Source organism: Gilliamella sp. CG16, assembly GCF_046635785.1.
Taxonomy (GTDB): domain Bacteria; phylum Pseudomonadota; class Gammaproteobacteria; order Enterobacterales; family Orbaceae; genus Gilliamella; species Gilliamella apicola_I.
The window spans coordinates 173,014-230,684 of record NZ_JBIDFL010000001.1; the positions used below are offsets into that span (position 1 = coordinate 173,014).

At 34.9% G+C, this 57,671-nt stretch carries 50 protein-coding genes and 6 tRNA genes (2 of these 56 only partly in view); 12 read left to right on the forward strand and 44 right to left on the reverse strand.

Features of this window, described 5'->3' with window-relative positions; all coding sequences use genetic code 11:
* A protein-coding gene (locus ACGH47_RS00725; RefSeq protein WP_411622385.1) for a class I adenylate cyclase crosses the window boundary here: on the reverse strand, nucleotides 1-16 show its beginning. 2,456 nt of this gene lie to the left of the window's left edge; 16 of the gene's 2,472 nt are visible here — the first part of the coding sequence; the start codon lies at nucleotides 14-16; the stop codon falls past the left edge of the window.
* A 111-nt stretch (nucleotides 17-127) separates the two neighbouring features.
* On the opposite strand from ACGH47_RS00725, the gene ACGH47_RS00730 reads away from it, so the two are divergent.
* The 3 genes from ACGH47_RS00730 (at nucleotide 128) to ACGH47_RS00740 (ending at nucleotide 3,604) form a co-directional block, all read left to right on the forward strand.
* Nucleotides 128-739 (forward strand): NUDIX hydrolase, encoded by a 612-nt coding sequence (locus ACGH47_RS00730; RefSeq protein WP_267350586.1) that lies wholly within the window; start codon nucleotides 128-130, stop codon nucleotides 737-739.
* Between the two features lie 337 nt (nucleotides 740-1,076).
* Nucleotides 1,077-1,877 carry a YdgH/BhsA/McbA-like domain containing protein gene (locus ACGH47_RS00735; RefSeq protein WP_267350588.1) on the forward strand — a complete coding sequence of 267 codons (801 nt, stop codon included), beginning with the start codon at nucleotides 1,077-1,079 and terminating at the stop codon, nucleotides 1,875-1,877.
* A 233-nt stretch (nucleotides 1,878-2,110) separates the two neighbouring features.
* The gene (locus ACGH47_RS00740; protein ID WP_411622387.1) at nucleotides 2,111-3,604 is read left to right on the forward strand and encodes a hypothetical protein; all 1,494 of its coding nucleotides are present in this window, start codon (nucleotides 2,111-2,113) and stop codon (nucleotides 3,602-3,604) included.
* 212 nt (nucleotides 3,605-3,816) lie between these two features.
* Here the strand turns inward: ACGH47_RS00740 and ACGH47_RS00745 are convergent.
* From ACGH47_RS00745 to ACGH47_RS00775, 7 genes are all read right to left on the reverse strand, one after another.
* Nucleotides 3,817-3,891 (reverse strand) — tRNA-Gln (locus ACGH47_RS00745).
* Nucleotides 3,892-3,917: 26 nt separating this feature from the next.
* Nucleotides 3,918-4,003 (reverse strand) — tRNA-Leu (locus ACGH47_RS00750).
* 75 nt (nucleotides 4,004-4,078) lie between these two features.
* Nucleotides 4,079-4,153 (reverse strand) — tRNA-Gln (locus ACGH47_RS00755).
* A 25-nt stretch (nucleotides 4,154-4,178) separates the two neighbouring features.
* Nucleotides 4,179-4,263 (reverse strand) — tRNA-Leu (locus ACGH47_RS00760).
* A 37-nt stretch (nucleotides 4,264-4,300) separates the two neighbouring features.
* A tRNA-Met gene (locus ACGH47_RS00765) sits at nucleotides 4,301-4,377 on the reverse strand.
* A 96-nt stretch (nucleotides 4,378-4,473) separates the two neighbouring features.
* On the reverse strand, nucleotides 4,474-5,592 hold the full coding sequence (locus tag ACGH47_RS00770) for a multifunctional CCA tRNA nucleotidyl transferase/2'3'-cyclic phosphodiesterase/2'nucleotidase/phosphatase (protein ID WP_411599140.1): 1,119 nt from the start codon (nucleotides 5,590-5,592) through the stop codon (nucleotides 4,474-4,476).
* A complete protein-coding gene (locus tag ACGH47_RS00775; RefSeq protein ID WP_411622388.1) occupies nucleotides 5,593-6,207 on the reverse strand; it encodes a TIGR04211 family SH3 domain-containing protein in 615 nt (204 codons plus the stop codon).
* A 235-nt stretch (nucleotides 6,208-6,442) separates the two neighbouring features.
* On the opposite strand from ACGH47_RS00775, the gene ACGH47_RS00780 reads away from it, so the two are divergent.
* The gene (locus ACGH47_RS00780; RefSeq protein WP_411622390.1) at nucleotides 6,443-8,560 is read left to right on the forward strand and encodes an alpha-galactosidase; all 2,118 of its coding nucleotides are present in this window, start codon (nucleotides 6,443-6,445) and stop codon (nucleotides 8,558-8,560) included.
* 428 nt (nucleotides 8,561-8,988) lie between these two features.
* Entirely contained in the window at nucleotides 8,989-9,993 is a 1,005-nt protein-coding gene (locus tag ACGH47_RS00785) for a substrate-binding domain-containing protein (protein WP_267379188.1), read from the forward strand.
* Between the two features lie 93 nt (nucleotides 9,994-10,086).
* Here the strand turns inward: ACGH47_RS00785 and ACGH47_RS00790 are convergent, their stop codons facing one another.
* From ACGH47_RS00790 to ACGH47_RS00810, 5 genes are read right to left on the reverse strand one after another with little or no spacing between them, the layout of a single operon-like run.
* Nucleotides 10,087-10,809: a hypothetical protein gene (locus ACGH47_RS00790; protein ID WP_411590036.1), complete on the reverse strand. Its 723-nt coding sequence runs from the start codon at nucleotides 10,807-10,809 to the stop codon at nucleotides 10,087-10,089.
* The gene (locus tag ACGH47_RS00795; protein ID WP_411597160.1) at nucleotides 10,809-11,960 is read right to left on the reverse strand and encodes a beta-ketoacyl synthase N-terminal-like domain-containing protein; all 1,152 of its coding nucleotides are present in this window, start codon (nucleotides 11,958-11,960) and stop codon (nucleotides 10,809-10,811) included. Before ACGH47_RS00795 ends, ACGH47_RS00790 begins: the two co-directional genes overlap by 1 nt.
* A 4-nt stretch (nucleotides 11,961-11,964) precedes the next feature.
* Nucleotides 11,965-12,231 carry an acyl carrier protein gene (locus tag ACGH47_RS00800; RefSeq protein ID WP_267350604.1) on the reverse strand — a complete coding sequence of 89 codons (267 nt, stop codon included), beginning with the start codon at nucleotides 12,229-12,231 and terminating at the stop codon, nucleotides 11,965-11,967.
* A 35-nt stretch (nucleotides 12,232-12,266) separates the two neighbouring features.
* Nucleotides 12,267-13,478 carry an ABC transporter permease gene (locus ACGH47_RS00805; RefSeq protein ID WP_411622392.1) on the reverse strand — a complete coding sequence of 404 codons (1,212 nt, stop codon included), beginning with the start codon at nucleotides 13,476-13,478 and terminating at the stop codon, nucleotides 12,267-12,269.
* Nucleotides 13,459-14,397, reverse strand: coding sequence for an ABC transporter ATP-binding protein (locus ACGH47_RS00810; RefSeq protein WP_267361102.1), 939 nt, complete (start codon nucleotides 14,395-14,397; stop codon nucleotides 13,459-13,461). The genes ACGH47_RS00805 and ACGH47_RS00810 overlap by 20 nt, the downstream gene beginning before the upstream one ends.
* A 118-nt stretch (nucleotides 14,398-14,515) precedes the next feature.
* On the opposite strand from ACGH47_RS00810, the gene ACGH47_RS00815 reads away from it, so the two are divergent.
* The 4 genes from ACGH47_RS00815 to ACGH47_RS00830 are packed head-to-tail and all read left to right on the forward strand — an operon-like array spanning nucleotide 14,516 to nucleotide 18,133.
* Nucleotides 14,516-15,436: a dialkylrecorsinol condensing enzyme gene (locus tag ACGH47_RS00815; protein ID WP_267350610.1), complete on the forward strand. Its 921-nt coding sequence runs from the start codon at nucleotides 14,516-14,518 to the stop codon at nucleotides 15,434-15,436.
* 17 nt (nucleotides 15,437-15,453) lie between these two features.
* Entirely contained in the window at nucleotides 15,454-16,629 is a 1,176-nt protein-coding gene (locus ACGH47_RS00820; RefSeq protein WP_267379170.1) for a beta-ketoacyl-ACP synthase III, read from the forward strand.
* Nucleotides 16,630-16,634: 5 nt separating this feature from the next.
* The gene (locus ACGH47_RS00825) at nucleotides 16,635-17,066 is read left to right on the forward strand and encodes a hypothetical protein (protein ID WP_411622394.1); all 432 of its coding nucleotides are present in this window, start codon (nucleotides 16,635-16,637) and stop codon (nucleotides 17,064-17,066) included.
* Nucleotides 17,067-17,107: 41 nt separating this feature from the next.
* A complete protein-coding gene (locus ACGH47_RS00830) occupies nucleotides 17,108-18,133 on the forward strand; it encodes a BtrH N-terminal domain-containing protein (RefSeq protein ID WP_411622396.1) in 1,026 nt (341 codons plus the stop codon).
* 124 nt (nucleotides 18,134-18,257) lie between these two features.
* On the opposite strand, the gene ACGH47_RS00835 is transcribed toward ACGH47_RS00830, so the two are convergent.
* On the reverse strand, nucleotides 18,258-19,952 hold the full coding sequence (locus tag ACGH47_RS00835) for a carbohydrate porin (RefSeq protein WP_411622397.1): 1,695 nt from the start codon (nucleotides 19,950-19,952) through the stop codon (nucleotides 18,258-18,260).
* A 428-nt stretch (nucleotides 19,953-20,380) separates the two neighbouring features.
* Between ACGH47_RS00835 and ACGH47_RS00840 the strand changes: the two genes are divergently transcribed.
* The gene (locus ACGH47_RS00840) at nucleotides 20,381-23,470 is read left to right on the forward strand and encodes a beta-galactosidase (protein ID WP_411622399.1); all 3,090 of its coding nucleotides are present in this window, start codon (nucleotides 20,381-20,383) and stop codon (nucleotides 23,468-23,470) included.
* Between the two features lie 136 nt (nucleotides 23,471-23,606).
* On the opposite strand, the gene recB is transcribed toward ACGH47_RS00840, so the two are convergent.
* The 27 genes from recB to ACGH47_RS00975 form a co-directional block, all read right to left on the reverse strand.
* A complete protein-coding gene (gene recB, locus ACGH47_RS00845) occupies nucleotides 23,607-27,068 on the reverse strand; it encodes an exodeoxyribonuclease V subunit beta (protein ID WP_411622401.1) in 3,462 nt (1,153 codons plus the stop codon).
* Nucleotides 27,047-27,502 carry a phosphohistidine phosphatase SixA gene (sixA, locus tag ACGH47_RS00850; RefSeq protein WP_411622403.1) on the reverse strand — a complete coding sequence of 152 codons (456 nt, stop codon included), beginning with the start codon at nucleotides 27,500-27,502 and terminating at the stop codon, nucleotides 27,047-27,049. Before sixA ends, recB begins: the two co-directional genes overlap by 22 nt.
* A gap of 10 nt (nucleotides 27,503-27,512) precedes the next feature.
* Nucleotides 27,513-27,809, reverse strand: a complete 297-nt coding sequence (locus ACGH47_RS00855; protein WP_411622405.1) for a YfcZ/YiiS family protein — start codon at nucleotides 27,807-27,809, stop codon at nucleotides 27,513-27,515.
* A 452-nt stretch (nucleotides 27,810-28,261) separates the two neighbouring features.
* Entirely contained in the window at nucleotides 28,262-30,028 is a 1,767-nt protein-coding gene (locus ACGH47_RS00860; protein WP_411622407.1) for a DEAD/DEAH family ATP-dependent RNA helicase, read from the reverse strand.
* 376 nt (nucleotides 30,029-30,404) lie between these two features.
* Nucleotides 30,405-31,256 carry a lipoprotein NlpI gene (nlpI, locus tag ACGH47_RS00865; protein WP_267350629.1) on the reverse strand — a complete coding sequence of 284 codons (852 nt, stop codon included), beginning with the start codon at nucleotides 31,254-31,256 and terminating at the stop codon, nucleotides 30,405-30,407.
* Between the two features lie 25 nt (nucleotides 31,257-31,281).
* Nucleotides 31,282-33,396, reverse strand: coding sequence for a polyribonucleotide nucleotidyltransferase (gene pnp, locus ACGH47_RS00870; RefSeq protein WP_411597146.1), 2,115 nt, complete (start codon nucleotides 33,394-33,396; stop codon nucleotides 31,282-31,284).
* A 308-nt stretch (nucleotides 33,397-33,704) separates the two neighbouring features.
* On the reverse strand, nucleotides 33,705-33,974 hold the full coding sequence (rpsO, locus tag ACGH47_RS00875; RefSeq protein WP_065559597.1) for a 30S ribosomal protein S15: 270 nt from the start codon (nucleotides 33,972-33,974) through the stop codon (nucleotides 33,705-33,707).
* 140 nt (nucleotides 33,975-34,114) lie between these two features.
* Nucleotides 34,115-35,038, reverse strand: coding sequence for a LysR family transcriptional regulator (locus ACGH47_RS00880; RefSeq protein WP_065559598.1), 924 nt, complete (start codon nucleotides 35,036-35,038; stop codon nucleotides 34,115-34,117).
* 423 nt (nucleotides 35,039-35,461) lie between these two features.
* Nucleotides 35,462-36,217, reverse strand: a complete 756-nt coding sequence (locus tag ACGH47_RS00885; RefSeq protein WP_411622409.1) for a TSUP family transporter — start codon at nucleotides 36,215-36,217, stop codon at nucleotides 35,462-35,464.
* Nucleotides 36,218-36,230: 13 nt separating this feature from the next.
* Nucleotides 36,231-37,301 carry a chorismate synthase gene (gene aroC / locus ACGH47_RS00890; protein ID WP_411622411.1) on the reverse strand — a complete coding sequence of 357 codons (1,071 nt, stop codon included), beginning with the start codon at nucleotides 37,299-37,301 and terminating at the stop codon, nucleotides 36,231-36,233.
* Between the two features lie 29 nt (nucleotides 37,302-37,330).
* Nucleotides 37,331-38,224, reverse strand: a complete 894-nt coding sequence (gene prmB, locus ACGH47_RS00895) for a 50S ribosomal protein L3 N(5)-glutamine methyltransferase (protein ID WP_411622413.1) — start codon at nucleotides 38,222-38,224, stop codon at nucleotides 37,331-37,333.
* A gap of 627 nt (nucleotides 38,225-38,851) precedes the next feature.
* Nucleotides 38,852-39,379 (reverse strand): tail fiber assembly protein, encoded by a 528-nt coding sequence (locus ACGH47_RS00900; RefSeq protein ID WP_411622415.1) that lies wholly within the window; start codon nucleotides 39,377-39,379, stop codon nucleotides 38,852-38,854.
* A 1-nt stretch (nucleotide 39,380) separates the two neighbouring features.
* Nucleotides 39,381-40,808 carry a hypothetical protein gene (locus ACGH47_RS00905; RefSeq protein WP_411622417.1) on the reverse strand — a complete coding sequence of 476 codons (1,428 nt, stop codon included), beginning with the start codon at nucleotides 40,806-40,808 and terminating at the stop codon, nucleotides 39,381-39,383.
* Nucleotides 40,809-40,870: 62 nt separating this feature from the next.
* Nucleotides 40,871-44,506 carry a phage tail tip protein gene (locus tag ACGH47_RS00910; protein WP_411622418.1) on the reverse strand — a complete coding sequence of 1,212 codons (3,636 nt, stop codon included), beginning with the start codon at nucleotides 44,504-44,506 and terminating at the stop codon, nucleotides 40,871-40,873.
* Between the two features lie 7 nt (nucleotides 44,507-44,513).
* On the reverse strand, nucleotides 44,514-45,116 hold the full coding sequence (locus ACGH47_RS00915; RefSeq protein WP_267350655.1) for a tail assembly protein: 603 nt from the start codon (nucleotides 45,114-45,116) through the stop codon (nucleotides 44,514-44,516).
* Nucleotides 45,106-45,828, reverse strand: coding sequence for a C40 family peptidase (locus ACGH47_RS00920; protein ID WP_411622420.1), 723 nt, complete (start codon nucleotides 45,826-45,828; stop codon nucleotides 45,106-45,108). The genes ACGH47_RS00915 and ACGH47_RS00920 overlap by 11 nt, the downstream gene beginning before the upstream one ends.
* A 1-nt stretch (nucleotide 45,829) precedes the next feature.
* On the reverse strand, nucleotides 45,830-46,564 hold the full coding sequence (locus ACGH47_RS00925) for a phage minor tail protein L (RefSeq protein ID WP_411622421.1): 735 nt from the start codon (nucleotides 46,562-46,564) through the stop codon (nucleotides 45,830-45,832).
* Between the two features lie 62 nt (nucleotides 46,565-46,626).
* A complete protein-coding gene (locus ACGH47_RS00930) occupies nucleotides 46,627-46,968 on the reverse strand; it encodes a phage tail protein (RefSeq protein ID WP_411590070.1) in 342 nt (113 codons plus the stop codon).
* A gap of 339 nt (nucleotides 46,969-47,307) precedes the next feature.
* Nucleotides 47,308-49,908: a phage tail tape measure protein gene (locus tag ACGH47_RS00935; protein WP_411622423.1), complete on the reverse strand. Its 2,601-nt coding sequence runs from the start codon at nucleotides 49,906-49,908 to the stop codon at nucleotides 47,308-47,310.
* Between the two features lie 35 nt (nucleotides 49,909-49,943).
* Entirely contained in the window at nucleotides 49,944-50,249 is a 306-nt protein-coding gene (locus tag ACGH47_RS00940) for a DUF1799 domain-containing protein (protein WP_081299198.1), read from the reverse strand.
* Complete coding sequence (locus tag ACGH47_RS00945) at nucleotides 50,246-50,560, reverse strand: phage tail assembly chaperone (RefSeq protein WP_267350661.1); 315 nt, start codon at nucleotides 50,558-50,560, stop codon at nucleotides 50,246-50,248. Before ACGH47_RS00945 ends, ACGH47_RS00940 begins: the two co-directional genes overlap by 4 nt.
* A 16-nt stretch (nucleotides 50,561-50,576) precedes the next feature.
* Nucleotides 50,577-51,233 (reverse strand): phage tail protein, encoded by a 657-nt coding sequence (locus ACGH47_RS00950; RefSeq protein ID WP_267361141.1) that lies wholly within the window; start codon nucleotides 51,231-51,233, stop codon nucleotides 50,577-50,579.
* A gap of 24 nt (nucleotides 51,234-51,257) precedes the next feature.
* Nucleotides 51,258-51,665 (reverse strand): phage tail terminator-like protein, encoded by a 408-nt coding sequence (locus tag ACGH47_RS00955; protein ID WP_081299199.1) that lies wholly within the window; start codon nucleotides 51,663-51,665, stop codon nucleotides 51,258-51,260.
* A 151-nt stretch (nucleotides 51,666-51,816) separates the two neighbouring features.
* The gene (locus ACGH47_RS00960; RefSeq protein ID WP_411622424.1) at nucleotides 51,817-52,296 is read right to left on the reverse strand and encodes a lysis system i-spanin subunit Rz; all 480 of its coding nucleotides are present in this window, start codon (nucleotides 52,294-52,296) and stop codon (nucleotides 51,817-51,819) included.
* Nucleotides 52,293-52,733 carry a D-Ala-D-Ala carboxypeptidase family metallohydrolase gene (locus ACGH47_RS00965; RefSeq protein WP_411590077.1) on the reverse strand — a complete coding sequence of 147 codons (441 nt, stop codon included), beginning with the start codon at nucleotides 52,731-52,733 and terminating at the stop codon, nucleotides 52,293-52,295. The genes ACGH47_RS00960 and ACGH47_RS00965 overlap by 4 nt, the downstream gene beginning before the upstream one ends.
* 11 nt (nucleotides 52,734-52,744) lie before the next feature.
* Entirely contained in the window at nucleotides 52,745-53,071 is a 327-nt protein-coding gene (locus tag ACGH47_RS00970; protein ID WP_218837354.1) for a phage holin family protein, read from the reverse strand.
* 368 nt (nucleotides 53,072-53,439) lie between these two features.
* Nucleotides 53,440-53,976 (reverse strand): antiterminator Q family protein, encoded by a 537-nt coding sequence (locus ACGH47_RS00975; protein WP_267369569.1) that lies wholly within the window; start codon nucleotides 53,974-53,976, stop codon nucleotides 53,440-53,442.
* A 287-nt stretch (nucleotides 53,977-54,263) separates the two neighbouring features.
* Between ACGH47_RS00975 and ACGH47_RS00980 the strand changes: the two genes are divergently transcribed.
* Together ACGH47_RS00980 and ACGH47_RS00985 are read left to right on the forward strand one after the other, a co-directional pair.
* A complete protein-coding gene (locus ACGH47_RS00980; RefSeq protein ID WP_065558733.1) occupies nucleotides 54,264-54,959 on the forward strand; it encodes an XRE family transcriptional regulator in 696 nt (231 codons plus the stop codon).
* A 521-nt stretch (nucleotides 54,960-55,480) separates the two neighbouring features.
* Nucleotides 55,481-55,762: a hypothetical protein gene (locus ACGH47_RS00985; RefSeq protein WP_267359487.1), complete on the forward strand. Its 282-nt coding sequence runs from the start codon at nucleotides 55,481-55,483 to the stop codon at nucleotides 55,760-55,762.
* 96 nt (nucleotides 55,763-55,858) lie between these two features.
* On the opposite strand, the gene ACGH47_RS00990 is transcribed toward ACGH47_RS00985, so the two are convergent.
* The 3 genes from ACGH47_RS00990 to prc all read right to left on the reverse strand — a co-directional run.
* Nucleotides 55,859-55,946, reverse strand: a tRNA-Ser gene (locus ACGH47_RS00990).
* A 71-nt stretch (nucleotides 55,947-56,017) separates the two neighbouring features.
* Nucleotides 56,018-56,107: a YnhF family membrane protein gene (locus ACGH47_RS00995; RefSeq protein ID WP_143425968.1), complete on the reverse strand. Its 90-nt coding sequence runs from the start codon at nucleotides 56,105-56,107 to the stop codon at nucleotides 56,018-56,020.
* 25 nt (nucleotides 56,108-56,132) lie between these two features.
* Nucleotides 56,133-57,671, reverse strand: partial view of a carboxy terminal-processing peptidase gene (gene prc / locus ACGH47_RS01000; protein WP_267349685.1) — the 3' portion only. 552 nt of this gene lie beyond the right edge of the window; 1,539 of the gene's 2,091 nt are visible here — the last part of the coding sequence; its start codon lies beyond the right edge, outside the window; it ends in the stop codon at nucleotides 56,133-56,135.

Below are 57,671 nucleotides of genomic sequence, written 5' to 3' on the forward strand. Positions count from 1 at the left end.
TAATATAATATAGCATAACTTTATCTGGATGAAACACGTGTACTACTAACGGACTGCCTCAATCTAACATTTTATGAGTAGAAGGTAAATAGAATAAAAAATATAAAAATTTGTTAAGTGAACTATTATGATAACAATAGAAAAAATTACGAATCAATTTAAAACAAATAGTAACGCGAGCTCGATTGATAATAAAGCTGCAGTACTTTTACCCATTATTAACGATGGCAAACAACCTCAATTGTTATTTCAGGTCAGATCGAACAAACTTAAATGGCAACCAGGCGATATCTGTTTTCCTGGCGGTCGGGTAGAATTGACTGACTTAGATCCAGAATATACCGCAAAAAGAGAAACATTTGAAGAATTAGGTATCCCAATGAGTCAAATGACTATTTTAGGAAAAATGCCTAAATTTATCGCCACATTGGGGCTAGTCATTTATCCGTTTGTTGCAAAAATAGATTCCCTTGATAATTTACAGCTTAATCGGGATGAGGTCGAACAAATATTTACCGTACCGATTGATTGGTTTATTGAAAATCCCCCGCAACAAGCTGTAATGCTAATCGGGCATAAACCATCAGATAACTTTCCTTTTCATCTATTACCAAATATCCGCTCTGACTGGCAAAAAAGATCGGAGCATAATATCTTGTATTATTCATATAATAATCGTATTATTTGGGGATTAACTGCCCAAATTTTATCTAATTTTATCAATACAATTAGTCGTTAGTTAAAATGGATAACTCGAAACCAATTTAATTATTCATTTAATTAAAGCTTTTTTTGTAGCAATTTGTAGTAATTTTAGCAATTAATGCTAAACAATATGTCCATGTAACAAAAAATCCTTGAGAATCACTCAGTAAATATTTTAAATAGATAGCGTTGTTTAATTTATCTCTCGTTAACAACTTTACGTCTGAACACTTTTGAAAGTTAAAAAAAGACAACATCTGAGAGCTACTTAAGATTTCTACACTCTCTATTAAAGATTTCATCTCTACCCATTGAATAATTGTTAAACATTGATTATTAATTTCAATCATTTAAAAAATAAGGGTATTATCATGAAACGTTTCAATAAATCATCGATCGCATTAGCTGTAGTATTATCGTTACCGTTCGTTAGTGTTTATGCTGCCTTACCTTTAACCGATGAAGAAAGTAGTAATTTAATTCCAATGAAAGAGATTTCGGTAACAGGTAATTATTTGCAAGCACAAAATGCGGAAGATGATATTTCAAAAGCAGCCGATGAAGCAGGAGCTAAGTATTATCATATTAAAGCACTTGAAGCGGCAGAAACATCAAGCTCAGCTGATTCTGCTATTGTCTATGCTGATATTTATCAATCTAATGCACCGATTGCATTAAATAAAGAAGAAACAACTTATAATGGTATAGTTGCTTATGAACGTAACAAAGCACTTTATTATTTACCATTTGAAGTTGTCAAATTTAAAGGAAGTTTTAACAACACATCTGAAATCACCACTGAAGCAAGTAAAATCGCAGCAGATAAAGATGCTTATGCATTTTATATCAGCTCTATCGAGCCTTCTAATCTAAAAAATCAATCTCAAGATGTTGAAGTGGCTTTATATAAAAAAGATGCGCCAGTAAGAGATTATATCGTTACCAAAGCAATTGAAGGTGAAGATGCTTATGAAATCAGTAGTGATGCATTTAAAACGATGAAACCTTATACCACAATTGTTTTCCATGGCGTCTTTAACAACACTACTGAAATAAGTGCTGCTGCACAGAAACATGCAATTGCAAATGGCGCTCAATTTTATTACGTGAAAGAGGTATCAACCAACCCAGCCAATACAGCACAAACAGTTTATGTTAATTTATATAAATAAAATATCTTAATTGCATTTTCCACGTGTTAGAGAACTCAATGACTTTAACCCGTGGAAAACATAAAATCTTACAATACTTAAATAGTGAATAATGCTGTTTAAATAGCCAACCTTTATCTGTTTAATAATTTATTTGTTAAAAACATATATCTAAATTCATTACAAAACATAATTTTAAGAAACACCTGATTTTTCTCATTTTCAATCACTGCATTAAAACGGTTGGGAAACGTATGTTATTAAAAAATGTTAGGATTAAACGATATATCAATGTTACGAAAAAAATATTAAAACACAGTTCTTTTGTCATCATTTTTGTTAGTTCAACAACTGATGCACTCAGTGCTAAAACAGCGCAAGTTATTCAAGGCACTGCACCTTATTTTACTCAAGCTGACAAAGTAGGGGTTGAAGGTGCTCGTGATTACGATAAAGCAAATTTTATTTATTTTGGTGTTAAATTCAAAGGTGCAACATATTCGGGAATGAATGATCTAAACATGGCGATAAAACAATCTGGATTTTCCGCCGTCGATCCAAACACAACCACACCCAATCAACTGTTAGCACTGTTAAAATCCAGTTATGGATTAGAGGGGACTATACTGCCATTTAACCCTATGTTAGTTGCCGATGATAGGAATAATGTTGCTGATGATGAAGGTGATATTCCAATTAAAATAAATCCTCCTGATGCAGGATTAAAAATCGATTGGTTTTATCGCTCTATCAATCAATCTTTTTTGTTGCTGGAATCAGATAGAAATAGAACTTTTTGTGAATTGGCTCGATTAGGTTGGAATCCCTATATTCGAATATCAGGCCCTGTTGTTTTAGTGACCGAATTTGGAGAACCAAACTTCAGAGTTTATGCATCGCCTAAACGGGACTTTTTTATTTATAATGCAATTAGACCCACCGTATGTGCAGCCAAACCTTCTATTGCTTACTCATTTGTTTTTGAAGGTCGGGATTATACAGGAGACTGGGCTAAACTAACTTGGGGTGAAAATAATGAATACACGTATGACTCTGGTCTGGTTAATAAGGTGCGTTCAAAAGGTTTTCCAACAACTGGGTTTGACCATGCTCAATTCACCATGTCTTTTGCAGGTGTTCCATTTGATTTATCCACCATTTCAACATCGACAAATTCAAATGGTGTAAATCTGACAACTAATCTTCTTAAAAACAATGATATTGATGACTACTTAGTTAATACTTCTCTGCAATTTCATTTATCCGGAAAAGCGACCGACAAGCCTACTTTTTCAATCAAGTCCAATGGGAACGAAATATACACTTTTACAATTAATAAATGGTTTGCTACGTCTGATTTGAATGCAACCACTTATGACCAAAGTGCACTAGCTTGCCAAGGCAATTATGTTGTTCCAACGATTGAAGACTTTACCAATAGTGATCAAACAATTATCACTTCTGGAGCATGTAAATCAGATAACAACTCTAACAATTGTTTGGCAATCAAGAGTAACCATTATTATCGAAAAGTTGGAAAGAGTCTTTTTGCTGAATGGGGCGATATCACCAATGAACAAAACCAGTATTACCATGCTTATCCGGGTAATAACTTTCCTAAAAATATTTTATATTGGACATCGGAAGAAAGAGATACTAATCATCAATATGCAGTGGGGCCATCTATTGGTGCGATTGAATGGTTAGCGAAAGATGAACCGATCAATTTTGTTTGTGTGCTTAAATGATAACGCGTCTGTTCGAGGATTTTGCTGTAATCATACGCTTATTTGAACTGATGATTTAAAAAATAATAGTGATAAATTAATTTTTTTAAAATATAAAATATTGAAGTTTACTGAAGCGATGCCAATTTGAACAAAATTTATTGAAATTTAAATTTAGATCTTATTGGAAAATAGAAGCGATTGATTCTTTGTAATAAGAAAAGAAGAATAAATGGCTGGGGTACCAGGATTCGAACCTGGGCATGGCGGGATCAAAACCCGCTGCCTTACCGCTTGGCTATACCCCAATATTATTCAGGAAAAAGATATCTAGTGGTACGGGTAGTGAGATTTGAACTCGCACACCTTTTCGGAACTAGAACCTGAATCTAGCGCGTCTACCAATTCCGCCATACCCGTATTGGAATACTCAAGAAAGTAACAAACAGAGATAAAACAGATTAACTAATAGATATCAAAATATGCAGATTGGAATGGCTGGGGTACCAGGATTCGAACCTGGGCGTGGCGGGATCAAAACCCGCTGCCTTACCGCTTGGCTATACCCCAATAAAGGATAACATTAAGATTAAAATGGTGCGGGTGAAGGGACTTGAACCCCCACGCCTCGCGGCGCCAGAACCTAAATCTGGTGCGTCTACCAATTTCGCCACACCCGCATGATATACTTCCGGTAAAAGTATAACTTAATCTTAATGGTGGCTACGACGGGATTCGAACCTGTGACCCCATCATTATGAGTGATGTGCTCTAACCAGCTGAGCTACGTAGCCATTTCATTCGCAACGTCATAACCAACACTGCGAGGCGCATTATGCTTGTGTTGAGGCAAATCGTCAACCCTTTTTTTTAGATATTTTAAAAAAAAGTTATGATTGATTAAGTTGCAAGCGAATCCAGTTTAATATCACTTCAATTCGCCTTTTTTGCAACTCAAGATTAATGGATTGTCCAGTAAACCCTTGAGCAATAATTTCCTGCACATTCACACTATAGGCTAAATTATAAGCATGTTCAAGATATTGAGCTTGCGGATAAGTTGCGCTTTCATTGAAAGCTTCACTGGCAATAATCAATTGCTTTAAATGATGAGGATGACGCCAAACATCAATACCATTTAATAATTCTAAAATTTGTGAAGCGCTTTGCACTGTTATATGACTAACAACCTTTCTGTATTGTTGAACTATTTTGGCAATTTTAGAAAATGAAGTTGGTGCTTTTATCTGTTTACATAAACGTTCAACGGAATCTTTACTGATTAAATCACCACATAAAACGCCAAAACGCACAGTTAACTCATGGGTAAGATTTACTGATTTTTTTAAAGCATAGATTATATTGGTCGTTAACACTAATTCAGGAAATAAAATTTGAAGTGCTCCGCATTGCTCAAGGACTTGGAAATAAATTTGTGGATTTTCGCTGGCTAATGCTTTTTCCGTTTCTTTCCACACTCTTTCAGGAGTGAGATAGCTTATTTCGCCTATGGATATCATCTCTTTCATAAGATCCATTGTTTCTTGAGCGATTGTAAATCCTAAATGATGATACCGAGCAGCAAAACGGGCTACGCGTAAAACACGTAAGGGATCTTCGCGAAAAGCACTTGAAACATGACGCAACAATCTTTGATTAATATCATCTACGCCATGGTAAGGATCGACAATATTCCCCTGCTCATCCATGGCAATAGCATTGATGGTGAGATCCCGACGAATTAAATCTTGTTCTAAGGTAATTTCTTTACTGAAATCACAAATAAAGCCACAATACCCTTTTCCTGATTTACGTTCAGTACGCGCTAAAGCATATTCTTCTTTCGTTTTTGGATGTAAAAATACCGGAAAGTCTCGACCGACTTGCTCAAAACCTAACGAAATAAGTTCTTCGGGGGTTGCGCCAACGACAACCCAATCTCGATCGAAAACTGGCAGACCTAATAATCTATCCCGAACTGCTCCACCAACAAGATAGACTTCACTCATCTAACGCATCCAACGGTCTTTTTTACTTCGGCGAGGCATAATAATAGGTAAAATAAGACCTAAGATAAGTCCACCACCTGCAACAAGACCACCATAAGTAAACCAAGTCACAATTAAGTCACGTCGCTTATCATCTACTTGATTTAACATTGAGTCTAACATTGCTGCTTGTTCTTTTACTTGTTTTTCCAATTCGATATTTTTATTTTTCAAGTTCTGAACTAATTCTTCTGTGGTTCGTAATTGTTGCACATAGTCGGTCACTAATTTCTGTTGATATTTATCCGCATTATCAACTTTATCTTTGTATTCGGCTATTTTAGCTTCCAAATAAGGAATACGCTCTTTAAGGCTTGGTGTATCGCTTAATTTATTGGTTTCGATCCATGCCACATTGCCACTTTTCAGCAGCAGCTTAGTGTATTTACCATCCGCACTTCTTTCAAGCGCATTGACTTTTGAACCACTTTTGATCGTATTTGTGAAAGCATGTTGTTGGCTAGGACCACGACGTAAGTAAACATCAACCTCATCAATAACATATTTATCAACAGCATTTGCACTAAAAGCAACTGCAATAAGAGAAATTAAGGTAAAAATATTTTGTTTCTTCATAAAATTTCAACTAATCATCCATAAATAATTACATAATAACATAAAAATTGGATATTTCGCATAATCATTTTACATTTTATGTTTCTTAATTATCCAATACTTAATTCGCCTCATCAATTGAAAACGATTACATTTTTTATGCGATCTTAATCACAGATTAAAAAATTTATTATTTAAATAAAAGAGAATAATCGCTAATTTATATTTAGCAAAGCAATTAACAATGGGAGATATTATGAACTGCCGTCTTAGCAATAAAAATTTAGATATTCTTATTCGAACAAAACCCTATGCAGAATTATGTTATTTTGGTAAACGATTACATGATGATCACATTGAAAATTATGATTTATTTATTCCGGCAGTGCCAAATTCACGCATTGATGTTCACGTCCCTTTTACTCTCTGTCCAGAAGAAGGATTAGGTAATTTTAGTACGCCAGGATTAGAAGGACACAGGAATGGAAAAGATTGGTCTCCCGTATTTGTTACCAAAGATGTAAAAAAATCAGACAATCAAATAACAATTATCAGTGAAGACAGTATTGCAAAATTACGTTTAACCAGTCAGTTTATTTTGGATGATTGTGGGGTATTGCAATGTCAAAATAGCCTGACCAACTTAGGTGAAGAACCTTATTCAGTCAATCGATTATCAATAACGCTTCCTATTCCTGAACGTGCACAAGAATTAATGGCTTTTAGTGGACGCTGGATTAAAGAATTTTTTCCTCACAGAACAAAAATTGAACATTGTAGCTATTTACAAGAAAATCGCCGAGGAAGAACTTCACATGAATATTTCCCTGGTATGATTGTTGGTACCACAGGTTTTAAAGAACAAACAGGCGAAGTATGGGGAATTCATTTAGGTTGGAGTGGTAATCATCGTATCCAAGTTGCGGTTAAAAGTAATGGTAAACGCTTTATTCAAGCCGAAGCATTATATAGCGCAGGCGAAATATCGCTTGCCCAAGGTGAAACCCTTACAACACCATGGCTATATGCCACTTACAGTGATAAAGGTTTAAATAAAATGAGTCACCACTTTCATCAATTTCTGCGTAACAATATTATTACCTTTCCACAAAATAAAGCACGTCCTGTTCATCTTAATACTTGGGAAGGTATCTTTTTTGACCATAATCCAGATTACATTATGAAAATGGCAAGTAAAGCGGCACATATGGGCGTTGAGCGCTTTATTATCGACGACGGTTGGTTTGGCAAGCGTGATGACGATTACCAAGGTTTAGGTGATTGGTACCTTGATGAACGAAAATACCCCAATGGACTTGAACCGGTTATCGAGCACGTGAAAAATTTGGGCATGGAATTTGGTATTTGGGTTGAGCCTGAAATGATCAACAAAAACTCGGATTTATATCGAGCACACCCTGATTGGCTACTTGAGTTATCGGGTTATCAACAACCTGAAGGACGTCATCAATATTTATTAGATTTGCAAAATCCTGCTGTTTTTGATTATTTACTTGAAAGATTAATATGGTTACTGGGTAGTTATGATATTGATTATATCAAATGGGATATGAATCGAGAAATTGTTCAAGCGGGTCACAATGGCAATCCAGCTATTGTTGGACAAACAAAAGCATTGTATCGTTTACTCGATATTTTACGAGAAAAATTTCCGAACATAGAAATCGAATCATGTTCATCAGGGGGGGGACGGATAGATTATGAAATATTAAAACGAACTCAACGATTCTGGACTTCAGATTCTAACGATGCATTAGACAGACAAATCATTCAACGCGGAATGAGTTATTTCTTCCCACCAGAAGTCATGGGCGCACATATTGGTGGCGCTTTGTGTCATACAACTTATCGTGAACTGAACATGAATCTTAGGGGATTAACTGCTTTATTTGGTCATATGGGCGTTGAACTTGATCCCGTAAAAGAATCAGAAGTTGAACAGCATGCATTTGCACATTATATTGGACTACATAAACAATTACGAAATTTATTGCATAGTGGTAACAATTATCGATTGGATGTTGATGACAGCAATGCAATGCAAAGTTATGGAGTAGTAAGCCAAGATAAAAAAGATGCTGCGTTTATCATTGCCCAATTAACCTTACCAACTTATGCTTTAAGTGGTAACTTACGCTTGACTGGTCTACTGCTCGAAAAACAATATTTGATTGAAATACTTGATCTACCTGATAATATTGATCCGAAAATAAATGGACATGTAATGAAAGCTCTACCTTATTGGATGGTCAACAAAACGATATTATCAGGCGACTGGTTAATGCAAATTGGACTACCTTTACCCGTTTTAGATCCTGCAACAGCAATGTTAATTAGAGTGGTAGCTCAATAAAAACTCTTGACTTACAAAGCACACAATAAATTTACAAAAAATTAATATTTTTTTGAAAATAACAAGGGGGAAAAAGGCCATAATGCAATTTTCCCTTTGTATTAAATTAAGTTTGTATGATCAGAATTTAATCGAATTATTGGCAAATAGTTTTTTTTCCTTTATTATAATTAGTTAGGAATAATAAATAGTTATAGTCAATTATTAAGAGAAACAAACTGGATCAACTAAAAGAAGTTTTAAGATGTAAGTAAAGTAAAAGATATTTTAGTACAGATTACTTCCCGCTTTACAAATACTTTTCATTTTTATTTCGTTGGTAGTCTACATAGCTCTATATTGGCAATCTTAAATTATAAAAATTTACATGAAATAAATTTAGTTTGAGTAATTATTTTAGCGATAGTAATTTAATAAAAGGTTTTTTTATGGCGACAATAAAAGATGTTGCATATTTAGCTGAAGTTTCAGTTGCAACGGTATCCCGAGTTATAAATAATGCAAATAATGTAAGTAAAAATACACGTGAAGTCGTAAAAAAAGCCATGGAGACATTAAACTATTATCCAGATGCTAACGCTCGCGCATTATCTCAACAACACTCTAATACAATAGGCATTGTGGTCGCCGATGTGTCCGACCCTTTTTTTGGGGCGATGGTTAGCACGGTTGAAAAAGTAGCTTATCGAACTGGTCATTTTTTGCTAATTGGCAATGGATACCATAAAGAAAAACAAGAATACAATGCTATTACTCAGCTTATTGAGCACCGCTGTAAATCATTAGTTGTTCATGCCAAAATACTTTCCGATGAAACACTCATAAAATTGATGCAACAAGTGCCAGGCATGGTTATCATCAATCGTATAGTGAAAGGGTTTGAAGCACGTTGTATTGCACTTGATGACCGTTATGGCTCGTATATCGCGGTCAAACATTTAATTCAAAATGGACATACGAAAATAGGTTATTTATGTTCGAATCACGAAATTTCAGACGCTTCAGATCGACTAAATGGTTATAAAGATGCGTTGAGTGAATTTAATATCGAGATAGAACAGAATCTAATTACCTACTCTTCGCCTGATGAAATAGGTGGAGAAGAAGCCATGAAATCCTTATTAGAACGGAATCGAAACATCACCGCTATAGCCTGTTATAATGATTCTATGGCTGCGGGTGCCATGTCAGTCCTGTATGATAATGATTTAAAAATCCCAGCTGATATTTCTGTTATTGGGTTTGATGATTTATTAATGGCTAATTATTTACATCCTAAACTGACAACGGTTCGGTATCCTTTACAAGCAATGGCAGAACAAGCAGCTGAGCTTGCCTTATCCCTCGCTAAAGGAGAGGCTCCCTCAAATAACTTAATTAATATTTTTACCCCAACATTAACTAAACGTTATTCTGTCAATTCTATAGGCTAAGGTAGAAATAAACATTCAATAAAGCGTTTCAATATTAGCGGCTTAACAATAAAGAAAAATGTTAAGCCACGATTAAATAATCGTATTGAACAATCAATGTTTATGTAAAGGTAATTTTTTTATTAATAATAATTTATTTAATATCAGATCAACCGAAATTACATCGCAATTTAGTTGGCTATTTAAATCAAACGTTTTTAAAACATAATCATAAAAATAATTCGCATGGGTCATTATTGGTTGATTGCTGACATCACCCTGGCAAGGTTTGTTGGCAATGGTTAAACTGGCTAAAGCTGAAGTATCAGGATGCCGAGTCAACAATAACCAAAAACTGCCTTCTTTAGAATATTCATCATAACGACGTGATTCATAACACCACCCCACCAATGCCTGATCAACCACACCTTGTTGTAAATCCGTTATGGCTGGGAGTAAAATCTGTGACCAATTACAAATATCTGTCGAAATAAAAATATTGGGTCCATTCACTTTCAATGCATCAGCAACATAAAAAGAAATCGCATTATTTATGCTATTAATAAAATTAAATGGTCGTGGTGTTTTACGTTGAAAAATATCCATCTCCAGTTCATACATATTACTGGGTGAACTAAAAATTGAGGTCACATACACGCCACAATGAGCATTAATCTTTTCTATGGAAAGCGCACCTAACAATGATAACAACGCTAAACGACTTGTACGTCGACTATTAATATTAAATTGCTGTTTAAGCAAATTTTTTAACTTACTTTCTTCACTATGGCTCTCTGCGATAAACTGTGATGTACTGAGTAAAAAAACACTTTGCATTATTCTGTTATCTCCAACAATAACACAGCGTTATTACCGCCAAATCCAATACAATTTAATAAATAATAACCTTGAGGATAAGGTTTTGAAATGTCTGTAAAACCATTTGTATAAATAGGTTCAGATTGCGCCATGTGATAATTTGGATAACTAGGCGTCTGTTTTGATTCAAATATCAACAATAATATTATCATCTCAAGTACACCAGATGCCCCTAATGTATGACCAAGATAAGGTTTAAAAAATATCAACGGTTTTCGCTCTGTAAAAGCATTTGTTAAGCTATCAATTTCAACTTTATCATTCATTGGACTACCTGTCGCATGAGTTTTAATGGCAACAATATCGGTTTCAGTCATATCGAATTGCGTTAACGTGTCTTTAATGAGTGCGCTAACATTTTTAGGATCCGTTGTGGTAATATTAGAGGTATCACATATCGTTTTACCGCCTTTTAAGATAAATTGATTATTGTTTGCTAATCGAGGTTGATTGCTTAATGCAATACAACCAATCCCCTCCCCTAAAATAAGTCCTTGGCTAACACTTAAAAATGGTGGTTGATAATTATTTGTTAGTAATCCTAAAGCATTAAATCCTTCTAAAGTGATAGAATTAAATGATTCAAATCCCACAATGATTGCCCGTTCAATTATGCCTTGGGAAATGTAATTTTTTGCATAAAGTAATGCATTAGAACTTGAAGTACAAGACGTCGCAACATTGATCACATCAAGATTTTTCCATTTTAATTTAAGTTGTTCTGCTATTTCATTTAAAGAAAAAGGTTGGTGATAACATGCTTCTGTTAATTCTAATAATTCCTTATTAAAAAAAGTAATTTCATGCGAAGACATTGCAAAAGAAGTGGAAGCTAAAAAAATTGGGATTTGTTCCAATTCTGATTCTTGCCACTGACACGCCTGTAAAGTTTGCAGAATTTGAAATACAATACGATCAACGATCTCAGTTAAACTTAGCCGTTTTTTATCAAAGGCTGGAAAATAATTAACAGATAGTGATTCACTTGCTGTATTTAAAGGAATCAATTTAGGTTTTCTTGGATGAAAAAGAATATTGCTAATAATCTCATGGCAGTTATCACCTTGTGCGCACACCGCAGAAAAACCATTAATGTAAACATTGTCCATAATATTATTTTTTTATTTGCTCAAGTACATATTTATTGAGTTTCGAAACCGTGACCATATGTATTCTTACTTCTCGGTCACCTTGTAAACGAACGCCAAATTGCTCTTTTAACGCTACGCAAATTTGTAATGCATCTAAAGAATCTAAATTTAATCGACTGGTAGGCCCAAACAGCGGCTCATTATCTGTTAACTCCTCGGCAGTTAAGATATCTTCTTTTTCAGATTCGGTAATAATTAACTGTTTTAATTTAAAAATTAAATTATCCAAATTTAACCTCTTGTTTTTATTATTTAATTAAAAATTTATAAATGCTTATTATTTAATTGCCGATAGTAAATAATTCCTGCTAGCAATAAAAAAATTAGCGCAAAACCTATTAACGACAACCATTGTGGTAATATTTGTACAAAATCATAGTGATCAAGCAAAAGATTATGAAAGCCTTTCAAAGCCCAAGACATAGGCGAAATTAAACAAATTATTTGCATGGTTTCGGGCATCATATAACTCGGTACCATAATACCGCCTAAGGCTGCCATAATAATATTTCCCCCACCACCTAATACCACAGCATGTTCTGCCGATTTTGCAAGTACGCTAACTAACAGTGCATATCCCAAAGCAGATAAACTAATTGCTATCGATAACAATGCATAGTTCCAATAAGCGCCTTCTAAAACAAATCCTGTAATATTGATTAAAGGTAAAATATAAATACCTAACAAAATCATGCCAATAAACTGTAATTGATTAATCAAAAAATAAGGTAACAATTTTGCGATAAGTAATGAAAATGCCGATGATTTTGCTAGTCGTAATCGAATAATAGTGTTCGTTTGTTTTTCACAAGTCATGACATTTGATAAAGGAATCATGATAAAAAACATACCAAAAATTAACCAAGCAGGAACACTTTGTTGTACCGAACTCGGTTTAACCACTTTGGTGCCTTCTACATTGATAAACTCTTCAGTGATTATTTTTCCTGACAAATAGTTATCTAGTTGTTGTTGCCGTTTTAATTCGACTGAATTTTCATCCATTATAGAAGAATCATTGTTTGGCGTTGAAAAAATATCTTTAAGCCGTAGCTGTAAATAACTTTTCTGGATAATTGTTTGTAAATTCATCAATCTTAGTTGATCGATCCCCGCTAAGGTTAATAATGCTAAAGGCGATTCATTACTCAAATTTCCGGTATTTTGATTGGGATTAATTAATAAAAAATCATAATTTTCCTCAATTAATTTAGCTTTTGCATTATCCTTTTCAGCTATATCAAAAAAATCAACATTCATATTTTCTTGATTGCCCAAAATCGCTATTAACTGCGAGTTCAATAAATTGGATGATTCACCAACTAAGGCTATTTTAGTATTTTGATTGAAATCATCACGTTGGCTTAATGCCACAGACATAATGAACATAAACAACATAGGCATAATAAAAAGAACAGCTATACCATGTAAATCACGACTCAACAGACGAAATTCTTTAGCGATTGCAGCTAGCATTGCTTTGCCCTCCATGCCTCAATACTGACTTATTCAAGAAGTCCAAATAAAATGACTCTAAAGAACCATGACCATACTGAATATTTTGTATTTGGTATTGTTGAAATTCTTGTAATATTGTTGTGATCTGCTCAGGCGATGAATCAATGACAACTGTTTGCATTGGGGTATGTCGAATTAAAGTGGCATTAAATTGGTCAAGCACATGTGAAGGCACACTTTGCGCTAACGTGATAATGCATTGTTGTTGAGCATGTTGTGTCAATATCTGATCAATGGATTGGCAATACAAAATTTTACCGCTCTCCATAATGGCAATTTTTTGACATAAACTTTCTATTTCGTGTAGATAATGAGAAGTGTAAATGACAGTTACCCCTTCTTTAGTTAATTGCTTCACACTGTCTAATATAAATTGGCGGGATGCAGGATCAACTCCAACCGTAATTTCATCCATAAAAATTAGCGTTGGCGAGTTAATTAGCCCTATAGCAAAATTTAATCGACGTTTTAATCCACCCGACAAATTCGCTGACAACTTATTTTTATAGTCTAAAATATCGACTTTTTTCATCAATGAAATTAGAAAATTAGGATCTTTAATTTTATACAACGAAGCAAAAAATTGTAAATTCTCGAAAACCGTCAATTGAGGATAAAAAGCATATTCTTGTGGAATTAAAGAAATACGTTGCAACTGTTGACGTGACAACTGAGAGAAGATCTGATTATTAAGGTAAATTTGCCCGGATTGTAATGAAAGTAAACCCGACATTAATGATATCAATGTTGTTTTGCCGGCGCCATTAGGCCCTAATAATCCAAAGCATGTGCCGGATTCAATTTCTAAATTAATATCACACACCGCATAATTATTAGCATTTTTATAGCGATGAGTTACATTTTGGAGCTTTAACATAAAATTCTTTAAAATAATTTTAATTTTTATAAACAGAATGTTAACATATTATGCTATTATAACAAAATGCATGTTAGGTAAACAATTAACGATAAAATCTAATAAATCAATTATAACAATGAGTAACAAAAAAAACGTTCTATTAGTGTACTATTCACAAACGGGTCAATTAACACAACTTACTAGACATTTCGTATCACCTTTAGCTAATCATGAAGATATTAATTTAGAAACGCTTGCTATTGAACCTCAACAAGCCTATTCTTTTCCATGGTCTTTTAACCACTTTTTTAATATTTTTCCAGAAACGGTTCATTTAATGCCTTCACCCATTGTTGCCCCACAATTTAAACAGCAAAAATATGATTTAATCATTCTAGCTTATACTGTGTGGTTTTTATCCCCTTCTCAGCCTATCACCGCATTTTTACAAGATAAAAACACGCAACAACTCTTAGCCGATACCCCTGTTGTCACGTTAATTGGATGTCGCAACATGTGGTTAATGGCACAAGAAACCGTGAAGAAATACTTAAAAGAAGCAAATGCTAATTTAGTTGACAATGTTGTTCGCATAGATAGCTGTGGCGGGCCTGCAAGTTTTATTGCTACACCGCTTTGGATGTTTACGGGGAAAAAACAGCCCGTACGTTGGCTACCGAAAGCGGGCATATCTGATGAGGACATTAATGATTGTGCTAAATATGGTGAAAAAATTAAAACCGTATTGCTAACACAACCCAAAATCACTGAGCCAATGTTAAAAAACATGGGGGCAGTCAAAGTCAATGAACGTTTGATTCTTAGTGAAAAATTTGGTTATCGCAGCTTCTATTTATGGGGCAAACTGATCATTAAAGCAGGTAAAATCGCTCGACCACTTCGTCAAGGTTTACTTTATTTTTATATTATTTTCTTGGTAGTAATCATTTTAACCGTTGTGCCAATTAGTGCACTGATCAAAACATTACTATCCCCATGGTTAAAAAACAAAATCAGTAAACAAAAACATTTATTTAGTTGGCCTTCAGGCGAATAAAATATAAGAGTAAGACAATGAAAACACATAATGTTTATATTAATAAAATTGCCGCATTTTTACCGAATAATCCTGTTGATAATTCATCCATGGAAAATGTCCTTGGACAAGTTGGTCACAAACCGTCCAGAGCAAGAGCAATTATTTTAAAAAGTAATGGGATAAAAACGCGATACTATGCGATTGACCCGCATACTCGTCAAGCAACACATAGCAATGCCAATTTAGCAGCACAAGCCATAAAGTTATTGTTCAAAGATAACCATCAATTTGGTATAAATGAAATGACTTTTTTAGCCTGTGGTACTTCTTATCCAGATCAGATTATGCCTGGTCATGGAGTCATGGTTCATGGCGAACTCAATGAAACTCATCCTTGCGAAGTTCACAGCAGCTCAGGTGTTTGTGTTGCAGGTATGTCAGCACTGAAACACACGTTTAATGCTGTAAAAGTTGGTGATCATTGTACCGCCGTTAGTTGTGCATCTGAAACTGCATCTGCTGTAATGAGAAGTGAGAACTTTGAAGCAGAAATAGAACAAAAAGTGAAAGCGTTGTCTACACAACCTGAACTGGCCTTTGAAAAAGATTTTTTACGTTGGATGCTATCTGATGGAGCTGGTGCGATGCTATTGAGTAGTAAGCCAAATAGTCATCATTTATCATTAAAAATTCACTGGATTGATATTTTATCCTACGCAAATGAGATGCCAGCATGCATGTATGCAGGCGGTGACTACTATCAGGATCAGTTCATAGGTTGGAAGCAATTTACTCAACTTGATCAACAAAATCAAAGTTTGTTAAGTGTTAAACAGAATGTAAAAATGCTAAATGAAAATATTGTTAAGTATACCGTTGAAAAGATGCTTGCTAACTCAATTAGAAAACATGATTTGAAAAAAAATGATATCGATTATTTTTTACCTCATTACTCTTCTCATTATTTTCGTGAAAAACTCTATCAAGGATTGATAAATATTGATTTTGAAATTCCTTATGAAAAATGGTTTACCAATCTTACGTCAAAAGGTAACACAGGTTCAGCTTCTATCTATATTATACTTGAGGAATTTTTGCGGACGCATTCACTCAAGCATGGGCAAAAAATATTATGCTATATCCCAGAAAGTGGACGATTCTCATCTTGTTTTATGTTACTTGAAGTCATTGATGCTAACCAAGAGAATTAGAATTTATGGATATTAACCAAATTCCACAAGATAAAAGTAAAACTTATGGCGGTCATGCCAAAGTGGTTTATGCTGTTAAAAATGGAAGTTATACAAAAGCAACTACTAGCGGTTGGGAAGATGAAGAGTTTGTAACATTACAAGCTGTAGATGCATTAGCAGAACAAACTCAGTTGGCTTTTCATGCAGTGAAGAATGAACAACGCTCATCACTCTTTTACTATATGTTTTTATATCGTCATGATATCACTAGCCTTGCTCAAACAAGTGGTTTTTTTCGTTGGCAAATCAAACGGCACTTCAAACCTCTGGTTTTCAAAAAATTATCAGATAAAAAATTAAATCGTTATGCACAAGTCTTTAATTTATCCATTGAACAGCTAAAACAGCTTCCGACTGAAGACAATCGAACGCAAAACAATTATCCATTTAAATAAACTTATTAGACTTTGTATAATCATAATAATCAGGCAACATAATGACAATTCATCATTTTCAACATCAGCACACCGCACACTGTGAAAGCGGTGTTATGTCGACGCTACTCAAGCACCACGGTTTTGATTACAGTGAACCCATGCTCTTTGGTTTATCTTCTGCACTTACATTTGCCTATTTACCGATTATAAAACTTTCGGGTATGCCACTCATCGCTTATCGTATGCCACCAAAAACAATTATTCGTAATTCTTGCAAACGATTAGGCATTAAACTGAACATGCAAAAATTTGTCTCCGCAACACAAGGCATGCAAAAATTGGATCAAGCATTAGACAACAATCAATTAGTTGGACTACAAACTTCTGTTTTTTGGTTACCTTACATTCCCGATGCTTTGCGCTTTCATTTCAATGCACATAATATTCTTGTCTATGGGAAAGAAGCAGAACAATATTTGATTAGCGATCCGGTTATGGAATTACCAGTTCAATGTTCAGCATCAGACTTGGAACGGGCTCGTTTTGCCAAAGGTGCATTGGCAGGAAAAGGATTAATGTATACATTAGAAGATGCCCAAAAACAGGATCACCCTGTAAATTTATCACAAGTGATTCGAAGTGCAATCCTTAAAAATGCACGTCAAATGCAAGCCCCTTTACCTTTCATTGGTATTAAAGGGATTCATCTTTTAGCTAATCGAATTCAAAAACTTAAAAATTCGATGAAAAGTGATCAATATAAAAAGCTTTATCTAGGTCATATTGTTAGAATGCAGGAGGAAATCGGAACAGGTGGAGCCGGTTTTCGTTACATGTATGCTTCATTTCTTCAGGAGGCAGCAGATCATTTATCATCAAATCATAAACCATTATTGCTTGAGGCTGCCGATAATATGACTAATATTGGCGATGCTTGGCGTAAATTTGCTAGCCGTACGGTAAAATTATGCCGAAATTTGAACGAAACTGGATTTAATGAGGTATCTGAGTTGTTACACCAAGTTGCCGATAGTGAAAAAAAATGTTGGCGATCACTCAGTCAAAGTATCAAAAAAATAGCTTGAACAGCTAATAATGATAGGTTATTTTGATGCCCAGAAACAAATGATAAGGGCTTTTAAAAAAATTTAAACGTCGAAAAATAGAGACCTATTATCACGAATTTAGGTCTCTATTTCATTAATTAAATTAAAACCACACTTCAGTTTGCACCCCAAAACTAATTTGATGTTTTTTACCATTAAATTCAAATTTACTAATATCATTATTTAATGACTCAATATACGATAGATAGAAACGAATATCGGGACGAGAGGATAAAATACTTTCACCTACTTTAAATGAATGATACAGGGTTGTTTTGTAGCCTTCTTCTTTATAAGTTCGACCATTAACTTTATTTTTTTGTTTAAAGTAACCAATTTCAATACCACTTTGATTGTATTGATCCCAAATATAAGCAGGTCTTACTGCTGATTTAAAACTGGTAAAATCTGTATGAGGTAAGTTTAAATCATAAGAATAAACATCTTTACCTGTTGTTAAAGCTAATGCATGCGCCACGATAATATTATCAGAAAAATACGCTTCACCTTCAGAAACTAATCGATAAGCCTTACCTCCTGTGTGTTTACCTATATAATCATTATCAGCATTAGCGGCAAATTCTGGATTATTGGTATTGATATTGCCCAAATGTGAAGCGACTGAATTGGTTGCAGTCTGTAGCGTTAGCTGATTAAAACCACCAAAAAAGTTATTTTGACGTAGAACAACACTACCTAACCAAGCATTTTTAACAGTGACATCATCTTGCAGTTTCGATTTGTTCGGCGCTGAGTATCGGGCATTAACAGCAAACAATGCATCTTGCCATAATGGGATATCTCGGTAACGCAATTCAATTTCATTGATATCAACTTCTTCACGCCTTACTTTAGCTGTTTTTTTATTGACCTTAACATTCACATCAGCACGTAACAATGCTAAATCTAGCTTTCCTACGCCAATTTCCAAATTTTCAATACCGACACCCCCACCAGCTGGCGATTTTTGGGTTTTCCAATCAAGCATTTGAATTTCATTATACGGTAAAGAGTGCTTACCTACCCACAAAGTCGCTTCAGGAAAAAGAGGAACAAATCCTTTGGTGGCTAAGTAGATATCAGAAAATTGCATGATATTGTCGTCTTGCGTATTAAACAATCCAGCCGCTTTATCGGTTGCCACATTACCATCAATCATAACAATTGCATCCACTCGACGACCATCTTGATCATACACTTTTTGTCTGAAGACAAGATCGTACCACCCCCCATATTCGTTCCCAAATCGTCCTAGAGCGCCTTCAGCATAATTTTTGGGTTTACCATTCATCGAAGTTGACCAACCACCACGAAAATACCCATTAAAGGAAAATCCAATTTCTTCTTTAATATAATCTTTGAATTCTGTTAACGTAAACGATTTTTTAGTGGCAATATTACTATTCTGTTCTTCATTAGTTTGGCTATCAGTGACTAACACAATCGCATTATTGTTAGTAGGATGCTTAATACTAACAGGTTGTAGATTAACTGATTTTTGTTGTTTAAGTGCGGCGGTTTGTATTTTTATCTCTTTTTGTTGATTGCTTATCACTAACTGTTGCTTTTCTAAATTAAGACTTAACTGAGCAATTTGCTTATTCGATTCAATCAGCTGTTTTTTCAAATCAATAGATTCATTACTCAGCGCAATTAATTTTTGCTCTAATAAATTAATTCTTGCCTCTAACTCATCTTGAGTAGCAGCTATCGCATTAGGCAAATAAAATAAACCGAGCATGGTAATTAAAACAATTCGCTTAGGCTTTACTTTTAATGATTTTGTTAGATATTTCATTTTTCTCTACTCATAATTTAATTGTTTATTCATTAGTCTTATAAATTTAAGACAAAAAAAAACCTAAAGAATAGGTAACAACAACTATTCTTTAGGTTTTGCCCGCTTAATATCGGTAGCAATCCAAAAGCTAATAATTAGCGTTTTCAATATAACAAATAAAAAAATGGTTTCAAAAATAAAATCCTGATGTTGTGACTTAAGTCACAGTAATTAAAAGTTATTTAAAGATAAAAAATGTAACCGTAAACAAAAAAAAATAAACAGAATTAAGAAACTTACAATTTTATACATGATTCCGATTAGACAAATGTTATATTGTTCACTGTTGTATGTCCTAATTTAGTTATAATAATTCGCATTCAAAAATTGGTTAGATTAACGTAAATCATTTAGTACTAAATTGTTAAGATTAAAATGGTGAAAAAATGAATCTCTCTTTAGATACAATCATAAGTAGAAATGATTGGAATAATTTATCAGTTCTTAGTATTAATAGGCTTCCGACACATTCTAAATTCCACAGTTGGCGTGATAAATTACAAGCTAAAAATAATATTGATTCAGAATCAATATTATCTTTAAATGGGGATTGGTTTTTTAGCTATTTTGATAACCCCAAACACGTTCCAGAATCATGGTTAGAAAGAGAGATAGACACCAATACCATTCCCGTTCCATCTAATTGGCAATTACACGGTTACGATGCACCAATTTACACCAATATCCGTTATCCATTTCCTTATAATCCCCCTTTTGTTCCTGACGATAATCCAACAGGTTGTTATTCTCGTTATATCAATATTACCCAAGCATGGTTAGATAAAGGGGAAACTAGAATCATTTTTGACGGTGTTAGTTCTGCTTTTCATCTTTGGTGTAATGGTCAATGGGTGGGTTATTCACAAGACAGTCGAATCGCTGCGGAATTTGACTTAACCCCTTACTTAAAAGTTGGGCAAAACAGAATAGCAGTCTTAGTTTTAAAATGGTGTGATGGAAGTTATCTTGAAGATCAAGATATGTGGCGATTAAGCGGTATTTTTCGAAATGTTTCGCTACTTAATAAACCTAAATCACACCTAAAAAATATCCAAATTAAGACAGAACTTGATGCCTGTTATCGGAATGCTACGTTATCGATACAAGTTGACGTAAAACACAATGACAATATGGATCAATTAAATATTGGCATTGAATTATGGAAAAATAGCGATTTGATTTCCGGACAATTTCAACTGATTGGTACCGAACCCATTGATGAAAAAGGGGGCTATCATGATCGCCTGTTTTGTCATATTCCAGTTATTTCACCTAAATTATGGAGTGCTGAAACACCTAATCTTTATCGTGTCGTAATCAGTTTATATCATAAAAAATCTGGGCTTATTGAATCCGAAGCTTATAATATTGGTTTCCGAGTGGTTGAGATCAAACATGGTCAGCTTTGTATTAATGGTCAACCTTTACTTATTAAAGGAACCAATCGCCATGAGTTTTATCCGGATCAAGGCTATGCTCTCACTGAAGAAGCCATGCTTCATGATATAAAACTGATTAAACAACACAACTTCAATGCAGTACGTTGCAGTCATTATCCCAATGATCCTCGTTGGTACGAGCTTTGTGATCAGTATGGACTTTATTTAGTCGATGAGGCGAATATAGAATCTCACGGCATGTTCCCTATGTCCCGTTTATCAGATGACCCCTATTGGCTCGCAGCATACAGTGAACGGGTTACACGCATGGTGCAACGAGATCGCAATCACCCATCTATTATTATCTGGTCACTTGGGAATGAATCCGGGCACGGTTCATCACATGATGCACTGTATGCTTGGATCAAAAGTAATGATCCAACTCGCCCCGTTCAATATGAAGGAGGAGGCGCAAATACGGCTGCCACCGATATTATTTGCCCTATGTACGCTCGAGTCGATCAGGATCAGCTTCATCCAAAGGTACCTAAATGGGCTATAAAAAAATGGATATCCCTGCCCGATGAAAACCGCCCACTTATTTTATGTGAATATGCACATGCTATGGGAAATAGTCTTGGTGCTTTTTATAAATATTGGCAAGCATTTAGGCAATATCCAAGATTACAAGGTGGTTTTATTTGGGAATGGGCAGACCATGGTCTTCGTTGCCAAACATCATCAGGAGAAAGTTATTGGGCTTATGGCGGTGATTTTGGCGAGGCTTACCACGATAGGCAATTTTGCTTGGACGGCTTAGTTTTTCCCGATCGAAAACCGCATCCAAGCTTAATCGAAGCCAAAAAAGTTCAGCAACCTTTTCAATTCAAACTCATTAGTCAAAAACCTTTAGTTGTCGAAATAACCAACGAATATTTGTTTCGACGTACTGATAATGAACTATTACAATGGGAGATCTTAATCGATGGTAATAAACAACGAAGTGGTCAAATTACCCTTGATATGCAACCAGATAGTACAATCAGAATAAAATTACTTGATAGCTTACCTAACTATATCAATTGTGAAGATGTTCATCTTTCTGTCATTATTATCCAAAAAGAAGAAACTCCATGGTCACCAATTGGTCATCTTGTCGCTTGGGAACAATGGCAACTTGAGAATGTCTTTATTCCGCCTCTTAAGCTTAACAAGCTTAAAACCCCCATGACATTAAAGGAAAATAAAAATAATTATTTAATTTCTCATCAAAATCAAAATTGGTTATTTGATAAAACTACTGGTTTTCTAAATCAATGGACTAAAGAGGATAAACCATTATTGGCTTCGCCGTTTTGTGATCAATTTATTCGAGCACCAATTGATAACGATATTGGAATTAGTGGTGACTATGATAGCAATAACAATCCATTTGCTTGGGTTGAACAGTGGAAAGCAGCAGGTTATTTTGATTTAACCCATAAATGTCTTGGAATACAAGCTTCACAATCATCCGGCACTATCATTATCGAAGCGTTGCATGGTTATTTTTATGAAGGTCAAAGAGTGATTCAAAGCAAATGGATTTATCAATTTGATCAGCAAGGCTATTTAACGCTAACGGTTGATGTTGATATTGCCAACAATATGCCAGCGCCTGCACGTATTGGTTTAACATATCAACTTAACGAAATCCCAGAAAAAGTTAAATGGCTAGGTTTAGGGCCGCACGAAAACTATCCAGACCGTAAACACTCTGCCATTTTTTGTAAATGGTCATTACCTTTTTCTGAACTCTATACTCCTTATATTTATCCTTGTGAAAATGGTTTACGCTGTGATGTAAAGAAATTAATACTGGATGAAATGACGATCACCGGTCAGCAATTTCAATTTAACATCAACCAATATGGTACTCAACAGTTAATGGCGGTCACACATCGTCACCTTTTAGTGGCGGAACCTTGTGCTTATGTGAGTATTGATGCTTTCCATATGGGGATTGGTGGTGATGATTCATGGACGCCAAATGTCCATTCTGAATTTTTATTAACTAAAAAACATTATCGTTATCAATTAACCTTCGAGGTTAACTAAAAGTTACGATGATAAAAAAAGAACAACGATAAGGCATAATAAATTTGTGCTTTATCGTAATTTGCTTAACAAGCAGTTAAAGCTATCGATTCAAATATCAAAAACTGAGATTGAGGTACAACAACTAGCAATGTATTTAACTAACACCATCAAATAGCTTATCTAACTCTTCGATAAAAGCTTGTTCAGGAAGATGGTAAAAGATACCATGGTCTGGCATACCACGTAAAAAAAGATAATAAACTCCCCCAAAATGGGTTTGATATTGATAATTAGGTATGCGGCTTTTCAAAAAACGATGTAACGCAAGACTATAAAGTTGATATTGCAACTCATAACGATGCTCACACATCACCTGTTCTAATGCTTTTTGTCCATAATCTTCAGCTGAATAACCTAACCAATTTGATTTATAATCAATAATATAATATTTCCCTTGATATTCAAAAACCAAATCGATAAATCCTTTCAGCATGCCTTGTACTGTTTCAAAATCAAGTGTTGGACATTGATAAGATAAGTTGTCATAGGTTTTACAAATGCTATCAAGTTGTTCACAACTTACTGCTTCACGAATCGGAAAATAAAATTGTAATTCATTGATACATCGCCCTGTTAATACATCTGATAACACCAAACCTTGTTGATTAAGCGTTGTGGACAACACTTGTTGTAACCATTCCAATAAAATAGCTTGCCAAGTTTGATCTAAATTGAGTTTTGTTATTGTTTCACTACACAAGGTTTCGATATTCTTCTCAGAAACATTTTCCATTATCTTATGCAGCAAAGTCCCCACATACGCCCCTTTGGGAAAATGGTGAATATCATAGGTTAATTCGGTCTGCAAAGTGGCTTGGGATTCTGGCGTCTGTTCATCCCAATCGCTGATAATTTCTGGATTGATTGTTAAAACAGCGTGATGTTTTTGCAGTTCCGTATAACTGGTTACGCGCCACTGATGACAAAGTTTCCGTTTAAATACATTAGCCGTTAAAGATTGATTTAGCTGACAATGAGCAGTGTACTTATCATTTTCAAGGGGTAATTCCACATTAATGAGATCCGCCATTGCTGCTATATTGTTTAACTCACCTTTTAACAGATAATGAATAGCTGATTGGTCTTTCTTCATAGAAGCAAGACCAATACTACAATGATAAACGGATCGTGTCATAGCAACATACAATAAACGTAAGTCTTCCGCCATGCGTTCATCTTCAATCTGTTGTTTTATTTCATCTGTTAACATCCATGCATAAGTTTGTTGAAAATCGTTATTTTTATCATGATAAAATTGTGTATCAGACACACGATATTGGCAAATAAAAGGTAACCAAACTATTGGAAACTCTAAACCTTTTGATTTATGGATGGTGATAATTTTGACTAGATTTTCATCACTTTCAAGACGCTGTTCATGATTTTCGAGATTAAAATCAGGATTAACAATCTGTTTGGTTAACCAACGTATTAACGCATGTGGACTATCTAAATCATCTGCCGCTTCTTGTAATAACTCACTTAAATGCATAAAGTTAGTTAAAATACGCTCTCCGTCTTGTCGAGCAAGAATATTTTCTGCTAGGTGACGTTTTTTCATCATTCGACGTAACATTACCAATACGCCATAATATTGCCATATAACCTGATACTGCTTAAATTCTTCTACTAAGCTTTCCCATTTATCTTGATCATCAGTGATTTGTTCAAGTTCAGACATCGTCTGTCCTAATAACGCCGTCATCATAGCCAAACGTAAAGCGGCTTCATTTTCTGGCATCAATACCGCTTGCAGAAGACAAAGCACATCCTTAGCCTCATCTGATTCAAATACGCTATTACGATTGGATAAATAGACACTTTTGATACCACAAACGGCCAATTTTTGCTGAATAATTTCAGCTTCTCTACCCGTTCGTACTAAAATGGCTATATCTGACGTCGTTATTGGGCGACAACCCTTGCTATCATTAATTAATATTGAAGAGTCCGATAACCATTTGACTATTTGCTTGGCACAGCAATTTGCCATCAGCTCTTGATAATCAGCTTTGGTTGTTACTTCTTCTGGCAATAAATAAGCTGTTAAAGCATTGCTTTCTTGATCATTAATTAGCAATGATTTTTGCTTATTTTTTTCAGCGCAATTCATTGGTAAAAAGGGAATATCATTAAAAACAAACGGATTTTCATGATGGGCGAATAATTGATTTACCGCATTTACCATAGCTGATGAGGAACGGTGATTCACATCCATAGTAAAATAATTATCACCGGTTGAACGTTTCGCCTTAAGATAAGTGAAAATATCGGCGCCACGAAAACTATAAATAGCTTGTTTCGGATCGCCGATAAATAATAGTCCGATATCAGATCGTTTGCTATCATAAATACGATCAAAGATTTGGTATTGAATCGGGTCAGTATCTTGAAATTCATCAATTAACGCAACCCGATATTTCGTTGATATACTTTGTGCTAATCGTTTTCCTGTTCGTGTCACTAACGCCCGATTAAGCTGCCAAAGCAAGTCATTAAAACTTATCTCAGTGCGTTTAATTTTTTCATCATAAATGCCTTTTTGGATTATGGTTACAATATCCATTAAAATATGGCTTCGCAAATCCAGTTTACACTTATAGAGTGTATCAATTTCAGTAAAAACAAAATGACTTGGAACGATTTTTCCTTTTTTTGTTTTGCTTGCCAGAACTGATTGACAAAATTTTTCAAGCTCATTAGGTAATGCAAACGTAAGCGTTGTACTGTTAGCCCATTGTGAAACTTTTGAAAGCCAATTAGGTAGATATCGGCTACTATAAGATTGTTTACTGACACCCGATTGATTAATAATATCCGCTAATTGATCAACATGCTTTAACCATGCTTTTTTTACCGTTTCAATCATGTTAAAATTTTGCTGATAAAACTCAGCTATCGCTTCGGTAATATTGGGGTTTAATTCAGTTTTCTCATTAAAGGTATTGGATAAATAAGGGGTAATATCGGCTAATAATTCCGCCGGCTCTTTCCAACAATCTCGAACTAAATAAGCATACGATTTATCAAGAGGTGTAAAATAGTATCGCCAGAAATCTTGCACGACTTGTAATTGCAATTGATATTCGTCGGTAATTAATTTTTGTTCGAACAACACGCCGGACTCAAACGCATGGCTAGTTAGTATTCTTTGACAGAAACTATGAATCGTGTAAATTGCTGCATCATCCATTGATTGTTGGGCTTCAGTAAGTCGTTGAATCGCTTGTCGACGATCAACAATCGATGCCATTAATTGCTGATAAATAGGATCATCATGTTCACCGTTTAATAATGCCAATCTTAATTCTTGTATGTTTTGTCGTATACGTGAACGTAACTCTTGAGTGGCCGCTTTGGTAAACGTCACCACTAAAATTTGGCTAACATCAAGCGGTGTAGAATAGCTATTTTCACCAATGCCAAGCAGTAACCTTAAATATATAAAGGCAAGCGAATAGGTTTTACCCGTACCTGCCGATGCTTCAATCAGTGTTCGGCCTGTTAACGGTAAATCAAAAAGATTGAGTTTTTTTATTCCGCCTGATGAAACCATTCAAGCTTACCAGTAGTTGATGTTAACTCAATGCATGCAATTGATGCAGTCGGAAACATGGGCGGAGAGATATCAGGACAAAGCTCATTTACCAAATATCCAACTAAAGGAAGATGCGAAACTATAATCACTTGCTCAATACCTTGAGAAGGATATGTCGATAACAAATTGGCAATATATTCAGGATTACCGCCAGGTACTAACAGTTTATCTGTTTCTACTGTTGAAACAGAAACTTGTGATGATAACTCTGCTAATGTTTGCTGAGCACGTAAATAAGGGCTAACTAAACCAAGATCAAATTGGAAACGTTGCTGTTTAAGCCACAGCCCGGCATGGTTTGCCTGACGAATTCCATAAGGAGTAAGGGAACGGCTTGAATCAGATGAAGCAGAATAACCTGCTTCACCATGCCGCATTATACAAACTTTCATTTATATCCAATTAGCGTAATTTTAATTGAAAAATCAAGCATTCAGCGCCACAACAAAAGGTAAATTTTGCCGTTAATTTAAAACCACCGTCAACCTTATCAACACTGCTATTAATTTCGCAAGGCTCAGTTGACACATCTTTTGCTGCTTGAGTTAAAGATGCTAATTTAGCTTGTGCTTCTGACTCTGTCGCAAAGACATGCTCGTACTCAGCGGTGCAATCTTCATTATCTATGATTGTGCCAACATCTACGCAACAACACGCCGGAGTATCATTTGCTTTACATTTATTTAAAGAATCTGTCATGCCATACCTCTGTTTTACCGATTAAATTGACAGTAGTATACTCTCAATCATATCTAAGGGCAAAATTCTCATCAGGATTTATTTAGAATAGCTTTACTTTGATAACATTCTTTGAAAGATAAAACGACATTGTTATTGACTAAACGGAATCAAGAATCCGAGTTGTAATTTGAGTTTTTTGAAATTGAGAAAATTAAAATAAATCTTGTCGATATGTCAGTAACGTTCACCAACAAATCAACGATTCAATTTGTAGTTAACTCAATGCCCCTTTTTCAGTTCTGTTAAGGTATTCTTTTATTATGAATCCAAATCCGTTTAACCAGAAAGTCGTTCAATTTAGGTTATTGCGATTGAATTTAATTGAGATAGTTAATGTTTTGGTAATCTTAAAAAGATTTAGATCATAAAAAAAGCAAAAAAGCCTCTACCAAATGGTAGAGGTTATATGATTAAAATTTAGGTGCAGATGAACGACCACGTTTTTTTGCAAAACTTTTATCGTTCGATTCTGTTCGGTTACTTTTACGTTCCCGTTTAGCATCTGACTGAGCACCACTGACCAAGCTCATTTTCATTGGTTGATTCAGTACCCGTACTTTTTCTAAATGTTTAAGGATATCTTTTGGCATTCCTTTTGGTAACTCAACCGTTGAATGGGTTTCATAAAGTTTGATGTTACCAATATAACGACTACTAATATCCGCTTCATTAGCAATAGCACCAACAATATGCCGAACTTCAATACCGTTCTCTTTACCAATTTCAATACGATACATATCCATGTCACCCACATCACGACGTTCCCGACGTTTTGGCGACTCTCGATTATCGCCTCGTAGTCGACGTTCACCACCACGATTATCACGATCACGACCTTCACGAGATGGTTTGAATACTGGATCAGGCGGTAGAATTAATGGGCGCTCACCTTGTGCAAGTTTTAATAAAGCAGTTGCAATCGTTTCAAGATCCGCACCACTTTCAGTTTGGATTTGGCTCAGTATTGCTTGATATTGATCTAAATCATTACTTTCTAGCTGTTGTTGAACTTGCTGATTGAACTTAACTAAACGACGTTTTTCTAATAATTCTTTAGAAGGTAAGCCCACTTCTGGGATTGGTTTTTTAATTGTTTGTTCAATATTTTTTAGTAAACGACGTTCACGGCTATCAACAAATAAAATTGCACGACCTGCACGGCCTGCACGACCTGTTCGCCCAATACGGTGAACATAAGATTCTGAGTCTAAGGTAATATCATAGTTGATAACTAAACTAATACGTTCAACATCTAATCCGCGCGCTGCCACATCAGTTGCAATTAAAATATCTAATCGACCATTACGTAATCGATCAAGTGTTTGTTCTCTTAATTGCTGCGTCATATCTCCATTTAATGCAGCACAACTGTACCCGTGTTTTTCAAGCACTTCGGCGACATCAAGCGTTGCTGTTTTTGTTCGTACAAATATAATTGCAGCATCAAAATCTTCTGCTTCAAGAAAACGTATTATTGCCTCATTTTTACGCATTCCACGCACTAACCAATAACTTTGATCGATATCAGGCGCTGCTTGATTAGTCCCTTTTATCTGTACTTCTTTTGGATTATGCATAAATCGTTTAGTGATACGACGAATTGGCGCAGGCATTGTTGCTGAAAATAGCGCTGTTTGATGATCTTCGGGAATGGCAGCCATAATATTTTCAACATCATCAATAAAGCCCATTCTTAGCATTTCATCGGCTTCATCAAGAACTAAACCTTTAAGATTTGAAAGATCTAATGTTTTACGATTTAAATGATCTAATAAACGTCCAGGCGTGCCAACTACAATTTGCGGTCCTTGTTTTAACGCTCGCAATTGCACATCATAACGCTGACCACCATATAGGGCTAATACATTCACCCCTTTCATATATTTTGAATATTCTGAACAGGCATCAGCAACTTGTATTGCAAGCTCACGTGTTGGTGCTAACACTAATAGTTGTGGCGCTTTTAAGCTGGCATCAATGTTCATTAAAAATGGAATGGAGAAAGCCGCTGTTTTTCCACTTCCGGTTTGCGCCATACCAAGCACATCTTTTCCATCTAATAATAGTGGAATACATTCAGCTTGAATGGGTGATGGTTTGCTAAAACCAAGATCATTTAATGCGTTAAGGATGTCCTCGGATAAACCAAGGTCAATAAAAGAAACTTCATTTGTCATGTAAACTCGCTTATAAATTTATCATATATATAAACTTTCTATTTTAATTGCTAAACAATTAAGCTTAATGAAATAAAGTAATTAATCTCAATATGGTTAAATGTTTAATTGCATTTCCTTGAAAAGAAAGCTATATATAAATTTATGCCAGCTCACTAAATTGAAAATTTACGATTCACATCAAAAATTAATTACCGATACTATAATTGATTATTGTTGTGAATGTTATATGGACAAATATCACATTTGCGCAATACTCTGATCCGATTAAGGATATAACTAATTAACGACTCATCAATAACTTGAACAAGTATTAATAGTCAATCAGAACTAAACTATAACAATATTTTCACTTTTAAAACTGGCATGACCCATGTTACTTTTCCTCAAGTAACTTCATTTCATAGAGTGCCTGTTGATGTTCAACAAAGTTATAAATATTATTAGCTAAAGCATATTTAAATAACATTTTGGCACGCTCATTATCACCTTTATTCTGATAATATTTACCCAAATAAAAGTAGGTTTCACAAAGACGCTCAGCTAATTGCCGATTATTTTCAACGCCTTCTTGAAGATTTTGCATCAATTTAGATTCATTAATTTTACCTAAATAAAATGCAACAATATGGCTACTATAAATCGATTTATCATTTAACCGATTATAACGGTCTTGTAGCATATTTAATGCTGTTTTCTTATCAATCTCATTTTCAATTAGATAAAGCCATAATAATCTAATTGGCTCATTCACATCATATTGATAAAACTGAAGTGCATCTCGGTTAGCAGATTGATAATGACCTGTACGATACAACGTGATTGCTCGATTCAAATATGCATAAGCATAAGCTGGATCGATTTCTAAAGTTGTATTAAAAGACATTAAGGCAACATCAAAGTCACCTTCTCTTAAAGCATAAGTCCCTAAAAAGTTATAAATATCTGGAATGTCAGCGCTATAACCTAATAAGGTAGAAAAATCAATTTGCGCAAATGCTTTAAAACCTAATGAATCATAAACAATTCCCCTTTCAAAAATAAGCTGCATTCGGGTTACAGTATCAATATTTTTTTGGGATAATTGTTGGCTAATCTGAGCAATTTTCAATTCATCATTATACGAAACTTGCTCAGGAACAGCCAAAAGGAGCGGTGAACTTGAACAACCTGACAATAGAATAACAGCTATAAGTAAGCAGACAATCCTCAGGTTGAAAAGTTTCATTTTAAAACCCCTAATGATTAATTTTTTATTCAGTAATTGGTGAATGTTCCGTTGTTGGTTCAATTGCATCTTTCATACTTAAACGAATTCGACCTTGACGATCAATTTCAAGGACTTTCACATTGACTTCTTGTCCTACTTTTAAGTAATCAGCTACTTTTTCGACACGGTGATCAGCGATTTGAGAAACATGAACCAATCCTTCTTTACCACCAATAATAGAAACAAACGCACCAAAATCAACAATTCGAGTGACTTTACCGGTATAAATTTTACCAATTTCAACATCAGCAACTAAATTATTGATACGCTCCATAGCATCTTTAGCTTTGTTCGCATCTGATGCTGCAATTTTAACTGTGCCATCGTCAGAGATTTCAATGGTTGTGCCTGTTTCTTCAGTTAATGCACGAATCGTTGCGCCACCTTTACCGATAATATCACGGATTTTATCCGGATTAACGTTCATTGTATAAATACGTGGGGCAAACTCAGATATTTCTTGACGCGGTTTATTAATCGCTTGGTCCATTACCGTTAAAATATGCAATCTGGCACCTTTCGCTTGATTAAGGGCAACTTGCATGATTTCTTTGGTGATACCTTCAATTTTGATATCCATTTGTAATGCACTCACACCTTCACGAGTTCCGGCTACTTTAAAGTCCATATCGCCAAGATGATCTTCATCACCTAAAATATCTGATAATACGACAAATTTATCGCCTTCTTTAACTAATCCCATTGCAATACCTGCAACTGATGATTTGATTGGCACACCGGCAACCATTAAGGCAAGTGAAGCACCACAAACAGAAGCCATAGACGATGAACCATTTGATTCGGTAATTTCAGATACGACACGTACGGTATAAGGGAACTCTTCTTGGCTAGGCATGACCGCAGCTACACCACGTTTAGCTAAACGCCCATGACCAATTTCACGACGTTTAGGTGATCCAACCATACCTGTTTCACCGACAGAATATGGCGGAAAGTTATAATGCAATAAGAAACGTTCAGTATATTCGCCAGTTAATTCATCAATAATCTGAGCATCGCGTTCAGTCCCTAATGTTGCTGTGACTAACGCTTGAGTTTCACCACGTGTGAATAAGGCGCTACCATGTGCTCTTGGTAATAAATTGGTACGGATATCCAGTGCCCGAACCATATCTTTTTCACGACCATCAATACGCGGTTCACCAGCGATAACGCGCTGACGAACAATTTGGCTTTCCAAATCAATAATAATGTTCATCACTTCGTTTTCATCAAGTTCTTCATCTTGCGCTTTTAAAGAGGTTAGCACATCTTCTTTAATCAGATCAATTTGCGCATAACGAGCTTGTTTTTCTGTGATACGGTAAGCTTCACCTAGACGATCTTTCGCTAATTCAGAAACAGCATTATATAATGCTTCATTTTTAACTGGTGGAACCCAATCCCATTTTTCACGATTCGCTTTCGCCACAAATTCATTAATGTTATCAATGACCACTTGTTGTTGCTCATGACCTAATACGACTGCAGCTAACATTTGTTCTTCACTTAATAAATCAGCTTCCGACTCAACCATCAATACCGCACTTTTCGTACCAGCAACCACTAAATCCAAACGGCTATTTTGTAGTTCTTTTACTGAAGGGTTCAATACAAATTCATCGTTAATTAAACCAACTCGAGCAGCACCAATTGGACCATGAAAAGGCACACCTGATAAGCAAAGTGCAGCGGAAGCACCTATCATTGCAACTAAATCTGGACTAACATCCGGATTGACTGACACGACTGTTGCAATGATTTGAATTTCATTAACAAATCCTTCTGGAAATAATGGACGTAATGGACGGTCAATTAAACGTGCAATTAACGTTTCGCCTTCGCTTGGACGACCTTCACGTTTAAAAAATCCACCCGGAATACGACCGGCAGCATAAGTACGTTCTTGATAATTAACTGTTAATGGGAAAAAGTCTTGTCCTTCTTTGACTTTTTTATTAGCCACCACCGTAACAAATACAGCGGTATCGTCCATATTAACCATGACCGCAGCCGATGCTTGACGTGCTAAAATACCTGTTTCTAAAGTAACAGTGTGACGTCCATATTGAAATTTTTGATATGTTGGATTAAACAAAATAATATCCTCTTGTTAATAATGCTGTTGAAATGAAAAGCTCGACAGGCAGTAGTTTTAAGTACAACTTATTGATTTTTTTATTTCAACAATGTAGGGTCATCAACAAAAGATTATTTCACTGTCACGACTAATGACAGATCTATAAATTATAGAGCTCTCATTAGTCGCGCGAAACATGAGATACAATCTTTTAATGTGTTGATTTACAAAAACGAATTAATTTTACTTTCGAGCTGAGCATTATAGCAAAGCTCAAATTTTTAACAACGAAAAAGAGGCCTAAGCCTCTTTCAAGTAGATTTTGATTAGCGACGTAAGCCTAATTTTTGAATCAATTGGTTGTAACGTTCGATATCTTTACGGCGTAAATAGTCTAATAATTTACGACGGCTAGAGACCATGCGTAATAAACCACGACGGCTGTGGTGATCTTTTTTATGCTCAGAAAAATGACCTTGTAAATCATTAATACGCGCAGTTAAAAGAGCAACTTGAACTTCAGTTGAACCTGTATCGTTAGTTCCACGACCATATTCAGCTACGATTTTCGCTTTAGCTTCTACAGTTAGAGACATAATAAACCTCATAAAATTAATATAAAACATGGCATGTCCGATCTCTAATTCAGACAACCTCGGTATTCATATAAATATGAATTGGGCGCAATTATACTGAATTTTATTAAAATAGCAATTTGATTTACGTAACTATAAGTTTACTTAAGTTCAAAGCCATACTCTTCTTGAATCAATTTTTTTAATGCTTCAATATAATTTTGTGCAGACAGGCTTAATTGGGCTTTTTGCGAAGTAATCCAACCAATCAAAATTTTTTCATTAACTTCAAGTGGTATGGATAAAATATCAGACCCATTTAAATCCGTACTTAATACGCCAGTACTAATCGTATAACCATTTAACCCATGCAACAAATTAAACAAGGTGGCTCTATCACTCACATGAATACTTTTTTTATGGTAAACAGTACTTAAAATCTCTTCAGAAAAATAAAATGAATTATATTCCCCCTGTTCGAAAGACAAATAAGGGTAATTTTCAAGATCACTTAACGTTAACGATTTCATTGATGATAAAGGATGATTGGTGCTGATAAATACGTGTGGGTGGGCTTCAAATAGCGGATGAAATGTCAATCGATGTTCTTTCAGTAAGCGTAGAATCACTTTTTGATTAAAATCTGTTAAATATAAAATCCCAACTTCACTTCGTAAATTAGCCACATCGGTAATGATATCGTAAGTTCTGGTTTCTCGGAGAGTAAACTCATATTCATCAGTATGATTTTTTTTGATGAGATTCACAAATGCATTGACAGCAAATGCATAGTGTTGAGTGGAAATGCTACAAAGTTGTTTTGAAGGGACTTTTTTTGAATAATGTTGTTCTAATAATTCAGCTTGATCTAAAACTTGTTTCGCATAGCCTAAAAATTCAACGCCATCAGTGGATAATGAGACTCCTTTAGACGTTCGTACAAAAATTTCAATACCAAATTCTGCTTCTAATTCTTTAACTGCTGTGGAAAGACTCGGTTGCGTAATATAGAGATTTTTTGCAGCTTCATTAATTGAACCTGAACGAGCAATTTCTAAAATATAGCGTAATTGTTGTAGTTTCATAGCGTCACTTATTAAGTCGTATAAACCCATTACGGGATAATATCTTGTTAACTATATACCAAAAATTAGCAGATGTGCACTAACTGATTGTTTAAAATTAAATCTGACATACAGGCACAATACTATTTAATTTATTTGTTTACCAAATGAAATGTAATTGGGATAGTTAAATGAATGAGGAGTTGAAAATCTAGACTAACAGGTTTTATAAGTGATGGGTGAAAGGAGTAAATGAAAGGATTAATTTTGCAACGTAATTGCGTGTGTTAATGAATAGAGCCAATTGATTCTACCAATTTAAAATTGTCTAGCTGACCAGTTATAGCCTCGTTTTGATTCCATAAAGATGTATATGAATCATGATAATTACCTATTAATCGACCTTGAACAAAGTTGACTTATCCTTGTTCGTATCTATTGCCATTAAATAAAAAAATTTTCGTAGATTAGTTTGATGCTCATAATGGTCGAAACGGTGATTAACATAGGTCTGATTAATTTTCGCCCTTTAGTGATTACCATTTTAGCGCCTACCCTTGCTCCAATAAATTGACCTAATAACATAATCAGACCAATTGACCAAACAACTTCGCCACCTAAAATAAAAAAGATTAGACCAGCTAAATTTGAGGTGAAGTTTAAAACTTTAGTATTTGCCGTTGCTTTTGTGAGATTAAAACCTGCAAGGGTAATATAAGCCACAGCGTAAAATGAACCCGCACCGGGGCCAAAAAATCCGTCATAAAAACCGATTCCCAAAGCAGGTATAAGTGCAAATTGAATAATAGAGAAACGACTTTTACGATCATCTTCGCCAACTTTTGGCGAAAGTAAAAAATAAATGCCTACGCTAATGGTCAGTATTGGCAATAAAAGTTTTAAAAATTCAGCTTGAACATGGATGACTGAAATCGTACCTATAGCAGAACCAATAAAAGCAAATGCAATCGCCCACTTTTGCTGTTTTAAATCAACCATACGTTGGCGAATAAAATAGAGACTAGCTGAAAAAGATCCACCACAACTTTGTAACTTATTTGTTGCTAACGCACTAGCGGGTGGCAGCCCTATAGCGAGTAAAGCTGGCACAGTTAATAAGCCTCCACCACCAGCAATTGAATCAATAAAGCCAGCTACAACAGCGATAGCAAATAATAAAACGAGTATTTCATCACTCATAAATGATTGCTCATCATAAATTTACGTCGCTGCATTGAGCTCGATAACGAAGATAATGATCCATCAGCACTATAGCCACCATTGCCTCAGCTATCGGAACCGCACGAATCCCCACACATGGGTCATGTCGCCCATGCGTAGAGACGTCAACCGATTCACCAAATACATTTATCGAACGACCTGATATTTCAATACTTGGCGTGGGTTTAAGGGCAATATTAGCTATTATCGTTTGTCCGGAACTTATCCCGCCTAAGATACCACCAGCATGGTTAGATAAAAAACCATTTGGTGTGATTTCATCTCGATTTTCGCTTCCTCGTTTAGTGACAACCGCAAATCCGTCGCCAATCTCTACCCCTTTTACCGCATTAATGCTCATTAAAGCATGGGCGAGTTCAGCATCTAACTTATCAAAAACAGGTTCGCCCAATCCTACAGGAACATTTTCAGCCACAATGCAAACTTTAGCACCAATCGAATCTCCCTCTTTTCGTAACGATCTGAGTAGCTGATCGAGCGACGCGAGTTTTGATTCATCTGCACAAAAAAATGGATTTTGTTCAACTTGCTGCCAATCTTTTAATTCGCACTCAATATCCCCCATTTGTGCTAAATAACCACGAATTTGAATACCCAGTTTTTCGTGTAGATATTTTTTAGCTATTGCTCCTGCCGCTACGCGCATCGCTGTTTCACGAGCAGAAGAACGCCCTCCCCCTCGATAATCTCTTATCCCATATTTATTGTGATAAGTGTAATCTGCATGGCTAGGTCGAAAAATATCTTTTATTTGGCTATAGTCTTGCGAACGTTGATCGGTATTTTCAATCATTAATCCAATACTTGTACCAGTTGTTACCCCTTCAAATACACCAGATAATATTTTAACTTGATCAGGTTCTCGGCGTTGGGTGGTATAACGAGATGCGCCTGGGCGACGGCGATCTAAATCTATTTGTAAGTCTGATTCAGTTAATGCTAATCCCGGTGGTACACCGTCAACAATACATCCTAATGCAACACCATGCGATTCACCAAACGTTGTGACTTTAAATAATTTTCCGATTGAGTTTCCAGACATAATAACCTTATCCCGATTAATGCATATATTTATTTGAAATAGTGATGATATTTCACCAAGTCTTGTTGTGTGATTGAAAATACCCCGAATCCACCACGCTCAAAGTCAATCAAATTGAAAGGAACATCTGGATACTGTTCTTGCAAACTAACCCAACTATTTCCTACTTCACAAACAAGGATACCTTCGGGTGTTAAGTAATCGATCGCATCACGCAAAATTCGTTTTACTAAATCCAATCCATCAAATCCGGCTTCTAGCGCCAGTTTCGGTTCGTATAAATATTCTTCTGGCAAATCATTCATATCCTCATCATCAACATAAGGTGGATTGGAGACAATAAGATCGTACTGTTTTACCGGTAAATCATCAAAAAGATCCGATAAGATAGGGGTAACTTGAAAGTTCATTTCATGCAAGTCGATATTAGTTTGAGCAACATCGATTGCCTCAAGCGAAATATCGGTAATATCAACATGCGCTTTAGGAAAAGCATAAGCACAAGCAATACCAATACAACCACTACCGGTACAAAGATCTAAAATATGTCCAGGCGGTGTGGTAAGTAGCGTTTTGAAATGATCATCAATTAATTCACCAATCGGTGAACGAGGTATTAAAACTCGTTCATCAACATAAAAACTATGTCCACAAAACCACGCTTGATTCGTTAAATAAGGAGTTGGAACCCGATCGTCAATTCGCTTTTGAATAATATCAAACAAAAACTGTCTTTCTTCTTCCGTCAGATTGGCCGCGTAAAATTCTGGAGGAATAGATAATGATAACCCCAAACTGGCTAAGATAAGTTGTTTTGATTCATCGATAGGATTATCCGTTCCATGTCCTAAATAAATATCTGATTGACTGAGTTGTGAAGTTGTCCAGCGAATAAAGTCCTGAACGGTACTTAAGTTTTCCATAATGGCTCCAAAAGATCGAGGAGAGGAAGATATCATTCGTCAATGAAGGTCATCTTATTCTCAATAAATATCGCAAATCGAGTGTTTAAACAAACCGTTAAAATTGTATCACTCATTTATTTCAACAATTTAATTATTCGCAATATAGGGTGAAGAAAGTAAGTTAAATAAATTAAATATATTCATTATGATAATCTATCATTTTAGAATTAATTTTAATTCATTTATGAATTTTTTAACTACGCGAAATATTATCAAAGTATTTTATTATATTCAATTATTCATTCTCAATCATAATAGTGAGTCATGGAGAGTATTTTTTAATAATGACTTGATTCAAATCAATACCTTTTTTGATAGGTCTTGGCTATTTATCAATTAATACTAAAAAAATGTTATAACATTTCTAATGTTTAAGATGTCTTTTCCAAAAACTAAAAACTATTTTGAAAATAAGTGGCTAATATAATATTTCTACAATATCTATTAACTATGCTTATTCTCTAAAATAGCCATATAAATTAAAATAATTAGCTTTTCAGCTTAGATCTATAATAAATCAATATTATGTTAGAAAGCTAAACACCTTTAAAGGTTACAAGCAAATGGAATTTGTAAAATATATTATTAAGGCTTGATAGGTAATACAATATTTGGTTGATTTGCATCAATCGATTTTAATTGGATACGATAAAGTTTCCATTTTTTTAATAGTTTTTTGTCAGCATCAGTTGCAATATCAAGCTCTAATTTATCTTTTAAAATTTCTATTTCATTATTAGCCTCCGATACTAACATTGTAATGTTTGATAAGTTTTGTTTAATAATATAGTCGTTTCTTTGTAATTCATCCAATATCCACTTATTTTGTTCCCATTTACAAAATTCAAATGGTTCTAACAAAGTAAATCCTTTTTTGATTTTTCCTAAATAATCTACTTTTACTGGCTCTTTAGTTTTAATGTTATAAATAATTTTGTCTCTATGATCTTCTACTAATGTCCATTTACCATTATTCTCACAAGGGTAAAAACCCTCTTTAAATTCAGGGGCTATACGCAGCGCATTATCAGGCGGAAATGTATCATCATTTGCATCTAATTGGTGTGTGTACGGTTTTAATTCATTTGCATTATCAAAATAATAATTGATCATTCTAAACTCCAAGATAAATTGCAGGTGTCATACCGATATTCAATGGACGGTTTTCGTTAGCTGTAGGGACAACTCTTGATGCATCAATATCAAAAAAAGCCCATCTCATGCGCCGGTTACCCACTTGCAACCAATCGTCATCGCAATGATAAATCGATATTGCTCCATCTCTATCACCTTTATTAATATTTTCGTGTCCAATTATTGCTTTAGACGCTCCATTAGGAAGTGAACCTTTAATATTACGAATTGCATCATTCTCTATGTTACCGACTTGTCGAGCAGTTCCGTTAACCGCTCGTTCAAAATAGCCTCTTCCATCTGTTGCAAATGCTGTCGGGACGTTTATATATTGCTGGCCATTAATAGTTTTTATCGTAATTCGATGATCAAATTTATAGTTATAAGATAGATTATTTAAAACTTTTCCTTGTGGTGAATTTAATAGGAAATTATCTCCATTTCTAAAATACCAACCAAATGGCAATTCATTACGTCTAAATGGCATCAGACGTTGATCGCCAATAGTATCTTTTAATACAACATGATGATCAATTAAATAGATAGGCACACCATCTAAAACGATTTTATTAACAGGTAAGGCACCAATATCATCTGCTATGGGTTTATTAATTATTGAATATACTTTTTCACCATTTATTGTTAATTGATTAACGTCTAACGAACCATTAATAGCTTGATGTTCTATGCCTGTTTTTTGTATAAAATTCGAGCCATTTATCGATAATGCAGCATTTTTAGCGTCTAAAGCCGATTTGGCAGCGTTATCTGCTGATGTTTGAGATTCTGTAACGTTCTCTGCTGATTGTTTAATCAAACTCCTCACAACTGTTACATATTTATTTGCTAAATCGGCTGATTTATTGGCATTATCAGCATTATTTTTAGCCAACTCTGCACTATTAGCAGCTAAAGAGCTTGCATTTTTAGCATTGGCAGCATTATGTGCAGATAGCTCAGTGTAACCTCTGCTCTGTTCTAATAGCTCAAAAAACTCATTTGAAATTGCATATTGCGATTTTATAGTTACTTGCTGACCATCTGGAGCGGTTAAAGTCACTTCATCATCACTGGTTAGAATCATTTGCCATGCATCAAGTTGAGTTTGATAATAATTTAACATTTCTGATATTCTCAATGCTAACGCTTCTATAGATACCTTAGGCGATGTTGGTATTTCGTAATTCACCCCAGCTTTTGTTTCACCATTGTATTCATTTGCCAAAGTCAATTGCGTATCAGATTGAACAGAAGCTATTTCACATATTTCTATAGAATTTTTTGTTTTTAATATTAACATTTGACCTGAACAAACGCCAATTAATGGATTTGCCCATTTAGTATCAATTCCTGTAATTATTTTACTACCCTGTTCTATGTTAACAGAGCCAGATTTATACCATGACATAAATATCCTTATATTAAAAAGTTAACAATGATTTATTAGTTTTTTAAAAAATTTATCGGCTTTTATGATTTCATCGCGAATAATGAAATTTCTGGAACTCGTGGTTTATTCAAACCCCAATTTCTTGATTTTATTTCAAGTGTTGTTATTTCCCATGCAGGAATTTTGAAAGAAAAATTTCCTGTAACAATGTTTTGCCGGTTATAGCTTGCTATCGCTGTTCTGGCAAAAATCTTTTGTCCATTTTTATATACTGACATCTCGATTAGATCTTCTTTTGTACCAGTTCCTGTTGCTATAAGTGTTATTTGAGTGGAAATAACGGTCCTTTCAAAATAAGTTGATGGAATTGTTAAAATTTCCCCAAATTTCAAAGTATAAAGTTTTAAAAAATCACCCTCGATTTGGTTGACTGTTAATTTACCTTTGATCTGACAATTTTCATTAATTACAACATTATTCAACTCTCCTGATGTGGCACGCAATCTCCCTGAAATGTCAGCATTAATGGCTTTCAATGTTCCTGTATGCTTGGATAATTGCCAACCAGATACACCCTCTCTAAAATTATTTGATTCAATAACATTGCCAATTTTTGTGTTCGTTATTGAAGCATCACCAATAACTGCATCATTGATGACAACTTGATTACCCCGTGTCGTAAAGACTGTTTGAGGATTTCCATTGGCTGAGTTCATGATTGAAAAACGATCTTGAAGAAAAATGACATTACTTTGCATTCCTTGTTCAGTATTTTCAACACCCATTGTCATACCTGCAACATACTGTTGACCTTTGTCATCTACTTCAACTTTCATTGTACGATGAGCTGAAACTTTACCATTTAAATTATTTACCGTTTCACTGACATCTGAAATGGTGGTAGAAACATCTCCAACTTTTGTGTTAATTGCCTGTATTGATTTGGCAGTAGCGGCATTTTGTTCAGCGGTTGTCTGTTTTAATTCTGATAAATTGCTATTTATACTACCGTATTTAGCGTTCAACTCTTTTAAAGCAATGGCTGTTGCTGCTTTCTCAGTTAATAATACTGAATGGGTTTCTTGAATCTCAGCGGATAAGTTGCCGTTTTCAATTCTGCGCTGTTTTGTCTCAGCGTCTATAGCCAGTGCATTTTCGATAATGGATTTTGCATTCGCTATTGAATTAATAGCAGCATTATCTGCAGAGTCGACAAGAGATTGCCAAGCGTCTGTTTCTTTTATTTCTTCAAAAATATGGTCTGTCAAATCGTTAGTATTGGTACTTGAAACACCTCTAACCCAATCTGTCCAATCACTGATGTTACCAATTTTATCGACAAGACGAGCACGGTAGAAAAACTGTTGACCTATAGCTAACCCTGTCTGAGAATAATTGCAAGTTGGGTAACTAACATTGCTTAATAGCAGGGCATTTTCTTCATTTTTAGTCGTACTATATTGAATTTCTGTGTAACTACTATCACCGCTTCCAATTGGAAACGACCAATTAAGGTCAATACCAAATACCACACTTTCGCTAGCAGTAAAGTCTACTGGTCTGTCAGGTTTACCAACTTTTCCTTTGATTGCTTTGGTTTGTGAATAAGCCCAGGGTGAAGATGCATCAATCGCATTTACTGCTCGTACTCGAACTTCATATACACCAGTATAAACACCCTCGACGGTAAAATTCATTCCATTAGTTCGACCAATATTAATCCAAGACGAATTATCTTTTCTCCATTGAGCAATATAGTTTGTCGCACCTTCTACCACATCCCAAGAAGCTTGCAATGATGCCACCGACAGTCCCTGGGAGATATAACTGCTTTCTGATAAAACAATATTTTTGGGGGATGAAACTGAGCTTGGAGGAGTAACTGTTATTGGTTTTGGCTCTAATCGTATACCTTGATCTATATATCTGAATTTATTTGGATCATGATGAATAGCCGTAATTGTAAACTGACCTTCATTAGACGATGATATTGAGGTTACTCTATAATATTGAATAGCGATATTATCACTATCAATACACCATACTGCGCCAGCAACTGGTGTCAGTTTATAATTAGCCGTAACAGTGAGTGTTTTTTTGTCGGTACTAATCGCTCTAATCGTTCGGCTTTGCGCAGTGCCATCCGGTAAATTAAGGACTAACCGATCGCCCACATCATATTCAACAGCTCTATCTAATGTGATTTTTCGCCCTTCAACGGCGTGAATACGCCCGCCATTTTCTTTGCCAGAACGAGAAGGGTCAGCAATCCCAATGATTCGCGCAGGTAAAGGAATATAGCCATCGAGTCCTACCGAAAATGTGATCACTTCATCTTTTGCATTAGAAAGTAAAGCCCAACGTCCACGTCGTTGCGCTTCAGCTTGAGAAGTACAACCTATCGCTGTTAATTTCATGACATTGACATCATAACGACGCATCAAATCATGATCCCACACAGCCTCAACATCATCACAATAATGATTGTTGGGATCAGAATATGCAACTAAACAGGATGTATAACGATTTTTATATGAACCACCAGAATAGGTAAAATCGCCAATAACATTAGAAGGATGATAGATAAAATCTGGTTCATCTTGTGGCATATCTGCGGTTAAACAGATCTGATCATTACCCCAAAATATAATGCCCCGAAATGAAGCCACTAAATCTTTTAGAACGTTATAAGCCTCTTCTTGACTTTGTATATATTCATTACAAGCAAAGCGAGGCTCCATGCCACCTCGACCATCAGGTACCATTTGATCACAATACTGACCTAATTGATAAATTGACCATTTATCGAGCATTGTAGAATCAATTCTGACCCCCATACCTGCTATCTCATCACGCATCAAATAATAAGAAAGCCAAGCAGGATTATTGGTATATGCCATTTTAAATCCACCTGTCCAAGTGCCTGAATAGGTCCTGTTTACTGGATCATAATTGTCGGGTACTTGAACAATTTTCCCTTTCAGTTTACAACTAATTTTAGGAATAGAACCATTAAATTGGCTAGCATCTAACTCGATATAAAGTAGAGCGGTATTAGGATACCGTAATTTACTGTCAATAATTTCCGCATATGAAAAAACACTAAACGTATTAATCAATTTATTCGATTTCGAATCAGGTGTTAGTCGTCTAACACGTATAGTCCACCCATCTAATGCATTCGGTAAATTGATGCGATGATCTCGCTGATATTCTGAGGTTGTTTTTCCATTAAATTCACCATAAATAACCGTTTCAAACGCACTGCCATCTGTTGATAAGTCAATAGCATACTTGGTAACAGTTCCTACCGTATCACCATTTTCTTTATAATGTAAATGACTTGGTAAACTTAATTTGATTCTTATGGCATCTAATTCTAGATTACTAAATGATCGTATCCAAGGATTGTCAGATTTTACTGTAAAAGCGGCTTTTAACTCATTACTTATCTCAGGTATTCCTTGAATATAATCTTGCGTTTGGGCACCATTACGGAATTCCCATGCAACACCATTAAAATTACGCGTACCATCGAGATTGGCTAGTGGAGTATTATCAATGAATATATTTTGTTCTGTTAGATCGCCTTGAATTTCCCCTTCACTTAATGCTAAAAGCACTTTGAGCTTTGCTGTTGAAAGCAAATTATCGGGTTGTTCATAAGGTCTATGTTGCTTTTTTTTACCGCCCTTTTGACCTTCTATTAATTGCATAATCCACCTATTGTTGATCTTCTGAATAAATACCCGCGTTAATCACTGCGCCACCAATTTCACGGTTACCTAATAAAACAGGAACAGGATAGCCTACCGCATTGGTATTAACGGGCGCTCCAAAACCATAGTTAGGTTTATTTTCAGTGTTTGATGCCCCGCCTGCGTTAAATTTAGGCTGAGGGGTAAGTAATTGCACAATGCCACCTAATGCCATGCTCAAACCAATACTAGCTAAAACTGAAGATGCAGTAATTTCAGCACCCAATAGTGTTAAAGAGGCACCACCAGTAAAGAAAGCACCAATTAAAGCAACGGCTCCGATCACAACTTGTAATAAACCACCACTTTTTGCACCTTGAGCTATCGGCATAATCACATAATTTTTGCCATTAACATTAATATCAAACTCATCAATTCCAATATTTTTTCCATCCACAAAAAAGGCAAACTTAATGCCTTTTAAATGAGCCGTACTCATATATTTTTCAAACCCTTTTATTGTCACACAAAGTGCGCGTAGCAATTCCCGGATATTGTTTACGTCATACGTATGCTTTTTTCCAAATTGCCTTGCCATTGCACCTTTCAATGTTAACTTACTGAGCATTCAATAACTCCTTATGCCGCACAATGCGAACAGTTCTGTCTCTAAAATATTTACCGTAAGGTGTACGTGTAGATAATTGACCGTACAGGTGGTGTAAAATAAGATTATCACCCACATAAATAGCAGCATGATTTGTGACTTGCGAACCAATGCGCATCATAATCATGTCTCCGACTTTCATATCATTCAGACCGACTTCAACAAATCCTTCTGCTTGCCAATTATCATCATAAAGATGCTCTTTGCCACTATCCCACCATTCTCGTGGCACTGAATAATTGTTTAATTTAATCCCATATTCACGATCATAATAATTCATTATTAATGACCAACAATCAGCGTGACCAAGCAACCACTGCCGCCCTGTATAATCTCGATTTATTCGTGGTGATATTGTGCAAAAGTCACCATCAGGAGCAGACATTATTCCCCATTCAATACCTGTATAATCACATTGAATACGGTCAAACTCTGACGGAACAAGTGACGTAACATCAGGATGAGAATGAATAATCATGATAATTTCACCTTGTTTTTCTGCAGCTAACTGTTCTTCTGGTGATATTAAAAAATGCTCTTTTGGATTATCTGAAATGTTTTTACAAGGTAGATAGATCTGTTTTTTTCCCGTATCAATAATGAATCCACAAGCTTCATTTGGGTATTCGCTATCCACATGCTTTTTGATTGAATCTAGTAATTTTTGTCGCATATTACTTACCTTGAAGATTAGCCGCTGGAAAACCACCAAACGGAAGAGGTTTATTACCATGTCGGGCTTTACAATCTTTTAATAGTCCTCCACATACATCTTTTGCCGGATCATCGACGGCAATTCCGTCTTTGGTGAAAAACTTATTTCCAGCATAATCACAGCCTGTACCTGAGCGGTACCATCCACGCATACACCAAGTACATATTGTTGTGATTTGCCTGGTAGGCAATTGTAAATTTTGAATATCAAATGGCGAACAAAGTTCAAATTCAACAATAGCTTTCGTTTCTTCGCGTTTATTATTAATAAAAAATAATTGAACTCTTTCTTGAGTTGGATCGGCTGTGGCATTACCTGCTAACCAGTTGTCTGAATCAAGGTATTTTGCCATTGTGGTATGAATTTTTACTCTCGCTTGAACTAAATCATCATAATCTATACACAATCTAGTCACTCTTCCGTCAATATTACCGATTGACAATTTAGGGGTAGGTTGTGCACCCGTACTACTTAATTCAAGATCGCTTAATTCATACGGATACGGTAAATATTCTTTACCTTGCCATTTTATAGAAGGTAAATTTCCAACAGCAAAGGAAGCCCACCCTTCAGCAGAGATATTATGAGAATGAAATCGCAAAACCTCATCAAGCCCAAATTTTGTACAATCAACTTCAATAAGTTGTATCAGCTCATTGCCTTCAATGGCTTGTAAATCTTGTGTTATTGACATGTTCTCTCCATCAATCCCCAAAACTTAATTAAGAAAATTTTTTGAGGTCTACATTTGAATAATTAAGGTGCATAAGATTGGACAAAAGTAAAACTTAGCTTTACCACATTCGAAGAGATAAATTCAGATTTGATTGATTCGTTTTGAACACGATATAATCTTTCTTCTCCCCAAGGGTTAACCCACTGAAAGGAATGAATAATATGGCTGTTAAGAAACTGACGGATTTCAGCCAATTCGTTACAATGACCCGTATAGGACAAATCCCATGTTTCACCTGATTTATTGATTCCAGAACTCCAAATTTGCGAATATCCATCGTTAAATTTTACTTCTGTGATACTCATTTTTTCCCCTCCATTGGGGGAATGCATTGTTTTCCATTTAAATTTATCTACTTTCATATACTCCTCAAACAAAATTTGGTTTTGAATATGTCTAGGTAATTTAGTTGAATTAAAAACATCAAAATTGAGTAATTAACAATACAATTTTTTGACATAAGCGTGAGAACGGATATTTATTAATGTGATCAATTCTAACTTTATGTTTTTTTTGCAATAAGAAATTAACTTAATTTTGTTGAACTGAATCCATTTACGCGCTATAGACGACTAAAATACGATGATATTCCAAGAAATAGGGATGACTAAAAATGAGTTGTTATTGTGTTTTAATATTCGAATAAGTATTAAAATTATGCCATTTAGAGATTTTAATAAGAATCTAAATGGTTAATATCATTACTTCATCGCATACATGACGTTGTATAACTCTCCTCCTGGTGAAACTGATTTTTTAAACATCTCATTCATTTGCCGTCTAATAACTGCATCTACTTGAGATTGAACTTGTTTTGGATCGGTATTATTGCCATGAGTAGAAGTACTATTTTCTGAAGACATATTTAATACAATATTGGGATTAACAGTGATTGCATTTGAAGAAGGAGTTGTGCGTTGGGCTAATGCTATCGGAGCCGAAATAGAGGTATGAACATAACCACCGCTATCATATCCTTTATGAGAATCATTCATCAGACTATAAAGATAGTCTACACCTAATCGTTTAGTTGCCTCTTTTGTAAAAACAAACTCGCCTTTATGAACAATTCCTGCTGGTTGGTACTTATTACCTCGTCCGGTAAAACCGCCCGGTTCCAATGCATATCCCACATTTCCACCCGAAGCATATCCAAGAATTTCACCCCCTGTATAAGCTTGTTGAAGACCTCCGGTCGCTTTTCCTCCACCACCAAAACTCGTTAAAGCAGATTGAATAATCTGTGCTAAAATCAATTTATTAATAATTTCAATCAGATTAACTAAGATAGTTTTTGCAAACTCTTGAAAGTTTGCTTTGCCTGTTGTGACAAGTGTTGTCATCATTTGAGACATAGATCCAATTGAATTTTGCGCAAAATCTTTAGCAACACTAAAAACATCTTGAGATGTTTCAGCAAATTCTTTCAAACCGGTTGTTAAACCAGCTATCCAATCTCCTTTTTGTAAATCTTCTTGCACAAAACTTTCTTCTAAAAGTTGAGCTGCCTCAAGGTAGTTTTGAGTTATAGTGATGATGTTTTCTTGACTTAGATTATTACTTGGATCTAAATCTTGTTCCTTATTTCTTTCTAAATTAATTCGACTTTGATACCTTGACGATTGAGATGATGTCATTCCAAAGGTCGCTTTTTTATCTGCAATCTCATTTTGTAATTGAGTAGAATTGTGAGTAATATTTTGTAAAATCTGTTGGACTTTGATTCGACCATTGATTTCTTCAGAAATTGCCGCATTTTTTTCATATTGAGTAAGTAACGACGCTTTATTGGCTAGTAAATAACGTTCTTCTGCGGTTAGTCTACTTTTATTGTTTTCTTGTTCCAAGATGTTAATCTGAGCTTGCAAATCAAAGTATTTTTTACGTTCTGCCGTTATCGCACCGATCGTTGCATTCTGTTCTTTTAATGATTCTAGTTGAATTTGAAGATTTTTTTCATCTCGTTGACTAGTTTTTAATAATGACGGCGCACTATTTTTTGAAGAAAATAAAGTATTTATTTTATTTCTATTGCCTTTATCGCCTTGAGGGTTGCCAGTTAAATCATTTGATGACTTCAGTATTTTTGTTGAATTGCTGACTTTGGTAATAATTTCTTTAAATTTTATTATAAAATTATCTAAATTATCATTTCCTTTACCAGCTATTGATGAAATGTCTCCAAAATAAGCTCCAAGATCATTTAATTTTGCTTCAAACTCGAATGAATTTGAGGCATTTTTAATTTCTAACAATTTATTTACAAAAAGCTTAGCTTCTTCATTAGTTATATTCCAGGTTTTAGCAAGTTGCTCAGTGCTTGATTTAAAAGAACTAAAGATATCATCATACACCTTTTGATTAGCCTTTCTATATTGTTCTTTACTCTCCCAAATATTATCAATTTTTTCAGGTACTTCAATTCCATTTGGATGTTTTTGAATATAGTCCAAGTCATTAGTTATTCTGTTAAATTTAATCTTTGATTCTTTTAAAATTTCTTCAAACACACCTTTTGAAGACGCAATTGATTTTTCTGAAAGTCTTTTTGAAGTCTGAATAAATGCCGTCGCAAATTTGGGATTTATATTTGCTAGCTCCTTCAATTCATCAGTAAATGAAACTGTTCCATCTTTATTTAGTTTAACAATACTATACAATTTTTCTTGGGATTCTCTTAAACTATCAGTGGCAGATACAGCATTATCAAAATAGTCAAACAAATCCTTACCGACGACGGCACCCACTTCAACTATCGTACCAATAGCTTTCCCAACAGGACCGAACAATTCACCAATTTCTATTCCATGTTCCGCCAGTGTCATTAATGGATTTTTCTTTACATTCGCTTGTGCGGACATCTGTTTCATTTGATTTGAAATCTGACTTAATGCCGCACTCATTTTTTCACTTGTATTGGCAAATGTTTCTTGCGATTCAATTATCCCAATTAATTGATACTTAGAGCTTTCAATTATTGAATTAAAAACTTGAAAAGCATGAGCATCAATAAATCCATTTCCATTATTGTCAGATAATTGTTGTTGCACATAAAGCAGATTATCCAATGCTTTGTTGATCGGATGAATGATTCCTAATAACTTATTATAGACACCAATTTGGTTATATAAAGATTCCAATTGACGTTTACTAATATTGTTATGCATTAGTTTAGATGTATTTAGTGTTCTCAAACTTTTATCAGTGGTTTTAAGCTTTACATCTAACTCGTTAATTCTTTTAATCTCTTTATCAAGATTACCTGTTTCAACTTTTAATGATAATGTAGTTGTTTTTGACATAGATTACCCATATTAAATAAACCGACTTTCGTCGGTTATTTTGATTTGTGTATGATTGTTAAGGCCTGACTTTCCATTAACCGAATATCATTAAAAATTTTTTGGTTTCCTTTAATATCAAGCATTTGCATTACCCAAGGCAAGCAATTATAGTCAAGACCTAAAATACCACTCATGCTTGTTCTCCACTGCGTTGACATGGCTTGGAATAACTGGAAAGCATCCCAGTTATCTGACCATATTTCTATATACTCATCTTCATAATCGACTTCCGATAGCCCAAAAGAATCAAGTTCAGCTTTTGAAGGCGTTGATGAATAAAGTGCAGTGGCAAGCTCTATGAGTTTTTTTCTCGTTGTCCCAACATCTCTTTATAATAAGTATTAGTTATTGCTTGCCAAGCAGCAGGATAGTTATTTAATAAGATATTTAAATTTTCTTGATTAAACTCTTCATCCAAATTCCAACCAGATACAATTTTTATCATAAATTCAATGATAGGTTTATCCTTAAGCTCGGTCTCAAACACGGTCAGTTTATCAACTGAATAATGTTTGAAATCAAAGCTAATTTGACCATCGTCCAATCCAGGACGCGGAATGGAAACTTCACATCTAAATGTCGGATCTGCAATAAGTTTAAATTTTGCCATGATTAAAATGTCCTAATTAATCTTTATAGAAAGTAATTGCTGGTGACTCAACTGTCGCACTTACTTTTACAGTTTCAATATCATTAATGGCTGTTGTTGGCGTCGGATCAAAAGCAATACGGACAGAGTCATAACGTGTTTCTTTAGCTTTAGGAACATACATTTTCATTGCAACAACATTATTGGTTAAATCCAACTGCTGTAACAATGTGTAGATAGGTAATGAGCTGTCATGAGCAATGGTAAAACTTTTACTTTTCGCTGATTTGATAGTCGGTAATTGACGTTCTGCATCATCATCAAGGAACTGAATTTGAATAAATTGCTGTTCACCACCTTCAGTAGCAACCTCTTTAATTTGAGGTAGTTGTTCCCATTCCGTTATTTTGGTAATAGTTCCTTGTCCTTCTCCTGCCGGGAATACCGTTGTATTACTAGTATTAATATTACCCAAAGTCACTTCATTGTTATTTACGTGAGAAATTTTTGCGACAATATTATTCAATTTAGTCCATGATGAAGTGAGCATGACTTCGTCCCCGACCACTAGTCCATGCCCTGAATTTAACGTGACCACCGCTTCTTTAGCATTAGAAATTGAATTAAAGTTAGTTACTTCGTTGTGTGATTTTTGCACATACACACGTGAACCATTAGGTAAAGCAAAACCCATAATATATATCTCCTTAAATTTTATTTAAAATATAGAATCAGCACGATAGTTAAAGCTGATCGGAAGTGTATAACAAGCATTATCCATTTTTGCTGGATAAACACTTGGTATAGAATTTACATAAAGTGAAAAGTTATGACTTGTTAACTCTAAATTGAGTGGAAAATGCTGAATAATTTCATCAGATATTTGTTGAGAACGTAACTTACCGCTATTGATAGGTGCGACAACAGAAATTTGATAAACACCTCGATAAACCTTCAATTTTCCTTCTGAATCAACGCTTGTTGTTACTTCTGGTAAAATATAAGTTCTGAGATAAATATCGGAATGAGAAAGAATTTCACTATTTTCATCGAAAACAGGTAAGTTTAGTTTTTTTGCAATAATATCAAGGTGAGATTCAAGCAATGCTGAGATTGTTGAAATCAAATTATCATCTCCTTAGCGACATTTTAAAAATAGATCTTGTTAATTATTGTTTGCTTATAAATTTCATAAAAACCTCAGAAATTAAGGAAGAGTTTTTTAAATTTATTCAATAAATTCGATTAGAAAAAGCTATTTACACCTGATAAAAAAATTATCTATTACACATAAACAGTGTGTTATTTTGAGGTGCAATGACCTGACAGTAGTATTGTTGCCATCCTTCAATTAGGGCTTGGTTATAGCTGATTGCGTGGGTAAGACGGTAATAATCTTGTTGAGAAGATTTTGCAAGTCGTAAGGCTTTGTCAGCAATATCGCCGGTGGCGGCACTATTTCGTTCAAGGGTGGCGACTTTGATGCGCAACTCGACAAGACCATTATCCACATCATCACGTAAACTATCTGTTTTAACCTGTTCATCTTTTATTGTCTCAAGAATATTTGACTCAATTAATTTAATGGCACTGTTACCTTGTTTATACGCGTTAAATTGCGCTTCTAACGCCACCGTTTTAGCCATTGCCAGTTGTTCACCTTGCCAACAGTGATACGCAAAATAAAGCGCTAAACCGGTTATTACAATGCCACCATACGGTAATAACTTAATCAGCAATGTTAATTTATTCATCATGCTAATCCGTTTAAATACACGGTTTTACCACCATTTTTGACGGCGGTCAGCACTATTTGGCGATTATGAGTGGGACTGAATCCGATATGAACCCATTGATTATGCTCCTGAATAAGCTTATCAAACACGACTCCTGCATCTATCAATCGTTGACAGATTTGTTTCGGTGTGCCAAATGGCGAACGGAAGTCAACCGCCAAACCTTGAGTGTGTGCACTACTTGCCACCCCGCCTACCCGCGCATTTAATGCCGGACAACGGTAACCGGAAGTAATGATGATGGGGTGCTCAAGGGCTTTTCTGACCAGTTCAAGTTTTATTGCTGTTAATTGGATATTGGGCATCAGTGCTGCCGGTACGGAATTGTCAATTTTTAATCGACTGGCCGTCAATGAGTAGGTAAACTCATCCAGTTTAAAATGTTCAGTCAGTTTCATTAGTTTTCCTTTTAATCATCATGTCCACGTGTTTTTTTTATTAATTGTTCTTCAAGCGCTTTAATTAAGGTTGCGCCCGACCACCCCGCTAAACCGGCAACACCGCCGGCCAGCTCAAACTGCCAGTTAAAATAACTGGCTGCCAACACCACCAGCGCGCCGGCAAAAGTAGAAATAAATATCTGAGCAATTAAAATCATCAGATTAAACTTATTCCCATTAATAATGTGATAGCAATAACTGGCTAATGACCCCAGTAATGTGACAAAAAACAAATAAACGACAACATACCAATTGATATGGTCAGGCTCTTTGATTGGCATAGGTTTCATCTTCATCGTGAGCCTCCTGCTGAGGCAGTTAAAAATAAGAAAGGGTTACGCAGCACTTATGTATAAATTATTTTCTGTGATTGCTCTGCGAACCCGTTGAATTGTGATAACTGATAGTTAAATCGTAGACATAAAAAAACCGCAATGAAGCGGTTGAATAAAAGAGAGTTATATTAAAGAAGTTTATTTATTTTATTTTATTTTATTTTATTTTATTTTGATTATTTTATATGAATAAACAGGATGTTAAATAATAAATTGCAAATTAAAGGCAATAAAAAAGCCCGCTTAGCGGGCTTAAGTAACAATTCTTGATTTTGAGATAATTATATACTTATTGGCGTACGTTGTCAAGATTAACTGTCCCACTTTTTTTAAAACACTAAATGTTGCAATAACTCCAGTTCAGTGCCGGTTAACATCGTTTGCATCGATAATGCACCAATAATGTAACTTTCCCCACTACTTTTTATTTTTCGGATATTGCCTTCACTACAGGCCAAATCCTGCGCTATTTCACGTAAATTTTTAGGTTTGATAATTAATGTCGACGATATTTGTGTTTTGCTTGGTTCGATATAAAGATGATCATCCACGATCATTTCGTCTCCATAATAGAATTTAATTAAGACTTTTGCTTCTTCTTTTATTTTCGTAATTTTACTGTTTTTCATCGTCGAAATAATGCCATCTATTATTAACCCGTCTTTATCTAAACAGACCTGTTTATATTCCTTTTTTTGGGATTGATATAGACTAAATACTTTGCGTTGTTGATAGGCTTCTTTTCGAGCCCAATTACCCCAACGGGTTAATACTTGAGTGATATCATAATCAGCATTCAAACTCACTTTATTAAGCCATTGTGTCGGGTTTTGATATTGTTCAACATTGATTTGTTTTGCTAGCATTATTCACCTCAAGTAGTTTCATTTTATTAACGTTAAATTAATAACTAGTAAAAGAATTAATTATCAACATGTTTTCATTCATGTTTTATCTCTCTTTCAGTATTAAAGTTATTTTTTATATCTCTATTAGCACTGATCATGACAAAGATATTCTTGAAAAATTCCTTTCAAATAACTATTATTATTAATAATAACAATAGTTATCATAAAAATCAATAACCAATGTTATTTGAATAATGATAACTTGAGTTATACAATAAAGTACTTCATTACAATGGGATAAAAAAATGACGACATTTACAGAAAGATTAAATTCAGCATTGAAACAATCTGGTATGTCTCAACATCAATTAGCTGAAAAGGTTAAAATTAGTCAGCCCGCCATTCAAAAATTACTGTCAGGAAAATCCAATACATCAAGAAAAATTGTTGAAATAGCCAACGCGTTAAATGTTGATTTATTGTGGCTGACAAAAGGCATTGGCAAAGCGAAATTAACTAAAAATAGTGCCAATGCAACAATGTTAGGTGCTATCGATGAATGGGATAGTAAAACACCACTTGATGAGGATGAAGTTGAAGTGCCATTTTACAAAGATGTTAGGCTTTCTGCAGGTAACGGATTTGCTGATGATATTGAAGATTATAACGGATACAAACTGCGATTATCACGGTCAACAATGCGAAAATATGGAATTGATAAAGACTGTGCCGTATGTTTAACTGTTTATGGAGATAGTATGGAACCTGTTTTTAGAGACGGGTCAACTGTCGGTATCAATCAAGCAGACACTAATATTCGAGATGGAAAAATATACGCAATTAATCATGACGGGTTATTAAGAATAAAAATATTGGAAAGATTGCCTGGTAATCAAGTCAAAATCCGAAGTTACAATTCAGATTATGATGATGAAACTGTTTCTTTGGATGATATCACCATTCTAGGAAGAGTCTGGTGGCAATCATCGATATTGGATTGATCGACACATAACATTTACCGCTTCGGCGGTTTATGTTCCTACCATTATGCCCTAACATTTTAATTTTTTATCGTAACCTCATTTTTATTACTTTTGTTATTGACTTTTTTGATAACTTATATTATCATTATGGTTATCAAAACTAATCAACTTACCATAAAGTTAGCAATACCACGAGTTACTAATGGGGTAACAAGATTCAAGTAGCTAGCAGGGGCTTACGAACATACTGCGGTTTTGATGAGATATTCAATACAAGTTTGTGTAAACCAATTTATTGAATATCTGACAACTGGAAAGACAGTAATATTCTACACCCTTTTGCCCCGAAATCGGGGCTTTTTTAGAGGTTAATATGACGAATAGAGATTTTGTTAAGATGAAAATAAAAGATCGTTTTCATCCTGATTATCAATTAACGAATACCGAGATCAAATTTTCATTATTTGGTATTTTTATTTTAATCTTGTTTGGATTATTGCTTTTTTAGTTGGAATAGATAAACAGCAACGAGGTACGTGATGCATCAATTACACCGATTAGTTGAAAACGCCTATGAAGCTAATTTTTGCAAAATGCTTGATAGAATTGAAAAACAAGATGCAAGAGATGAGTGGATCGATAAACGGGCTAGCGAACTTATAAAAAACTTTAGCAATGAGAATGACTGGCAACTTCTAGAATTAATTAAACTGAAACTTGATAATCACGCAGTTGATGCTGAGATTTATGATCAGTTCGTTTCGGATATTTGCTATTCTCAAGCAAGAGAAGAATCAAAAGCACAATTTAGTAACGTATAGATAATAAAAATTGATACTTTATAATCAATATCCTAAAAACTAAAATGTTGGATAACGCTGTTTTAAACGTAAAGTCCAGCAAAAATCGGGAAGAGATGGCGGTGAGGAAGGGATTCGAACCCTTGATACGTTGCCGTATACACACTTTCCAGGCGTGCTCCTTCAACCACTCGGACACCTCACCTAAATTATAAAGCCTGCTTTTCAAAAGCAGGCGCATACTATAATCGTCACAAAACAATTTTTCAAGTATTTTTAATTCATACAAACAATCACACCAAATGCAGCAATTAAACTGAGTATGGCAACTGTACTAAATAATGCATATTTTAAATTTGAACACATATTTTTATCTCCAATTTTAATTATTTTATTGATCAACCGAAATGTTTAATGGAATGACATCACTGTTTACTTGTTCTTTCGCAATTTTGGAATATTTAGGCGCAAAATCAAGCAGTATTTCAACAGCTTCATCTAAATAAGCATCGGGTCGTTTATAATCTTTTGGTAAGTCTTCTAATTTCGCAATTGGAGCCAAACCAGCACGACTCAAACGCTCATTCATGCGTTTCAAATCTCGGTCATCATCGCTCTTTTGTTCATCTTCACGATATTGTTTATTTAAAGAAACAATATAACGACTATCCTTTTTATCATTGAACCGTTTAATATCATCTTGAATGTAGATAAACTCAGGATTTTTGGCAATTCGAGCTAAATGGTTGGCTTTAAGTTCTGAAAATAAAGGTGCGATATTTGCAACTTTTGAATATTGCGCTGAAGGTATTTTATCCCATGGCAAAGCATTATCTAAATATCTTTCACCGGTTTCGTCAACATATTTTTCATTGATCATATCAATGTCAGGATCAACCCCTTTAAGTTGCGTACTCCCACCATTGATTCGATAAAATTTTTGAACAGTATATTGCACACCGCCTAATTCAGGCCAATCCGGATGTAATCTTGCATCTACCGGATAAGCTATATTTCGTGAGGTTTGCACCGTACCTTTACCATAAGTCGTTTCTCCAACAATCAACGCTCGACCATAGTCTTGCATTGCGGCAGAAAAAATTTCAGAAGCAGAGGCACTGTAGCGATTTATCATCACCACGATTGGCCCTGAATATTTGATACTTTCATTTTTATCATCATAAACATTGATTTTTTGTAAATTGTCACGCACTTGAACCACAGGCCCTGTATCAATAAATAGCCCAGTTAATGCAATAACTTCTGCTAAAGAACCACCGCCATTATCGCGTAAGTCGATAACAAGCCCTTGCAGATTATCTTGATTAGCTTGCGTTAATAGTGAATTGACTTTTTGAGTTAATCCTATATAAAAACTCGGAATTTCGATAACACCAACCTTCCCTCGTTGATTGTCGATAATTTTTAGTTTAGCTTCCCTGTCTTCAAAATGAATTTTATCACGTGTTAGTTCAACAATTTTAGGTTTGCTACTATTGCCTGCCGGTAAAATTTCGAGTCGGACAACAGTTCCTTTTCGCCCACGAATTTTTTCAACAACATCATCGAGACGCCAGCCAATAACATCTTCAATGGCTGAATTACCTTGTCCGACACCAATAATTTTATCACCAATGGTTAGTTGTTTACTTTTTTCAGCCGGTCCACCCGTTACAAAAGACATAATCTCGGTGTAATCATCTTTTTGACTTAAAGTGGCTCCAATACCTTCCATTGATAAATTCATCTCAGCATCGAAGTCTCGTTTCTTTCGTGGCGCCAAATAGCTGGTATGAGGATCAATTTCGCGTGCAAATGCATTCATAAACACTTGGAACGCATCTTCAGTTTTGGATTGTAACAATGTTTTTAACACACGATTGTAACGTTTAGTTAAAACTTCACGTATCTCTTTCTCATTTTTACCGGA

Coding starts and splice junctions, on each gene's coding strand:
- rpsO (WP_065559597.1), bottom strand. CDS start 33,974: ATGTCTCTAACTGTAGAAGCTAAAGCGAAAATCGTAGCTGAATATGGT.
- ACGH47_RS00795 (WP_411597160.1), bottom strand. CDS start 11,960: ATGGACAATGTTTACATTAATGGTTTTTCTGCGGTGTGCGCACAAGGT.
- ACGH47_RS00790 (WP_411590036.1), bottom strand. CDS start 10,809: ATGCAAAGTGTTTTTTTACTCAGTACATCACAGTTTATCGCAGAGAGC.
- ACGH47_RS00815 (WP_267350610.1), top strand. CDS start 14,516: ATGAGTAACAAAAAAAACGTTCTATTAGTGTACTATTCACAAACGGGT.
- ACGH47_RS00935 (WP_411622423.1), bottom strand. CDS start 49,908: ATGTCAAAAACAACTACATTATCATTAAAAGTTGAAACAGGTAATCTT.
- ACGH47_RS00810 (WP_267361102.1), bottom strand. CDS start 14,397: ATGTTAAAGCTCCAAAATGTAACTCATCGCTATAAAAATGCTAATAAT.
- ACGH47_RS00920 (WP_411622420.1), bottom strand. CDS start 45,828: ATGCGACAAAAATTACTAGATTCAATCAAAAAGCATGTGGATAGCGAA.
- ACGH47_RS00930 (WP_411590070.1), bottom strand. CDS start 46,968: ATGAAAGTAGATAAATTTAAATGGAAAACAATGCATTCCCCCAATGGA.
- ACGH47_RS00910 (WP_411622418.1), bottom strand. CDS start 44,506: ATGCAATTAATAGAAGGTCAAAAGGGCGGTAAAAAAAAGCAACATAGA.
- ACGH47_RS00775 (WP_411622388.1), bottom strand. CDS start 6,207: ATGAAGAAACAAAATATTTTTACCTTAATTTCTCTTATTGCAGTTGCT.
- recB (WP_411622401.1), bottom strand. CDS start 27,068: ATGGTTTCATCAGGCGGAATAAAAAAACTCAATCTTTTTGATTTACCG.
- ACGH47_RS00785 (WP_267379188.1), top strand. CDS start 8,989: ATGGCGACAATAAAAGATGTTGCATATTTAGCTGAAGTTTCAGTTGCA.
- ACGH47_RS00970 (WP_218837354.1), bottom strand. CDS start 53,071: ATGAAGATGAAACCTATGCCAATCAAAGAGCCTGACCATATCAATTGG.
- ACGH47_RS00885 (WP_411622409.1), bottom strand. CDS start 36,217: ATGAGTGATGAAATACTCGTTTTATTATTTGCTATCGCTGTTGTAGCT.
- ACGH47_RS00965 (WP_411590077.1), bottom strand. CDS start 52,733: ATGAAACTGACTGAACATTTTAAACTGGATGAGTTTACCTACTCATTG.
- ACGH47_RS00770 (WP_411599140.1), bottom strand. CDS start 5,592: ATGAGTGAAGTCTATCTTGTTGGTGGAGCAGTTCGGGATAGATTATTA.
- ACGH47_RS00905 (WP_411622417.1), bottom strand. CDS start 40,808: ATGTCATGGTATAAATCTGGCTCTGTTAACATAGAACAGGGTAGTAAA.
- aroC (WP_411622411.1), bottom strand. CDS start 37,301: ATGTCTGGAAACTCAATCGGAAAATTATTTAAAGTCACAACGTTTGGT.
- ACGH47_RS00915 (WP_267350655.1), bottom strand. CDS start 45,116: ATGCTCAGTAAGTTAACATTGAAAGGTGCAATGGCAAGGCAATTTGGA.
- ACGH47_RS00820 (WP_267379170.1), top strand. CDS start 15,454: ATGAAAACACATAATGTTTATATTAATAAAATTGCCGCATTTTTACCG.
- ACGH47_RS00980 (WP_065558733.1), top strand. CDS start 54,264: ATGACGACATTTACAGAAAGATTAAATTCAGCATTGAAACAATCTGGT.
- ACGH47_RS00840 (WP_411622399.1), top strand. CDS start 20,381: ATGAATCTCTCTTTAGATACAATCATAAGTAGAAATGATTGGAATAAT.
- ACGH47_RS00740 (WP_411622387.1), top strand. CDS start 2,111: ATGTTATTAAAAAATGTTAGGATTAAACGATATATCAATGTTACGAAA.
- ACGH47_RS00945 (WP_267350661.1), bottom strand. CDS start 50,560: ATGGCAAAATTTAAACTTATTGCAGATCCGACATTTAGATGTGAAGTT.
- ACGH47_RS00780 (WP_411622390.1), top strand. CDS start 6,443: ATGAACTGCCGTCTTAGCAATAAAAATTTAGATATTCTTATTCGAACA.
- ACGH47_RS00835 (WP_411622397.1), bottom strand. CDS start 19,952: ATGAAATATCTAACAAAATCATTAAAAGTAAAGCCTAAGCGAATTGTT.
- ACGH47_RS00880 (WP_065559598.1), bottom strand. CDS start 35,038: ATGAAACTACAACAATTACGCTATATTTTAGAAATTGCTCGTTCAGGT.
- ACGH47_RS00960 (WP_411622424.1), bottom strand. CDS start 52,296: ATGATGAATAAATTAACATTGCTGATTAAGTTATTACCGTATGGTGGC.
- nlpI (WP_267350629.1), bottom strand. CDS start 31,256: ATGAAACTTTTCAACCTGAGGATTGTCTGCTTACTTATAGCTGTTATT.
- ACGH47_RS00860 (WP_411622407.1), bottom strand. CDS start 30,028: ATGACAAATGAAGTTTCTTTTATTGACCTTGGTTTATCCGAGGACATC.
- ACGH47_RS00900 (WP_411622415.1), bottom strand. CDS start 39,379: ATGATCAATTATTATTTTGATAATGCAAATGAATTAAAACCGTACACA.
- ACGH47_RS00825 (WP_411622394.1), top strand. CDS start 16,635: ATGGATATTAACCAAATTCCACAAGATAAAAGTAAAACTTATGGCGGT.
- ACGH47_RS00995 (WP_143425968.1), bottom strand. CDS start 56,107: ATGTGTTCAAATTTAAAATATGCATTATTTAGTACAGTTGCCATACTC.
- ACGH47_RS00735 (WP_267350588.1), top strand. CDS start 1,077: ATGAAACGTTTCAATAAATCATCGATCGCATTAGCTGTAGTATTATCG.
- ACGH47_RS00805 (WP_411622392.1), bottom strand. CDS start 13,478: ATGCTAGCTGCAATCGCTAAAGAATTTCGTCTGTTGAGTCGTGATTTA.
- sixA (WP_411622403.1), bottom strand. CDS start 27,502: ATGAAAGTTTGTATAATGCGGCATGGTGAAGCAGGTTATTCTGCTTCA.
- ACGH47_RS00830 (WP_411622396.1), top strand. CDS start 17,108: ATGACAATTCATCATTTTCAACATCAGCACACCGCACACTGTGAAAGC.
- ACGH47_RS00950 (WP_267361141.1), bottom strand. CDS start 51,233: ATGGGTTTTGCTTTACCTAATGGTTCACGTGTGTATGTGCAAAAATCA.
- ACGH47_RS00925 (WP_411622421.1), bottom strand. CDS start 46,564: ATGTCAATAACACAAGATTTACAAGCCATTGAAGGCAATGAGCTGATA.
- ACGH47_RS00975 (WP_267369569.1), bottom strand. CDS start 53,976: ATGCTAGCAAAACAAATCAATGTTGAACAATATCAAAACCCGACACAA.
- ACGH47_RS00730 (WP_267350586.1), top strand. CDS start 128: ATGATAACAATAGAAAAAATTACGAATCAATTTAAAACAAATAGTAAC.
- ACGH47_RS00985 (WP_267359487.1), top strand. CDS start 55,481: ATGCATCAATTACACCGATTAGTTGAAAACGCCTATGAAGCTAATTTT.
- prmB (WP_411622413.1), bottom strand. CDS start 38,224: ATGGAAAACTTAAGTACCGTTCAGGACTTTATTCGCTGGACAACTTCA.
- ACGH47_RS00855 (WP_411622405.1), bottom strand. CDS start 27,809: ATGACAGATTCTTTAAATAAATGTAAAGCAAATGATACTCCGGCGTGT.